At 72.6% G+C, this 57,671-nt stretch carries 52 protein-coding genes (1 of these 52 only partly in view); 27 read left to right on the forward strand and 25 right to left on the reverse strand.

The genetic code is table 11. The annotated features are described in order from the left end of the window. Positions 1-52: 52 nt before the first annotated feature. Positions 53-658, forward strand: a complete 606-nt coding sequence (mftR, locus tag RM445_RS12500; protein ID WP_311556377.1) for a mycofactocin system transcriptional regulator — start codon at positions 53-55, stop codon at positions 656-658. Between the two features lie 24 nt (positions 659-682). Here the strand turns inward: mftR and RM445_RS12505 are convergent, their stop codons facing one another. The 6 genes from RM445_RS12505 to RM445_RS12530 all read right to left on the reverse strand — a co-directional run bounded on the left by RM445_RS12505 (position 683) and on the right by RM445_RS12530 (position 6,416). Then, positions 683-1,177, reverse strand: a complete 495-nt coding sequence (locus RM445_RS12505) for a SixA phosphatase family protein (protein ID WP_311556378.1) — start codon at positions 1,175-1,177, stop codon at positions 683-685. A gap of 28 nt (positions 1,178-1,205) precedes the next feature. Next, the gene (locus RM445_RS12510; RefSeq protein WP_311556379.1) at positions 1,206-1,982 is read right to left on the reverse strand and encodes a hypothetical protein; all 777 of its coding nucleotides are present in this window, start codon (positions 1,980-1,982) and stop codon (positions 1,206-1,208) included. Between the two features lie 104 nt (positions 1,983-2,086). Beyond that, a complete protein-coding gene (locus RM445_RS12515; protein WP_311556380.1) occupies positions 2,087-3,619 on the reverse strand; it encodes an LCP family protein in 1,533 nt (510 codons plus the stop codon). 85 nt (positions 3,620-3,704) lie between these two features. After that, positions 3,705-3,827, reverse strand: coding sequence for a hypothetical protein (locus tag RM445_RS12520; protein ID WP_311556381.1), 123 nt, complete (start codon positions 3,825-3,827; stop codon positions 3,705-3,707). Between the two features lie 157 nt (positions 3,828-3,984). Then, entirely contained in the window at positions 3,985-4,671 is a 687-nt protein-coding gene (locus tag RM445_RS12525) for an SDR family NAD(P)-dependent oxidoreductase (RefSeq protein WP_311556382.1), read from the reverse strand. Beyond that, positions 4,668-6,416 carry an FAD-dependent oxidoreductase gene (locus RM445_RS12530; protein ID WP_311556383.1) on the reverse strand — a complete coding sequence of 583 codons (1,749 nt, stop codon included), beginning with the start codon at positions 6,414-6,416 and terminating at the stop codon, positions 4,668-4,670. The genes RM445_RS12525 and RM445_RS12530 overlap by 4 nt, the downstream gene beginning before the upstream one ends. A 128-nt stretch (positions 6,417-6,544) precedes the next feature. Between RM445_RS12530 and RM445_RS12535 the strand changes: the two genes are divergently transcribed. The 5 genes from RM445_RS12535 to RM445_RS12555 all read left to right on the forward strand — a co-directional run bounded on the left by RM445_RS12535 (position 6,545) and on the right by RM445_RS12555 (position 12,468). Beyond that, entirely contained in the window at positions 6,545-7,441 is an 897-nt protein-coding gene (locus tag RM445_RS12535) for a LysR family transcriptional regulator (RefSeq protein WP_311556384.1), read from the forward strand. Between the two features lie 107 nt (positions 7,442-7,548). Next, complete coding sequence (locus RM445_RS12540; protein WP_311556385.1) at positions 7,549-8,865, forward strand: MFS transporter; 1,317 nt, start codon at positions 7,549-7,551, stop codon at positions 8,863-8,865. Next, positions 8,866-9,924 (forward strand): Gfo/Idh/MocA family protein, encoded by a 1,059-nt coding sequence (locus RM445_RS12545; RefSeq protein WP_311556386.1) that lies wholly within the window; start codon positions 8,866-8,868, stop codon positions 9,922-9,924. It abuts the gene before it with no gap. Then, entirely contained in the window at positions 9,921-10,763 is an 843-nt protein-coding gene (locus RM445_RS12550; RefSeq protein WP_311556387.1) for a sugar phosphate isomerase/epimerase family protein, read from the forward strand. The genes RM445_RS12545 and RM445_RS12550 overlap by 4 nt, the downstream gene beginning before the upstream one ends. Then, positions 10,756-12,468, forward strand: a complete 1,713-nt coding sequence (locus RM445_RS12555; protein WP_311556388.1) for an FAD-binding protein — start codon at positions 10,756-10,758, stop codon at positions 12,466-12,468. The genes RM445_RS12550 and RM445_RS12555 overlap by 8 nt, the downstream gene beginning before the upstream one ends. Before the next feature lie 157 nt (positions 12,469-12,625). Here the strand turns inward: RM445_RS12555 and RM445_RS12560 are convergent, their stop codons facing one another. Together RM445_RS12560 and RM445_RS12565 are read right to left on the reverse strand one after the other, a co-directional pair. Next, positions 12,626-13,645 (reverse strand): LLM class flavin-dependent oxidoreductase, encoded by a 1,020-nt coding sequence (locus tag RM445_RS12560; RefSeq protein ID WP_311556389.1) that lies wholly within the window; start codon positions 13,643-13,645, stop codon positions 12,626-12,628. 99 nt (positions 13,646-13,744) lie between these two features. Next, positions 13,745-13,933, reverse strand: a complete 189-nt coding sequence (locus RM445_RS12565; RefSeq protein WP_311556390.1) for a hypothetical protein — start codon at positions 13,931-13,933, stop codon at positions 13,745-13,747. A gap of 225 nt (positions 13,934-14,158) precedes the next feature. Between RM445_RS12565 and RM445_RS12570 the strand changes: the two genes are divergently transcribed. Both RM445_RS12570 and RM445_RS12575 read left to right on the forward strand, forming a co-directional pair. Further along, positions 14,159-14,446 (forward strand): type II toxin-antitoxin system Phd/YefM family antitoxin, encoded by a 288-nt coding sequence (locus RM445_RS12570; RefSeq protein WP_311556391.1) that lies wholly within the window; start codon positions 14,159-14,161, stop codon positions 14,444-14,446. Then, positions 14,446-14,856 carry a type II toxin-antitoxin system VapC family toxin gene (locus RM445_RS12575; RefSeq protein WP_311556392.1) on the forward strand — a complete coding sequence of 137 codons (411 nt, stop codon included), beginning with the start codon at positions 14,446-14,448 and terminating at the stop codon, positions 14,854-14,856. The genes RM445_RS12570 and RM445_RS12575 overlap by 1 nt, the downstream gene beginning before the upstream one ends. 21 nt (positions 14,857-14,877) lie before the next feature. Here the strand turns inward: RM445_RS12575 and RM445_RS12580 are convergent, their stop codons facing one another. Next, positions 14,878-15,357, reverse strand: coding sequence for a CorA family divalent cation transporter (locus tag RM445_RS12580; RefSeq protein WP_311556393.1), 480 nt, complete (start codon positions 15,355-15,357; stop codon positions 14,878-14,880). Then, positions 15,335-15,727, reverse strand: a complete 393-nt coding sequence (locus tag RM445_RS12585) for a CorA family divalent cation transporter (protein WP_311556394.1) — start codon at positions 15,725-15,727, stop codon at positions 15,335-15,337. Before RM445_RS12585 ends, RM445_RS12580 begins: the two co-directional genes overlap by 23 nt. A gap of 217 nt (positions 15,728-15,944) precedes the next feature. On the opposite strand from RM445_RS12585, the gene RM445_RS12590 reads away from it, so the two are divergent. The 8 genes from RM445_RS12590 (at position 15,945) to RM445_RS12625 (ending at position 28,925) form a co-directional block, all read left to right on the forward strand. Further along, positions 15,945-17,510, forward strand: coding sequence for an Hsp70 family protein (locus RM445_RS12590; protein ID WP_311556395.1), 1,566 nt, complete (start codon positions 15,945-15,947; stop codon positions 17,508-17,510). Positions 17,511-17,750: 240 nt separating this feature from the next. Next, positions 17,751-18,575 carry a DUF4956 domain-containing protein gene (locus tag RM445_RS12595; RefSeq protein ID WP_311556396.1) on the forward strand — a complete coding sequence of 275 codons (825 nt, stop codon included), beginning with the start codon at positions 17,751-17,753 and terminating at the stop codon, positions 18,573-18,575. Further along, positions 18,572-19,414, forward strand: coding sequence for a polyphosphate polymerase domain-containing protein (locus RM445_RS12600; protein ID WP_311556397.1), 843 nt, complete (start codon positions 18,572-18,574; stop codon positions 19,412-19,414). The genes RM445_RS12595 and RM445_RS12600 overlap by 4 nt, the downstream gene beginning before the upstream one ends. Positions 19,415-19,441: 27 nt before the next feature. Further along, positions 19,442-20,188, forward strand: coding sequence for a hypothetical protein (locus RM445_RS12605; protein WP_311556398.1), 747 nt, complete (start codon positions 19,442-19,444; stop codon positions 20,186-20,188). 267 nt (positions 20,189-20,455) lie between these two features. Then, positions 20,456-21,724: an aspartate kinase gene (locus RM445_RS12610; RefSeq protein WP_311556399.1), complete on the forward strand. Its 1,269-nt coding sequence runs from the start codon at positions 20,456-20,458 to the stop codon at positions 21,722-21,724. A gap of 151 nt (positions 21,725-21,875) precedes the next feature. Beyond that, positions 21,876-26,588: a Pls/PosA family non-ribosomal peptide synthetase gene (locus RM445_RS12615; protein WP_311556400.1), complete on the forward strand. Its 4,713-nt coding sequence runs from the start codon at positions 21,876-21,878 to the stop codon at positions 26,586-26,588. 147 nt (positions 26,589-26,735) lie between these two features. Further along, positions 26,736-28,121, forward strand: a complete 1,386-nt coding sequence (locus tag RM445_RS12620) for an aspartate aminotransferase family protein (protein WP_311556401.1) — start codon at positions 26,736-26,738, stop codon at positions 28,119-28,121. Between the two features lie 63 nt (positions 28,122-28,184). Continuing rightward, complete coding sequence (locus RM445_RS12625) at positions 28,185-28,925, forward strand: DUF1775 domain-containing protein (RefSeq protein ID WP_311556402.1); 741 nt, start codon at positions 28,185-28,187, stop codon at positions 28,923-28,925. Positions 28,926-28,929: 4 nt separating this feature from the next. Here the strand turns inward: RM445_RS12625 and RM445_RS12630 are convergent, their stop codons facing one another. Beyond that, positions 28,930-31,533, reverse strand: coding sequence for an Hsp70 family protein (locus tag RM445_RS12630; RefSeq protein ID WP_311556403.1), 2,604 nt, complete (start codon positions 31,531-31,533; stop codon positions 28,930-28,932). A gap of 201 nt (positions 31,534-31,734) precedes the next feature. On the opposite strand from RM445_RS12630, the gene RM445_RS12635 reads away from it, so the two are divergent. From RM445_RS12635 to RM445_RS12655, 5 genes are read left to right on the forward strand one after another with little or no spacing between them, the layout of a single operon-like run. Next, entirely contained in the window at positions 31,735-32,358 is a 624-nt protein-coding gene (locus RM445_RS12635) for a histidine kinase (protein WP_311556404.1), read from the forward strand. Beyond that, positions 32,349-33,014 carry a response regulator transcription factor gene (locus tag RM445_RS12640; RefSeq protein WP_311556405.1) on the forward strand — a complete coding sequence of 222 codons (666 nt, stop codon included), beginning with the start codon at positions 32,349-32,351 and terminating at the stop codon, positions 33,012-33,014. The genes RM445_RS12635 and RM445_RS12640 overlap by 10 nt, the downstream gene beginning before the upstream one ends. Positions 33,015-33,024: 10 nt before the next feature. Then, on the forward strand, positions 33,025-34,344 hold the full coding sequence (locus RM445_RS12645) for a sensor histidine kinase (protein ID WP_311556406.1): 1,320 nt from the start codon (positions 33,025-33,027) through the stop codon (positions 34,342-34,344). Beyond that, positions 34,341-38,108 carry an ATP-binding protein gene (locus RM445_RS12650; protein WP_311556407.1) on the forward strand — a complete coding sequence of 1,256 codons (3,768 nt, stop codon included), beginning with the start codon at positions 34,341-34,343 and terminating at the stop codon, positions 38,106-38,108. The genes RM445_RS12645 and RM445_RS12650 overlap by 4 nt, the downstream gene beginning before the upstream one ends. A gap of 42 nt (positions 38,109-38,150) precedes the next feature. Beyond that, positions 38,151-38,837, forward strand: coding sequence for a superoxide dismutase family protein (locus tag RM445_RS12655; protein ID WP_311556408.1), 687 nt, complete (start codon positions 38,151-38,153; stop codon positions 38,835-38,837). A gap of 34 nt (positions 38,838-38,871) precedes the next feature. On the opposite strand, the gene RM445_RS12660 is transcribed toward RM445_RS12655, so the two are convergent. From RM445_RS12660 to RM445_RS12690, 7 genes are all read right to left on the reverse strand, one after another. Beyond that, entirely contained in the window at positions 38,872-39,324 is a 453-nt protein-coding gene (locus tag RM445_RS12660) for a Rieske (2Fe-2S) protein (protein WP_311556409.1), read from the reverse strand. Between the two features lie 49 nt (positions 39,325-39,373). Continuing rightward, on the reverse strand, positions 39,374-41,590 hold the full coding sequence (gene treS, locus RM445_RS12665) for a maltose alpha-D-glucosyltransferase (protein WP_311556410.1): 2,217 nt from the start codon (positions 41,588-41,590) through the stop codon (positions 39,374-39,376). 156 nt (positions 41,591-41,746) lie between these two features. Next, positions 41,747-43,090, reverse strand: a complete 1,344-nt coding sequence (locus RM445_RS12670) for an NtaA/DmoA family FMN-dependent monooxygenase (protein WP_311556411.1) — start codon at positions 43,088-43,090, stop codon at positions 41,747-41,749. 12 nt (positions 43,091-43,102) lie between these two features. After that, positions 43,103-44,278, reverse strand: coding sequence for an LLM class flavin-dependent oxidoreductase (locus tag RM445_RS12675; protein ID WP_311556412.1), 1,176 nt, complete (start codon positions 44,276-44,278; stop codon positions 43,103-43,105). 363 nt (positions 44,279-44,641) lie between these two features. Further along, the gene (locus tag RM445_RS12680; RefSeq protein WP_311556413.1) at positions 44,642-44,842 is read right to left on the reverse strand and encodes a hypothetical protein; all 201 of its coding nucleotides are present in this window, start codon (positions 44,840-44,842) and stop codon (positions 44,642-44,644) included. A gap of 194 nt (positions 44,843-45,036) precedes the next feature. Then, positions 45,037-45,855 (reverse strand): phosphatase PAP2 family protein, encoded by an 819-nt coding sequence (locus RM445_RS12685; RefSeq protein WP_311556414.1) that lies wholly within the window; start codon positions 45,853-45,855, stop codon positions 45,037-45,039. 114 nt (positions 45,856-45,969) lie between these two features. After that, positions 45,970-46,500, reverse strand: a complete 531-nt coding sequence (locus RM445_RS12690; RefSeq protein ID WP_311556415.1) for a CGNR zinc finger domain-containing protein — start codon at positions 46,498-46,500, stop codon at positions 45,970-45,972. A 44-nt stretch (positions 46,501-46,544) separates the two neighbouring features. Between RM445_RS12690 and RM445_RS12695 the strand changes: the two genes are divergently transcribed. Further along, positions 46,545-47,471 (forward strand): EamA family transporter, encoded by a 927-nt coding sequence (locus RM445_RS12695; RefSeq protein WP_311556416.1) that lies wholly within the window; start codon positions 46,545-46,547, stop codon positions 47,469-47,471. Between the two features lie 45 nt (positions 47,472-47,516). Here RM445_RS12695 and RM445_RS12700 read toward each other — a convergent pair whose 3' ends face one another. Further along, positions 47,517-48,413 carry a DUF559 domain-containing protein gene (locus RM445_RS12700; RefSeq protein ID WP_311556417.1) on the reverse strand — a complete coding sequence of 299 codons (897 nt, stop codon included), beginning with the start codon at positions 48,411-48,413 and terminating at the stop codon, positions 47,517-47,519. A 215-nt stretch (positions 48,414-48,628) separates the two neighbouring features. Here RM445_RS12700 and RM445_RS12705 point away from each other — a divergent pair, with 215 nt between their 5' ends. The 4 genes from RM445_RS12705 (at position 48,629) to RM445_RS12720 (ending at position 51,585) form a co-directional block, all read left to right on the forward strand. After that, entirely contained in the window at positions 48,629-49,591 is a 963-nt protein-coding gene (locus tag RM445_RS12705; protein WP_311556418.1) for a zinc metalloprotease, read from the forward strand. Positions 49,592-49,596: 5 nt separating this feature from the next. Continuing rightward, positions 49,597-49,890, forward strand: coding sequence for a hypothetical protein (locus tag RM445_RS12710; protein WP_311556419.1), 294 nt, complete (start codon positions 49,597-49,599; stop codon positions 49,888-49,890). Then, positions 49,875-50,873: a M28 family metallopeptidase gene (locus tag RM445_RS12715; protein ID WP_311556420.1), complete on the forward strand. Its 999-nt coding sequence runs from the start codon at positions 49,875-49,877 to the stop codon at positions 50,871-50,873. Before RM445_RS12710 ends, RM445_RS12715 begins: the two co-directional genes overlap by 16 nt. Positions 50,874-50,937: 64 nt before the next feature. Then, complete coding sequence (locus RM445_RS12720; RefSeq protein WP_311556421.1) at positions 50,938-51,585, forward strand: NADPH-dependent F420 reductase; 648 nt, start codon at positions 50,938-50,940, stop codon at positions 51,583-51,585. A gap of 51 nt (positions 51,586-51,636) precedes the next feature. On the opposite strand, the gene RM445_RS12725 is transcribed toward RM445_RS12720, so the two are convergent. From RM445_RS12725 to RM445_RS12750, 6 genes are all read right to left on the reverse strand, one after another. Further along, positions 51,637-52,014: a DUF427 domain-containing protein gene (locus tag RM445_RS12725; protein ID WP_311556422.1), complete on the reverse strand. Its 378-nt coding sequence runs from the start codon at positions 52,012-52,014 to the stop codon at positions 51,637-51,639. Positions 52,015-52,087: 73 nt separating this feature from the next. Then, entirely contained in the window at positions 52,088-52,783 is a 696-nt protein-coding gene (locus RM445_RS12730; RefSeq protein WP_311556423.1) for a response regulator, read from the reverse strand. Further along, on the reverse strand, positions 52,780-54,141 hold the full coding sequence (locus RM445_RS12735; protein ID WP_311556424.1) for an amidohydrolase family protein: 1,362 nt from the start codon (positions 54,139-54,141) through the stop codon (positions 52,780-52,782). Before RM445_RS12735 ends, RM445_RS12730 begins: the two co-directional genes overlap by 4 nt. 20 nt (positions 54,142-54,161) lie before the next feature. Next, positions 54,162-55,325, reverse strand: coding sequence for an ABC transporter substrate-binding protein (locus RM445_RS12740; protein WP_311556425.1), 1,164 nt, complete (start codon positions 55,323-55,325; stop codon positions 54,162-54,164). Positions 55,326-55,369: 44 nt separating this feature from the next. Further along, positions 55,370-56,176, reverse strand: coding sequence for an ABC transporter permease (locus RM445_RS12745; RefSeq protein WP_311556426.1), 807 nt, complete (start codon positions 56,174-56,176; stop codon positions 55,370-55,372). Further along, the gene (locus RM445_RS12750) at positions 56,173-56,946 is read right to left on the reverse strand and encodes an ABC transporter ATP-binding protein (RefSeq protein WP_311556427.1); all 774 of its coding nucleotides are present in this window, start codon (positions 56,944-56,946) and stop codon (positions 56,173-56,175) included. The genes RM445_RS12745 and RM445_RS12750 overlap by 4 nt, the downstream gene beginning before the upstream one ends. 173 nt (positions 56,947-57,119) lie before the next feature. Here RM445_RS12750 and RM445_RS12755 point away from each other — a divergent pair, with 173 nt between their 5' ends. Then, positions 57,120-57,671 carry the 5' portion of a molybdopterin-dependent oxidoreductase gene (locus RM445_RS12755; protein WP_311556428.1) on the forward strand. It continues 30 nt past the right edge of the window, so the window shows 552 of its 582 coding nt (coding positions 1-552); the start codon lies at positions 57,120-57,122; its stop codon lies off the right edge, out of view.

A 57,671-nucleotide genomic window follows, 5' to 3' on the forward strand; every position in this document is an offset into this window, starting at 1 on the left:
GATTAATGGCACTGAGGGACAAAAAGAAGAGGCGGTTGCTAACCTGCCCCCGATGGCCACCCCGCCCGCGCATGGCGCATCCCTGCTCGGCCGCCCGCCGGTCACCAGCCATGCCGAGATCGAGCGGGCGGGCTTCCGGCTGTTCGCCCAGAGGGGGTTCGACGGCACGACCCTCGACGCCATCGCTGCCGAGGTCGGGATCTCGCGCCGCACCCTGCTGCGCTACTACGACTCGAAGAACGACATCCCCTGGGGCCGGTTCAGCGAGACCCTCGACGGCTTCCGCGCGACGCTGGTCGCGACGCCGGTCGACGTGCCGCTGCACGAGGCGGTGCACGCCGCCGTACTGGCCTTCAACCGCTTCGACCTCGACGCCCACCCCTCCCACCGAGAGCGGATGCAGTTGATCCTCACCACGCCCACGCTGCAGGCGCACTCGGTGCTGCGGTACGGGGAATGGCGCCAGGTGATCGCCGAGTACGTCGCGCTCCGGCTCGGCCTACGGCCCGACGACCTGTTGCCGCGCACCGTCGGGCAGGTGAGCCTCGCGCTCACGCTCTCGGCGTACACGCACTGGCTCGACCACCCCGAGCTCGCCCTGCACGACCTGATCGACACCGCGATGGCGGGCCTGCGGAGCTACCTCGGATCGGCCTGACCGGACGGTGAGGCACACGCGTTCCTAGCCGCGCGGGGTGACGTGTTCGTCGAGGTGCGCGACGTCCGCGGCGGCATCGGCCCAGTCGCCGTCCCAGGAGAGCACCGCGATGGCCGCGGTGCGCATCTCCCGGTCCTGCCCGCCGAGCAGCTCGACGAGTTCGGCGACGCCGGGGTTGTGGCCGATCAGCAGCGCGCTGTCGGCGGTGTCCGGCAGCTCGCGGATCACGGTGAGCAGATCCTCGGGCGGGGCGCCGTAGATGCGCTCGTCGACGGTCGGCGACGGCGGGTCGGTGAGCTCGGCGGCCACCAGCTCCCAGGTCTCCCGCGTCCGCTTCGCGGGCGAGCAGACGACGGCGCCGAGGCCGTCGACGTGCTCGCGCAGCCACCGCCCGGCGGCCGGCGCGTCCCGCCCGCCCCGCTTGTTCAGCGGGCGTCCCGCGTCCGGTACGCCGTCTGGCCACGCCGACTTCGCGTGCCGCAGGAGCACGAGCCGGCGATGCGGTGGCGAGTCGGCCATGACGCCCACCCTGCCACCACCGCGCCCGTCACCGATGGGCGGCACTCTCGTCAGACGGGTTCGGACCCAGCGCCACCGGCGGATCGGCCGGCGTCATCCCGACCTCCGGCGCGGGGCGGCCGGCGAACAGGTTGATGACCGGGTCCCACCTGCTGGCCTTCCCCGCAGGGAACCGGCGCTGCGCCCGGGCCAGGCGACGGGAGCCGGAGCGGTAGAACCGCCGCGCCCACGGCGAGCGGGGCCGCGCGAGCCTGACCGCCGCCACGTAGGCCAGCACCGGCACCAGCATGCCGAGGATGCCGAGCACGATCCGGCCCTTGAACAGCGCGATCACGATGAACAGCAGGTTCACGGCGATGAGGACACCGGCGACGGTCATGCCGTCCGACGAGTCGACGTCCCACGGCGCCGCCTCCGTCAGCAGCAGCCCGCCGACGATCACCGCGACGAGCACGGCGTCGACCGACCGCCGCCCTTCCGGACCCCAGTAGACGTCGTCGAGGTGCAGCCACAGGGCGAACTCGTCGAGGGTCAACGCGGCACCTGCGCCGAAGAACGCGGCCAGGATCTGGCCGCCCGGCGCCTCGGGACGGTAGGCGAACTCCAGCGCGCCCGACCCGAGGAGCAGGAAGATCCCGTACACCTCGTGGTGGATGTGCACGCCGCCCATGGTGTTGTCGCGGAACGGGCCGCGACCGTCGCGGATCATGTGGGTCACGTAGCGGGTGATCAGGAACGTCACGACGAACGCCACGAGCATGAAGAACGTGGGCTTCAGGACGACCGACGCCAGTTCAGCCCACATGGCCGTCCCCTCCCGTCACGAGCCCGGTATGCCCGACCGGCCGGATCACTGTGCCATCCCGACCGCGCGGTGCGCCATGAGAACCACCCGGTGCGGTTGCAGCGTCAGGCCGTGGCCCCGCAGGTCGACGGCACGGTGACGGGAGCCGGCACGGCGGTCGGAGCCGATGTCGGTCCGCGCGCTGCGGCACTCGGCGACGGCGACGGTGCCGGGACCACCGGGGGCGGCGCCGGCGCCGGGACGACCGGCGGTGCGAGCGTGGCGCGCACGACCCGCCGCATGAACGGGATGTCCGGGTCGGCGGGGGTGAACCGTCCGCGCGCCGTGCCCGGGTCCGGCAGGTCCGGGTCGAAGGAGACACTGCGCAGCACCGGCCGGTGCTCGTCGGCCAGCGCGAGCAGGGCCGGCAGCAGGGACCGGGGGATGCTCGTCGTCACCGACGCCGCGGTCGCGCCCGCCACCGCCTGGAAGTGGGTCACGACGTCCGCCGGGCTCTTCTGCGCGATCAGCGCGCTGATCAGGCAGCGCTGACGGCCCATGCGGTCGTAGTCGTCGGAGTTGCGCCGGGAGCGGGCGTACCAGAGCGCCTGGTCGCCGTCGAGGTGCTGGACGCCGGCGGGCACGTACCCGTCGGGGCTCACGTGGCGGCCGCTGTAGGTGACACCGCCGATCGGCAGCGGCTCCGGCCCGACGTCCACCGTCACCCCGCCGAGCGCGTCGATCAGGGCGGCCAGCCCCTCCATGCTCACGGTGACGTAGTGGTGCATCGGGAGCCCGAGCATCGTCGAGATCGACGACATCAGCAGGTTCAGGCCGCGGTCGGCGGTCGGCCCGGCGGGGGCCAGCCGGGGGTGCTCCCTGCCGTACTCCGCGACGTTGTTGAGCAGGAAGTCGCCCGACGTCGGCGACCGCGGGTTGTGGAAGCCGTCCGGGAACCGGGCTGCCGCCGGGGAGCCCGGCGGGAACGGTGCGTGCTCGATGTTGCGGGGCAGGGCGAACAGCGTGGTGGCCGCGGTCCGGGTGTCCAGGCTGGCGACGATCATGGTGTCTGTCCGGGCGCCCGTGCGGTCCGGTCCGGCGTCGCTGCCCAGCAGCAGCACGTTCAACCGCGGCGGCAGCACCGGGCCGGCTGCAGCAGGTCCTCCGGCCGCGACGGGTGCCGGGCCCGGGGAGAACACCTGGTCGAGGAGCGTCCGCTGCGTGTTGGCCAGCTCCGCGGTGGCCCCGAGCGGGATGGCCACCCCGACGCAGAGCGCGGCGGCGACCGCCGCGCCGAGCACCTGGTCGCGGGTGCTGCGGGTGCGGGGGTCCGTCGCGACGAAGGTCCACATGATGACCGCCATCCAGGCGATCATGATCAGCACGCACGCGACGGTGACCGTGACCAGGACACCGGGCGACACGAGGCTGCGCAGCAGTCCGGCGCGACCGATGCTCACCGCGACGAGGGCCAGCACTCCCAGACCGCCGAGGAAGATCGCCATGACCCGGACGCCGGTCCGGCGGCGGCCGAGCAGGATGTGCCCGAGCCCGGGGAGTGCGGCGGCCGCCGCGACGGCGCCGAGCGAACGGCCGACACCGACCGGCGGCGGGCGATGCGCCGACCCGGTCCACGCACCGCGTCCGACCAGGGCCACGAGGCCGATGTTAGGTCGGGTCGGGGCGACATTCGAGCCGAACGAGTGATCTTCACCGGACGACACACGTCGATGACATGCAGGATCACTGACAGTGAGCCGCAGCGGCGAGCGCGGTCGAGCAGTCGCGCGCCTCCGGGGTGAGCGTGACGCCGTCGCGGCGCCGCTCGAACAGGTCGCGGCCCGCCGACTGCGTGTATCCGAGCACGCGCCCGGCCGCGCAGGCGGCGGTGGCGGGTCCGCCGCACGATCAGCTCGGTTGATCGTGCGACAGCAAACCCCGGCTGATCGGCCCGGATAGGCCCCGCACGATCAGCTCGGTTGATCGTGCGGCAGCAAACCCCGGCCCCGGTCCCGGCACGGACTCAGTAGGTCGCCCGGCCGCCGCTGATGTCGTACACCGCGCCCGTCGAGAAGCTGACGGCCGGCGAGCACAACCAGGCGACCAGCTCCGCCACCTCCTCGGCCCGCCCGAACCGGCCCATCGGCGTGAGCGATTGCGAGCGCGCGAGGATCGCCGGGTCCGTGTCGGCGTTCATCGGCGTCTCGACTGCGGCCGGGGCGACGGCGTTGACGAGCACCCCGGTCGTCGCCAGCTCCTTGCCCAGCGACTTCGTCAGCCCGATCACCGCCGCCTTCGACGCCGAGTAGGCGCTCTGCGTCGGGTTGCCGTCCTTGGCCGCGATGCTCGCCAGGTTGACGATGCGCCCCCAACCGGCTGCGACCATGCCCGGCGCGAACGCCCGGCACAGCAAGAACGTGCCGTCGACGTTCACCCGGAACGTCGCCTGCCACTCGTCGAGGTCGAGATCAATGAGGGGGCGCGACGGTCCGACGACACCCGCGCTGTTCACGAGGATGCCGACCGGGCCGATCGCGTCGCGCAGTGCGTCGACGGATGCGGGGTCGATGACGTCGAGCTTCTCGTCGGCCCCGGGGGCGAGATCGGCCGTGACGACCCGGAGCCCCGCGGCGCGCAACCGGGCGGCGGTGGCGGCGCCGATCCCGCTCGCGCCGCCGGTGACCAGCGCCGTCACGTCGGGATAACTCATGCCTGGCTCACCGTGGGCTCAGTTGAAAAGTCGACCCCCGCGAGGTCGCGCGCCGCGATGAACCCGAACGCCATCGCCGGGCCGATGTTGATCCCGCCCGCCGGGTAGTGCCCGCCCATGACACTCGCCTGGTCGTTGCCCACGGCGTAGAGGCCCGGCACCGGGGCGTCGGCGGCATCGAGGACGCGGGCCCGTGCGTCGGTCGCCAGCCCGGCGAACGTGCCGAAGCTGCCGGGCACGACCCGCACCGCGTAGAACGGCCCCTTCTCGAGCGGGCGCAGCGACGGGTTCGGCCCGACCGTCGGGTCGCCGCCGTAGCGGTTGAACGGGGTCGACCCGCGGCCGAACTCGGGATCCTCGCCACGGCGGGCGTCGCGGTTGAACTCGGCGACGGTCGCCGTGAGGCCGGCGGGGTCGATTCCGCAGGCCCGGGCGAGCTCCTCGAGCGTCCGGCCCTTCTTCAGGTAGCCGCTGCGCAGGTACGGGAACAGCGGCACCGGCAGGGGCTTGGCCATCCCGAGCGGGAAGCGGCGCACGAACCGGGCGTCCGCGATCTGCCACGACTGCACCGGCTCGCCCTCGGGCGCCGCGGCGATCATCGCGGTGACGTAGTCGTGGTAGCCGTTCGCCTCGTTGACGAACCGGCGACCTGTCGAGAGCACCCCGATGCTGCCGGGCTTGGCACGGTCCATGATGTGCGGGAACGTGCCGGTCCGCCCCGACCGGTAGGGCACCAGCGACACCGGGCACCAGGCCGCAGGGGAGTGGAGGTCCGTGCGCAGCCGGCCGCCCGCGGACTCGCCGAGTGTGGTGCCGGCGCCGTCCGCGGTGGCCGGGGCCAGCGACCAGTGCTCGGTGCCGGTCGGCGTGCGGGGGAACAGCGCCCGGCGGCGGGCGACGTCGTGGGGGAAGCCGCCGGCCGCGAGCACGACACCCCGGGCCGCGGTGATCCGCAGGGGCCCGTCGGGAGTGTCGGCGACGACGCCGGTGACCCGGCCGTAGGACCCGCGGAGCAGCTCGGTGACCGGCGACGAGACGCGCACGTCCACGCCGAGGTCGAGGGCCGAGCGCAGGAGCCGGCCGACGAGCGCGGTCCCGTTGACCAGCTGCAGGCCGCGGCGCCGGGTGACCAGGTCGTAGACGTGCCGGGCGACGCGGCGGGTGGCGTGCAGCAGGCCGCGGGGGTTGCCGCGGGAGGCGGAGAGGAACGCGGCGAGGTCCGGCCCGGCCATGACACCCATGCCGAGGAACGAGGTCTCGTACAGCTGGCGGCGGAGCTTCACCAGCACGTCGTCGCCGAGCGTGCGACCGTCGACGGGCGCGGGCGCGACCGAGCGGTGTCCGGTGCCGGCACCGGGCAGGTCGCCGTAGACGTCGTTGATCGTCGCGCCGGGCACGAACGTCAGCGCCGTCTGCTCGTGGAAGAACCGCACCATCTCCGGCGCGGCGGCGAGGAAGGCGTCGACGCGCGCGGAGTCGTAGTCCGCTCGGAGAACCGCACGCAGGTAGGTGCGGAACTCCTCGACGTCCTCGTGCACACCGTCGGCGTGGGCGAGCGGGTTGCCCGGGGCCCACATCCAGCCGCCGGACCACGCCGTCGCGCCGCCACACACGTCCGCCCGCTCGAGGACGACCACCCGCAGGCCGTGGTGGGCGGCGGTGACGGCGGTCGAGAGGCCGCCGGCTCCGGCTCCGACCACGACGACGTCGGCGGTGACGGACTGGGCGGGGGACGGGGTGGTCACGGTGTCGGGTCTCCTCTGTGTCGCGACGCGACACGGTTATGTACTGGATCAAACATAATCATCGAGCTATTGTGTTCTTCTAGGACAGCATGGGACGTGCCCGTCGCGCAAGACCCGAGGGAGTCGGCATGGAGATCAGGTGGCTGGAGGCGTTCGTGGCCGTCGCCGAGGAGCTGCACTTCGGGCGGGCGGCCGCGCGGCTCCAGCTCGCCCAGTCGCCGCTGAGCCAGACGATCCGCAAGCTGGAGCGGGAGCTGGGTGTGACGCTGTTCGATCGGAGCACGCGCAGCGTTGCGCTCACCCCCGCCGGCGAGGCGCTGCTGCCGCACGCCCACCGCGTCTTCGAGGAGCTCGAGCTGGCCCGGCAGTCGACCCGGGCGGTCTCCGGGGTCTTCTACGGGACCGTGAGCATCGGTTTCTCGGGCGCGCTCAACCACCTCACGCTGCCGCCGCTCACCCGCGCGGTACGCCAGCGGTACCCGGAGGTGACGCTGAAGCTGGTGGGGCGGGTGATGACCCGCGACGGCGTCGAGCAGGTGGAACGGGGAGCACTCGATCTCGCCTTCGTCGCGCTGCCGCTGGACCCGTCGCCGGCGGTGACGACGCGGCTGATCGCGAGGGAGCCGCTGGGTGTCGCCCTGCCGGTCGACCACCGGCTGGCGGCCGAGTCGGCCGTCGACCTCGTCGATCTGGCCGACGACGGCTTCATCACCACGCCCGGCGCGGTGGGGTCCGGGCTGCAGGAGGCGGGCTTGCGGGCCTGTGTCAACGCCGGGTTCCGGCCGCGGGTCGTCCAGGAGATCACCGACCCGTTCATGATCCTCACGCTGGTCGCGGCGGGGGTCGGTGTCGCGCTGCTCTCGGCGGAGGTCGCGGACATCATGCCTTCGGGATCGGTGTACGTGCCCCTGCGCGGTGAACCGACCTACCTGAACCACGCGATCGCCTGGTCCGCCGACAACCCGTCGACCGTGCTCAAAGCGGTGCTCGCGGTCGCCGAGGAGGTGCTGCCGACACCCGATTAAGCTCTCCGGGCACATTGTCAGTGAATGATTTCGTGTTGGACACGGCATAGTACCGCCTGTGACTCTCATGGCATCCCCCGCCACTGCTGCCGGCCGAGAGGAACGCCATGTCCGTCACCGCAGGGTCCGTGCCCGTGCACGCCCCACCCCGTAACGATCCCCGTAAGGCCGCGCTGTCCGGCTTCCTGGGCAGCACGCTCGAGTACTACGACTTCTTCCTGTACGGCTCCGCCGCCGCGCTCGTGTTCGGCCAGGTGTTCTTCCCGGCCTCCGGGGCCGCCGCGACGCTGCTCTCGATCGCCACCCTCGGCGTCGCCTACGTCGCCCGGCCCCTCGGCGCCATCCTCTTCGGCCACATCGGCGACCGCTTCGGGCGCCGCGGCGCCCTGCTGGCGACGCTGCTGATGATGGGCTTCTCGACGTTCCTCATCGGCTGCCTGCCCTCCTACGACACGATCGGGATGGCCGCGCCGGTCCTGCTGGTGCTGCTGCGCCTCCTCCAGGGCCTGTCGGCGGGCGGCGAGTCGCCCGGCGCCAGCTCGCTGACCGTCGAGCACGCCCCCGACGGCCGCCGCGCGTTCTTCACCAGCTTCACGATGAGCGGGATCATGTTCGGGATCGTGCTGTCGAGCATCGTGTTCATCCCGGTCGCGGCGCTGCCCGACGACCAGCTCCTGAGCTGGGGCTGGCGGGTGCCGTTCTGGCTCAGCCTGGCCGTGACCGCCGTCGCCTACGTCCTGCGCAGCCAGCTCCAGGAGCCCGAGGTCTTCCAGGAACTCCAGGAGCAGCACGAGACGGCGTCGGCACCGATCGTCGAGGTGTTCCGCGACCACTGGCGCACCGTCGTCCGGATCGCCGTGTGCGCGAGCTTCGCCATGGTCAACACGATCGTCAACGTCTTCGCGCTGGCCTACGCGACGAAGGTGGCAGGCGTCGACCGCGGCACGATGCTCGCGGTCATCGCGGTCGCGAACGCCGCAGCGGTCGTCACCCAACCCCTGTACGGTATGCTCGCCGACCGCATCGGCCGCAAGCCGGTGTTCGTGACGGGCGTGCTGTCGGTGGGCGTCATGGTGTTCGTCTTCTTCCACGCCATCGGCACCGGCCACGTCGCCCTGATCTACGCGTCCGCGGTCGTGCTCATCGGTGTCTGCTACGCCGCGCCGAACGGCGTCTACGTCTCCTGGTTCCCCGAGCAGTTCCCGGCACGCGTCCGGTACAGCGGGATGGCGGTCGGACTCATGGTCGGCCTGCTCGCCTCGGGTTTCACGCCCGCGCTGGCGCAGGTACTCAGCTCGGGTGAGTCGGCGAACTGGACGCCGGTGGCGTGGATGTGCGCGGGCTTCGTCGTGGCGGCCGCGATCGCCGCGTTGACCGCGCCGGAGACCTTCCGCACGCCGACCGCAGAGCTGGGGAGGTCCTAGATGCGCGTCGGAATCGTCGGCTGCGGCAACATCGCCGGCAACCACGTCACGGCGTTCCGCGCCGCCGACACCGAGGTCGTCGCCTGCTGCGACGTCGACGCCGGACGGGCTGCGGCGTTCGCGGCCCGGCACGGCATCCCCAGCTCCGTGACCTCGGTCGATGCGCTGCTCGACCCGGGCGTGGACGTCGTCAGCGTCTGCACGCCGCACCCCACCCACGAGGCGGTGGTGACTGCCGCGGCAGCTCGGGGTGCGCACGTGCTCTGCGAGAAGCCGATCGCGATCGACCTGGCCGCGGCCGGGCGGATGACCGCGGCGTGCGACGCGGCCGGCGTGACGCTGGGCGTGCTGTTCCAGCGCCGGTTCTGGCCCGCGGCGCAGCGCATACGCGCCGCGATCGACGACGGCACGCTCGGCACGCCGTTCCTCGGGCACGCGACGGTGCTGCTGCACCGCGACCCGTCGTACTACACGGCGGACCCGTGGCGCGGCACCTGGGCCACCGACGGCGGGGGAGTGCTGACGACCCAGGCCGTGCACAACATCGACCTGCTGCAGTGGTTCATGGGCGACTGCGTGGAGGTCACCGCGGCGCACACGACGGTGAAGCATCCGATCGAGGTCGAGGACACCGCGGTGGCGACGTTGCGCTTCGCCTCCGGCGGGCTCGCCACGCTGGCTGCCTCGACCGCACTGACGCCGGGGCTGGGCACGCGGGTCCTGGTGACCGGTCCGGGCGGAACGGCCGGGCTCGCCGAGTACCCGGAGGGCTCCGAGGGGGTCAACGATGTCTGGGCGGTGCCCGGCGCCGAGTCGGTCCGGTCGCCGTTCGGCACCGGGCTAACCTCCGACATCCCGCTGTCGGCGATCAACGGAAGCCTCGCGCCGTTCCACACCCTGCAGATCGCCGACTACGTCGACGCGATCCGCGCCGGCCGCGAGCCCGCCGTCACCGGCCGCGAGGCGACGAAGTCGCTGGCCGTCCTCACCGCGCTGTACGCCTCGGCGAAGTCCGGGCGGCCCGAGCCGGTGCCGTCGTCGAAGGAGAATCGTCCATGACCCCGCCGATCGGTATCGCCCATCTCACCCTGCTGTGGTTGACGCCGCCCGAGCTGGTGGCCGTTGCCGCCGACACCGGCTACGACTTCGTCGGGATCCGGGTCAAGGCCGTGACCGCAGGCGAGCGCCGCTACGCGATGGAGCCCGGGTCGCCGCTGTCGCGGGAGACCGTGGCCCGGCTGCGCGACACCGGCCTGGAGGTCCGCGACATCGAGTTCCTCCCGCTCGGACCCGACACGGGACGGGACGACTGGATGCCCGCGCTCGAGGCGGGCGCGGCGCTCGGCGCGCGGACGTTCAGCGTCGTCGGTGTCGACGAGGACCGTGGCCGGCTGACCGACACGCTCGCCCGCCTGGTCGCCGACGGTGCCCCGTACGGCATCCGCCCGACGTTGGAGCCGATCAGCTATCAACCTGTCAGCCGGGTCGCCGAGGCCGCCGGCATCGCCCGCGCCGCCGGTTCCGCCGTGCTGCTCGACTCCCTGCACATCCAGCGGGGCGGCAGCACGATGGACGAGGTCCGTGCCCTGGAGCCCGACCTCGTGCCGCTCGTCCAGCTCTGCGACGGGCCCCTGGTGCTGCCGCCGGTGCTCGACCTGCCACCGGGAACACCCGCCGAGGGCACGGCCCGCCACGTCGAGTCGCGGGTGCAGCGCGAGGTCGTGGGCGAGGGCGAGTTCCCGCTCGCGGAACTGCTCGGCGCCGTCACGGCGGGCACGCCCCTCAGCGTCGAGGTGCCGCACGCCCGGCTGCAGGTCCGCTTGTCCCCGCGCGAGTTCGCCGCGCACAACCTCCGCGCCGTGCAGGCGCTGCTCGCGAAGGAGAACAGCCGTGTGTGACGAGACCATGTCTGCCGAGAGGTGGGACGACGAGATCGATCTCCTCGTGCTCGGGACCGGCGCCGGCGGCCTCGCCGCCGCCGTCACCGGGGTGGACCAGGGCCTCTCGACCCTCGTCCTCGAGAAGACCGAGTACCTCGGCGGCACCACCGCCTACTCGGCGGGCACCTGCTGGATTCCGGGCAACCGCTTCCTGGACGACGACAACGACGTCGAGGAGGCGAGCCGCTATCTCGACGCGCTGGTCGGTGACCGGGCTCCGCGCGAGCTGCGCGAGGCCTACCTCGCGCGCGGCGGCGAGATGGTGGAGTACCTCGACAGGATCGGCGTGGGTTTCTGGCACTCGAAGACGGTCGTCGACTACCACCCGGAGATCCCCGGCTCGGCCCGCGGCCGGGCGCTGGAGCCGCAGACCTTCGACGGGCGGGTGCTCGGCAAGGCGGACTTCGGCCGCGTCCGTCGCCCGGTCCCGGAGTTCGCGCTGTTCGGCGGGACGCTGATGGTGCGCAGGGCCGAGGTGAACGACCTGCTCGGGATCTACGCGGGCTCCGTGCGCGGCGTGCTCACGGCGTTGCGGCTGGGCGTGCGCTGGGCCGCCGACCGGCTGCGGTATCCACGCGGCACCCGGCTGGCCATGGGCAACGCGCTCGTGGCCAACCTGTTCCACACGCTGCTGCAGCGGTCCGGGCAGGTCTGGTTCCGCGCGACCGCCACGCGCCTGCTGACCGACGACGGCCGCGTGGTCGGCGCGATCGTCGCGTACCAGGGCCGGGAGCTGCGGGTCCGCGTCCGCCGCGGAGTGGTGCTGGCCGGGGGCGGCTTCTCGGCGAGCCCGGACTGGCGGGCGAAGTACCTGCCGTCGCCGACCCCGCAGTACACGCGGGCCGGGGAGGGCTCGACCGGCGACACCCTCGCGCTCGCCCGGGCCGTCGGCGGGGCGCTTGGCGAGCCGCGCGACGACAACGCGTTCTGGTTCCCGAGCTCGATCGGACGCCGCCGCGACGGCTCGACCGTGGTGTTCCCGCACATCTGGGACCGGGCCAAGCCCGGCATCGTCGCGGTGAACGCGGCGGGGCGGCGGTTCGTCGACGAGTCGGTGTCCTACCACCGGTTCACCCGCGCGATGTACGACTCGCACAAGTCGGTGCCGACGATCCCGGCCTGGCTGGTGATCGACTCCCGGGCGCTCGCCCGCTACGGCCTCGGCATGATTCGCCCGCACACCCCGGCGCCGATGCTGCGGAAGTACATCGAGGCCGGGTACCTGCAGCGGGGCGCGACGGTCCGCGAGCTGGCGGCGTCGATCGGGGTGGATCCGGACGGGCTGGAGCGCACGGTCGCCGACGCGAACCGGTACGCGCGCATGGGGGTGGACGAGGAGTTCGGCAAGGGCACCAGCGTGTTCGGCCACCAGTACGGCGACGCCGGGCACACGCCCAACGTCAACCTCGGCCCGATCGAGACGGCGCCGTACTACGCGATCGCCGTGGTCCCGACGCCGCTGGGCACGGCGCTGGGGCTGCAGACCGACCCGTCGGCGCGGGTGCTCGACGAGGCTGGCGAGCCGATCCCGGGGCTCTACGCGTGTGGCAACGACGCGCAGTCGGTGATGGCGTCGGAGTACCCGGGGGCGGGCTGTCAGGTGGGTGCGGGCCTGACGTTCGGCTACGTGGCTGCGCGGCACGCGGCTGCTCGGGCGAGCTGATCGTGCGGCACCGATCGGCCGCATGAGGGCGCCGGAATCCTCCGGACGATCAACCCGGCTGATCGTGCGGCACCATTCGGCCGCCTCAGGCCGGCTGAAGCGGCCGCACGATCAACCCGGCTGATCGTGCGGCGCCATCCGTGTCGCCGGCGGGCAGTCAGTCCGCCGGGCGCCAGCCCAGCGCCGGGCCCAGCTTCGTCGCGATGTCGGTCAGGATCTGGACGTAGTCGTCGGCGGCGAAGCTGAACGGCAGCGCGAACACGACCTCCCGGACCAGTCGGAAGCCCGGATCCGCGTAGAGCGCCTCGGCGATCTGGTCCGCGGAGCCGACGATGTCGCGGGCGAACATCATGCGTGCCGGTCCCTGCGGCGTCGCGGTCCGGGCGGTCCGCGCCTCGGCGTACGCCGTGTACTTCGCCCGTTGCTCGGGTGTCGCGCCGTCGGTCGGGATCACGACGAGCCCCTGCGAGGCGCGAGCCGCCGCCCCGGCCGGGTGGTGCGCCCGGAACGTCTCGAGGTGCGAGCGCTGGACCTCCGCGAAGTCCTGCGACTCCTCGGCCCGCACGACGTTGCTCGACAGGAAGTTGAGGCCGTTCTCCCCGGCCCACTGCGCCGACCGGAGGCTCGCCCCGCCGTACCACATCCGGTCGCGCAGGCCGGGGGAGTGCGGCTGGACGCGGTCGGAGAACTCCTCGATGCCGGCGGTGCCGCGGAACGGGCTGGCCTGCTCACCCGCGACGAACCGCAGCAGCCGCAGCACGCGCTCGTAGCTGAAGTCCTCGACGTCGCCGGTGTCGGGGTAGAGCGCCTCGCGCACCTCGTCGTAGCGCATCGGCGGCCCGACGCTGACGCCCGGATTCAGCCGACCGCCGGAGAGGATGTCGACCGTCGCGAGATCCTCGGCCAACCACAGCGGATTCTCCCAGCCCAGCGGGATGACGGCGGTCCCCAGTGCGATGCGCCGGGTGCGCTGCGTCGCGGCGGCGAGCACGGCGACGGGGGAGGAGATGCCGTACTGCAGATGCCGGTGGCGCACCCAGGCGCTGTCGAACCCGAGCTGCTCGCCGAGGTCGATGACCTGCAGGGTCGTCTCGTGCCCCGCGCCGGGGTCGGCACCGTCGAACGAGCCGATGGTGAGGAAGCCGAGCTTCTCGAGCGGTTCCGAGGGCGAGGGCATGCGGTGGCTCCTTGGTCCGGGTCACCGCGATCATCCCGCACCGGGCGGCGGTGAGGTGCCGTCGACGGGCTCAGCCCCGCGGTCGCCCGGTGCGATCGATCACCTCGCGGATCCGAACAGCTCGGGGAACGCGTGCCTGAGGTCGGCGACGGCCGGTGTCGATGCGGATGCGTGCACGGACGGCACCTTCTCGCCCGATCGGCGTGATGCGGTGTGCGCCTCCCGGATGAAGCGGGCGACCTCGAGCAGGGTGTCGGCAGTACGGAGTGCGTTGACGAAATTCGTCACGACCAGGCCTCCTGGGGAGCGGAGCGTGGGAGACGGGCGCGGATGCCCCGGTGATCGTTGCCTGATCAGGATCATCCGTTCGGGAACGGTAAAACACGCATCGGAGAAGATCAGTCACGCTGCGGTGAGCGAGTCAGCCGCTGCGGCGAACGACCTACCCGTCGGTCGTCAGGCCGGCGCTGTCCGTCCGCCGTACAGCAGCGTACGGCGACGTACAATTCATGGATGGAGCACCTGACGATCAGCGAGGCGCGCGCGCGATTGCCGGAGATCCTCGACCGGGTCGCGACCGGTGAGGAGATCACGATCACCCGGCACGGGCGGGCAGCCGCGGTCATGCTCCGTCCCGACGCGGTCCGCGCGCGCCGGGGTGAGGCCGTCCTCGACGACGCCCGCCGGATCCAGGAGATGCTCGACGACGCGGCGACGCGTCCCTTGCCACCTCCGGTGGTCGCCGTAGATCGCGGCGAGGAGATGGTGAAGGGCATCCGCGCCGAGCGCGACCGGACCTGATGGACGCGTTCGATGCGGATGTGATCATCTACGCGGCTGTCGTGGACCATCCACTCGGACGTCGTGTGCGCACGCTGTTCGACGTCGTGCAGGGAGTACATGCGGGTGTGGGTTCGGTCGTTCTGCTGCCCGAAGTACTGGCCAAGCCGATGCGCGACGGAGCCACACATGAGGTCGCCGCACTCGTCGGGCTGCTGAGCCGACTCGACCTGCGGCCGGTCGACGCCGTGACCGCAGAGGTCGCGACGTCGCTCGCGGCAACTCACCGGCTTCGGGCCGCGGACGCACTGCATCTCGCGACAGCCGTCGTGACGGGAGCGGACCGCTTCATCACGAACAACCGCCGCGACTTCGGACCGTCGATCACCGAGATCGACGTCGTGCATCCCGATGCACTAGCCGAGCCATGACCCCTCACTGCTGGTCCCGCCTCACCACCAGCCCTTCCGCCGCCTCCACACCATCAGCACCGCCGACATCACCAGCATGACGGCCAGCACCACCACGAGCGGCCCGACCAGCACGTGGTCGGCCACGATCACGTTCATCCCGAGGATCGAGCTCAGCGCCGTGATCGGCAGGGTCACCGCCGCGATTACCGCCAGCCGCTCCGCCGCGATGGTCATCTTCGTCCCGGTCCGGGTCTGGTAGAACTCGATCACGCCCTGCAGGTACTCCCGCTGGCTGTCAGCCATCGCGGCGATCCGCCGGAACTGGTCCTCGAGGTCGACGAGCCCCGCTGCGCCCGCGCTGCCGAAGACCTCCCTGCGCACCATGCGGCCGTACACCTCGCGGCTCGACGCGGCATCGTGTGTACGGCGAGCAGGCCGTGCCGCACGGCGAACAGCTCCTCCAGGAACTTCTCCGAGTCGCCCATGTGCCCGTCGGTCACCTGCCGCTCCAGCGCCCACACGTCGTGGGTGAGCGAGGTGAGGAAGTCGCGCATGCGGTCGGCGACGACGTTGACCAGCGCACCCAGTTCGGCCCGACGAACTGGTCGATCTCGACGAAGTGCACGTGCCCGCGCTGCCCCTGTTCCGGAGCGTGCAGAACGAGGAAGGCCTGGTCGGGATAGGTGTGCACCTTCGCGACGGGGTTGCGGACCGCGCAGTCGTGGACGGCGCGCTCGTGCAGGTGCAGCCGCTGCGACAGGTACGCCGCGGTCTCGGCGTCCCAGTACATGACGTCGATCCAGACCAGCCCGGGCCCGTCGAGTAGTGCCTCGATCCGGCCCGGCGAGCACCGCTCGACCCCGGCCTCGGTGATGAGCCGCACGTCCACGGCCTCACGCTCCTCGCCGTCGCGCCGCCCCGCCACTCGTCCGCGGCGTCGCCGTGCGGAAGAATGCAGGCCGGGTCGGGATATCCCTACCTCGGCGCGGGGGAGGTCCCTACCCGTCCGAGGTGCCTTCCCCCTCGCCCGGAGGCACCATCGGCGACACTCTCGTGGAGCAGCGGAGCCTGGTAGCCGGGCCCTGCACCCTCCCCGGAGAGGCGACATGACCTACAGCCTTGGAGTCGACCTCGGAACCTCCTTCGTCGCTGCGGCGGTCGCACGGCCGGCCGAGGTCGCGATGGTTCCGCTCGGGGATCAGTCGGTGGTCGCGCCCGCGGTGGTCTCGGTGCGGCCGGACGGCAGCATCGTGGCCGGCGACGCGGCAGAGCGCCGCGCGATCAGCCAGCCCACCCTGGTGGCCCGGTCGGTCAAGCGCCGCCTCGGCGACCCGGACCCGGTCAGGCTGGGCGACGTGTCGTACCCGGTGGCCACCCTGCTCAGCGCGCAGTTGCGGGACGTCGTGCAGAAGGCGGCCGACCGGGAGGGCGGGCCCCCCGAGCAGGTCGTGCTCGCCCACCCGGCGACGTGGACGCCTGCGCGTCGCGCACGGTTCGAGGAGGTGGCACGGGCCGCGGGGATCCACGCGCCGCGCCTGGTGACCGCCGCCGAGGCCGCCGCCCACTACGCCGCCCGCGGTGGGACGTCCGACGGGCGGGTCGTCGCGGTCTACGACCTGGGCGGCGGGGGCTTCGAGGCGACGATCGTGCGCACGGGGCCCGGCGGGCCCGAGATCCTGGGCACCCCGGAAGGGGTCGAGGGCTTCGGCGGCGCCGACCTCGACGAGGCGATCCTGTCCTACGTCGACGACGCGGTGGGCGGCGCGCTCGCCCGACTCGACAGCAACGACGCGCGGACGGCCGTCGCGCTGGCCCGGCTGCACCAGGACTGCGTGCTGGCCAAGGAGAACCTGTCGCTGGACACGGAGACCGTCGTGCCCGTCTTCCTTCCCGGACGGCACTTCGAGATCCGGCTGAACCGCACGACCTTCGAGCAGATGCTGCGTTCCCCACTCGAGGCGACGGTCGACGCTCTGTCGCGGACGGTCCGGTCCGCCGGGCTCACCCCTGCGGACGTGGACGCCGTGCTGCTCGTGGGCGGCTCGACGCGCATCCCCGTCGTCGCGGAGACGGTGTCGCGGGAGTTCGGCAGACCGATGCTGGACGGCGTGCACCCGGTGCACGTCGTGGCGCTCGGTGCGGCATTGCTCGCGAAGGCACCGGCGCCCTCGGTGACGGCAGGGTGGGTCGTTCCCATCGACGCGGCGCGCACCGCACCGCGGACGGCAGCAGGTCCCTCCGACGACGTGGCCGCCGGTACGCGGGAGCGGGCTGCGGCACACGTGGCACGCAACGGGGCCGGGGCGGGTGACCAGCAACCCGGCGGCACGCCCTCGACGACCGCGGACGCGCCCTGGTTCGACACGACGCGAGGCAGCGCTCCGGAGCCCGCCGCACCCCCGTCCGACGACCTCGGCGCCCACGATCCGCCGCCGGCCGTCGAGTTGCCCCGGTTCGGTCCGGCGGACGCCACAGGGTGGCCGGAGCCGGTGGCCGACAGCCCGGGCCTCGCGCCCGCGCCCCGCTCGGCCTTCGTGCCCCCGCCGGTCCGGCCGGTCGCGCCCGTCCCCGCTCCCGCCCCGCGTGGCGGCGGCGGTGGCACCGTCGTGATGGTCGTCGGCACCCTCCTGGCGGTACTGATCCTCGTGCTGGTGTTCGTGCTCGCGCCGTAGACGCGTACCCGGCCGGAGCCCTACCCCGGTTGCCGGTAGGGGCACCCCCACCGCCGGACGGCGGGCAGCATCCTCCGCTCGGTCGGAGGGTCAACCCCACCCGTATTTCGGGGGCTGGCTTCCGCCGCCGAGGGGGGCCGCTCCATCGTCGCGGCGACGCGGAAAGGCCACGCTTGTCGCAGTGCACGGGAGCTCGCCACGCGAGCACACCGTGGAAGCGGACCCCCGAAAGGCACCGAGATGTTCAGCGCATACACCGACTACGCGATCGGCCTGGCCATCGACCTGGCCGCGATCTTCCTGCTGGCCTACGTGTTGTACTTCCGCCGTCATCGGCGGGCGGACCTGTTGCTCGCGTATGTGGCGTTGAACATCGGGATCTTCGTCGCGATCTCGTTGCTGACCACGGTGCGGGTGGATGTCGCGCTCGGTTTCGGGCTGTTCGCGATTCTGTCGATCATCCGGTTGCGGTCGAGCGCGGTCACCCAGCAGGAGGTGGCGTACTACTTCATCGCGCTGCTGCTGGGTCTGGTGAACGGGCTGGATCTGCCGGACCGGCGGTTCGTGGTGCTGATCAACGTCCTGTTGCTGGGGGCGATGGCGATCGTCGACAGCAAGGCCCTGCGGGAGCGCACCCGGCGTCTGGAGGTCCACCTCGACACGGTGCACGCCGACGACGCGTCGTTGGTCGCGGATCTGGAGCGCCGGCTGGGTGGCACGGTGCTGCACCACGAGGTCAACGACGTGGACTACGTGCGTCAGACGATGCTGGTGGATGTGCGGTATCGGGCGGGCACGCACCCGGTGCTGGCGCCGGTGGACGAGCGTCAGGTGCAGGTGACGCTGGATGTGGTGCACGCCGACGACGCGGCTCTGGTGGCCGATCTGGAGCGGCGGCTGGGTGGGCAGGTGCTGCGTCAACTGGTCAAGGACATCGACTACGTGCGCGACACGATGGAGGTCGAGGTGACCTACCGCGTGTGGGCTCCGGCCGCGTACACCGGCTACCCGGCCTACGACGGCCCCACCAACGGCTACGACGCACAGACGGGTGCCCGGTCGTGAGCGCCTCCGTCCTGGCCTTCGCCCCCGCCGCCCGCGCCCCGCAGGCGAGCCCGGCCGAGCAGGCCGTGGCCTCGGCCGCCGCACTGGTCGACCCGATCGGCCTGGACGAGCTCATGGAGCTCGCCGAGCTGCAGACCCGGGTGGACCGCAAGTACTTCGTGCCCGCCGACGTCTTCCGGCGGATGATCGCGGAGCTGGCCGGGGAGCTGCGCGTGCTCGACATCGACGGCAAGCGCACCTTCGGCTACGAGTCGGTCTACTTCGACACCCCGGACCTCACGACCTACCGGGCGCACGTGCAGCGGCGCCGGCTGCGCTTCAAGGCCCGGACCCGCACCTACACCGACAGCGGGCTCTGCATGTTCGAGGTCAAGCTCACCGGGGCGCGCGGCGAGACCGTCAAGGAGCGGGTGCCGCACCCCGAGCAGTACCGCGCCGAGCTGACCGAGGACGCGCTGGCCCACCTGAAGGCCACGCTGTGCGAGGCCTACCGCCAGGACCTCCCGGAGGGACTGCAGCCCACCCTGGTCACGACGTACCGCCGCACGACGTTCGTGTCGCGCACCGGGGAGGCCCGGCTGACCTGCGACTCCGGGCTGCGGTGCCTCGACCTGCACCACGAGGTCCGCGACACGGGCACCCACGTGCTGGTGGAGAGCAAGTCCGGCGGCCAGGGCGGCAGCGCGGCCGACCGGATCCTGCGCGAGCTGGGGGTGCGCCCGGCCTCGGTGAGCAAGTACTGCGTCGCCGTCGCCGCCCTGCACCCCGAGCTGCCGTCCAACCCGTGGCACCAGACCCTGCGCCGTTACTTCCAGCCTCTCCAGGCCGCCGCGGCCTGAGCAGCACATCCGGACGAGGAGCAGAACATGCCGACATCGGAGGCCCGGCGCGCGACGCCACGGGCCATCACCGCGATCGCGGCGCTTGCTGCGTCGGCCCTGCTCGCAGGGTGTGGCATCGGCGGTACGTCACCGTCGGAGGGCGCCCCGCCCGGGCCAGGAGGGGGAACGGCGGTCCAGACCGTCGCGCCGGTGCCTCCGGCGGCCGAAGACGGGCCGACCACGATGGTCATGGTCATCCGCCACGGCGAGAAGCCGGACGGCGAGGAGCCGGGCGTCGACGCCGCGGGCAACGTGGACGACAGCTCGATGACCCGGGTCGGCTGGGACCGGGCACACGGCCTCGTCGACCTCTTCGATCCCGCACAGGGGACACCGAAGCCGGGGCTCGTCCGCCCCAAGACGATCTATGCAGCCGGCGTGACCGACGACGGCGAAGGCCAACGCACCCGCGAGACCGTCGACCCGCTCGCCGACAAGCTCGGCATCACGGCGGAGACGCGCTACGGCAAGGGCCAGGAGGAGGAGCTCGTCGAGCACGTCCTCGCGCAACCGGGCCCGACACTGATCTCCTGGCAGCACAGCCAGATCCCCATCATCGCCGAGGCCTTCCCCTCGGTCACGCCCACCCCGCCGTCGGAATGGCCGGACGACCGGTTCGACGTCGTCTGGACGTTCACCAAGACGGCGAACGGCTGGCACTTCGACCAGGTACCCGAACTCGTACTGCCCCAGGACGTCGCGACCGTGATCGAGGACGACGAGGACGCCTGATCGTCGACGTATCCCACGGCGTCCGGACGGACGCGACTGCTCATCGATCGGAGATAAGGGCGGGGACGCACAGTCCCCGCCCTTATCTCTGTCCCGGACGTCCACGGATAGGGGAAAAGCCCCTACCCGTGGACGGGGGAGACCACCCCACCCTTCGGGGGCGCGCACCATCGTTGCGGGCCCGCCCTTCCAGAACGCTTCAGCGACCGGCCGGATCAGCTCCGGCGGCTCGCATCCGATGACACGAAGAACCTGGAGAGCGCGGACATGAGCAGCCGCATCGACCTCGATCCCACACACCGCAGCGGTTCCGCGGCGCTGCCCCCGCTGGTGTGGAAGTTCGGCGGGACCTCCGTCGCCGACCACGACCGCCTGCGGGCGGTCGCCGAGCGGATGGTGGCCGCGCAACGGACCGGACGCCGGGTGGTCGCCGTGCTCTCGGCGATGGGCAAATCGACCGACGACCTCGTGGAGATGGCCTACGGCATCTCGGCCCGCCCGCCACTGCGCGAGCTCGACGCCCTGCTCTCGGTCGGCGAGTCGATCTCGTGCGCACTGGCCGCCATGGCCGTGGCCGAGCTCGGTTCACGGGCCGTGTCGCTCACCGCCCGGCAGGCCGGCATCGCCACCGACGGCGCGCACGGCAATGCGCGCCTCGTCGCCGTCGAACCGCAGCGCATCCACGACGAGCTGGCCGACGGGGCGATCGTGCTGGTCACCGGCTTCCAGGGCGTCTCGGCCAACGGCGACGTGACCACGCTGGGCCGGGGCGGATCGGACGCGTCGGCGGTAGCCGTCGCGGTGGCCCTCGGGGCGGACAAGTGCGAGATCTTCACCGACGTGCCTGCGGTGTTCACCGCGGATCCCCGAGTCGTGCCCGACGCGCGCCGGCTGTGCTCGATCAGGCACGAGGAGATGCTCGAGATGGCCGAAGGCGGTGCGGGTGTCATGCAGCCGCGGTCGGTCGAGCTCGCGCTGTCGCACGGCGTGGACATCCACCTGCGATCGAGCTTCAGCGCCGAGGAAGGCACGTGGATCCGCCGTGAGACGGACGGGTTGGAGTCGGCCGGGTCCACGGCCGTCGCCGGTGTGGCCCACCGCCGGCAGGAGAGCCTCTACGCGGTCGACGGGGTCGGCGCCGGTGCGGTCGTGGCCGCATTGGCCGAGCGGGGGATCGCCGTGGGGGCCGTGGTCCCCGAGCCCGCCAGGGTCCGGTTCACGGCACCGGGAGCGGAGCAGGCCGAGGTGAGTGCGGCACTGGACGGCGTCGGCGCGGTGAAGGTCGACCAGGGGCTCGGCTCGGTGTCCGTCGTGAGTCTCGGGATCGGGAGAAAGCCCGAGATCGTCGCTGCGGCGCTCGGCGCGCTGGAGGACGCCGACATCGTGCCGCAGCTGGTCACCACGACCGCCGGTCGGGCGACCGTCCTGGTGGCGTCGTCCGAAGTGGACGACGCGGTGCGGCTGCTGCACCGGATCTTCTTCCCGGCCGCGGCGGAGACGTCCGTGCCGCTGCAGTCGGCCGCGGACGCCGCCTGAGCAGGTCCGGCCGCCGGACGGTGGGGCTGTCCCTACTTCGGTCGGGGGGTGCGGACCACGGGTCCGGGGGAACGCACCATCGATCAACACGGGCTCCGGCGGCAAGGTCGTCACCAGCACGAACGACCAGCACGACCCCCGAGGAGCCATCGTGACCGCCACGTTGCAGGACACCCGCCGACCCACCCCGGGCGAGGACGGGCCGGCCGTCCTGGTCGCGCCGTACTACGCACAGGGCTCGCGGACCCGCCACGGCGAGCGCCTCGACCACGTCTTCGAGGAGCGCTGCGACTGGATGCGTACCTACGGGCGCGTCGACCACCTCGCGGTCGACGCCGGCGACGTCACCCTGACCTTCGGTGAGCTCGACGAGCACGCCAACCGGCTGGCCCGCCACCTGCTCGCCGGTGGCGCCCGGCCGGGCGACCGGATCGCGCTGCTGTTCGACAACGCCGTGTACTCCTACGTCGCGATGCTCGCCGTACTGAAGATCAATGCGGCGTACGTCCCGCTCGACGTCGGCTTCCCTGCCGACCGCATCGCCTACATCGTCGCCGACTCCGGGTCGCGCCTGGTGCTGTCGTTGTCGCACGTGCGCAACCGCGTCGACGGGCTCGAGGGCTTCGCGCCCGCCCTGCTCTACGTCGACCAGGCGGCCGGAGACATCGCGCGGCGCAGCGCCTCCCGGCTCACCGACGCCGAGCGCGGCGCGCCGGTCGAGGACCTCGCCTACCTGATCTACACGTCCGGCACGACCGGCAGGCCCAAGGGCGTCGCGATCGAGCACACCAGCATCTGCAACTTCGTGCGGGTCGCCGCCGAGGTCTACGGCGTCCGCATGCAGGACCGCGTCTACCAGGGCATGACGATCGCCTTCGACTTCTCGGTCGAGGAGATCTGGGTGCCGTGGGTGGCCGGGGCCACGCTGGTGCCGAAGCCGTCGGGCTCGAGCCTGCTCGGCCTCGACCTCCACGCGTTCCTGGCCGAGCGCCGGATCACCGCGCTGTGCTGCGTGCCGACGCTGCTGGCGACCATCGAGGACGACCTGCCCGAGCTCCGGTTCCTCCTGGTGTCCGGGGAGGCCTGCCCGCAGGACCTGATCGCCCGCTGGCACCGGCCGAACCGCCGGTTCCTGAACGTCTACGGCCCGACCGAGGCCACCGTCACCGCGACCTGGACCGAACTGCACCCGGACCGCCCGGTGACCATCGGCCAGCCGCTGCCCACCTACACCACGGTCATCCTCGACCCCGAGAACCCGTTCCACGCGCTGCCCTACGGCGAGATCGGGGAGATCGGCATCGCCGGGATCGGCCTGGCCACCGGCTACCTCAACCGAGACGACCTGACCGACAAGGCGTTCATCCCGGACTTCCTGGGCATCGCCGGCAACCCGTCCGGCCGGATCTACCGGACCGGTGACCTCGGCCGGGTCAACGCCGAGGGCGAGATCGAGTACCTCGGCCGGATCGACCTGCAGGTGAAGATCCGCGGCTACCGCATCGAGCTGACCGAGATCGAGTCGGTGCTGCTGCAGGTGCCCGGGGTCGCCGCGGCAGCGGTCGACACGTTCGAGCCGGTGGAGGGCCAGAAGGAGCTGGTCGGCTACTACAGCGTGCGCAGCGGGGCCGGTGAGCTGGACAAGAACATGATCACTGCGCACCTGCGCGAGCAGCTGCCGCCCTACATGGTCCCCGCCTACCTCGAGCAGCTGCAGGCGATCCCGATGACCCCGCAGGACAAGATCGACCGGCGGGCCCTGCCTGCGCCGAGTTCCCGGCGCGCGGGCGGGCCGGCAGGCGAGCACGTCGCCGCGGGCAGCAACACCGAGAAGCTCCTGGCGGACGCACTGGCGCGCACGCTCGGCCTGGACGCGGTCTCGGTGACGAGCAACTTCTTCGACGACCTCGGCGCCAACTCGCTGCTGCTGGCGACGTTCTCGGCACTGGTGCGCAAGGAGACCTCGCTGCCGGCGCCGTCCATGCGCGAGATCTACGGCAACCCCACGATCCGGGGGCTCGCGCAGTCGATGGGCGACGCGGGCGCGGAGCCCGCACCGGTCCGGACCGGAACCGTGGTGCGGACCAGCACCGCCGCCTACTGGATGTTCGGCACCCTGCAGCTGCTGTCGTTCGTCGGTGCGTCGCTGCTCGGCGTCTGGCTCCTGGTCACCGGCCTCACCTGGTCGTACTCGGCGCCCACGACCGTGGCGACGGTCGAGCGCTCGGCGGTCTTCGGAGCCGCCACGTTCCTGGCCTCGTGCGTGCTGCCGGTCGTGGCCAAGTGGCTGGTGATCGGCAGGTTCCGCCCGCGGGAGATCCGCCTCTGGAGCTTCTCGCACTTCCGCTTCTGGGTGGTCAAGACCCTGATCCGGACCAGCCCGCTCGCCGCCATGGGCGGCCCGGTCTACACCGTCTACCTGCGTGCGCTCGGTGCCCGGATCGGCCGCGGCACCACGATCCTCAGCGGCACCGTCCCCGTGGCCACCGACCTGATCAGCATCGGCGCCCACACGATCATCCGGCGCGACTCCTCCTTCAGCGGGTACCGCGCGGTGCCCGGCAAGATCCAGTTCGGCCGGGTGCACATCGGCGACGACGTGTTCATCGGTGAGAAGACCGCGCTGGACATCGAGTCGTCCGTCGGGGACGGCGCCCAGCTGGGCCACACCTCCTCGGTGCACTCCGGCCAGCACATCCCCGCCGGGCAGCGCTGGCACGGTGTCCCCGCGGAGCCGACCAGCGTCGACTACCGCGTCATCCCGGGACGCCGCGGTGGCGGTGTGCGCCGGTTCGTCTACGGCACCCTGCAGCTGCTGACCGCGCTGACGATCTTCCCGCTGATCAGCGCCGCGGTCGTCGCGGCGGCGAGCCTGCCGTCGGTCGCCCCGGTGGTGCAGGGCGTGCTCGGCGACGGGCACGGCATGCTGCTGAACCCGGCCTTCTACGGCTGGATCGCCGCCATCACCGCCGCACTGTTCCTGCTCGGCACCCTCGCCGGGCTGCTGACGATGATCATTCTGCCGCGGCTGCTGAGCGTGTTCGTCCGTCCGGGCGCGGTGCATCCGCTGTACGGCGTCCGCTGGATCGCCGCCCAGATGATCACGCGCCTGGGCAACTCCGAGTTCTACATGACGATGTTCGGCGACAGCTCCGTCGTGGTGCACTACCTGCGGGCCATCGGCTACCGGATGCCTCGGCTGGAGCAGACCGGCTCCAACTTCGGCACCGAGCTCAAGCAGGACGCGGCGCTGCTGACGACGATCGGCTCCGGGACCATGGTCTCGGACTCCCTGTCGGTCATGAATGCCGACTTCTCGGCCGACACCTTCCGGATGTCCCCCATCGCGATCGGTGCGCACTGCTTCGTCGGCAACAACATCGCCTACCCGGCCGACGCCCGGATCGGGCAGAACGTGCTGCTGGGCAGCAAGGTGATGGTCCCGATGGACGGCCCGGTGCGCAACGACGTCGGGCTGCTCGGCTCGCCGTGCTTCGAGATCCCGCGCACCGTCGCCCGCGACACCGAGTTCGACCACCTCAAGGAGCCGGGCGCGCTGCGCACGCTGCTGCGCCGCAAGAACCGGCACAACGCCACCTCCATGCTGCTGTTCCTGACCGTGCGCTGGTTCCAGACCTTCACCGCGTTGTTGAGCCTGTTCGCCGGTGCCGACCTCTACTACCTGCTCGGGATCTACGGCCTCACCGCCGGGATGGTGGCGGGCATCGTCCTCAACGTGCTGTTCGCCGTTCTCGTCGAGCGGCTCGTGATGGGGTTCCGGGGTCTGCGGCCGCGGTTCGTGTCGATCTACGACCCGTACTTCTGGCGTCACGAGCGGCTCTGGAAGCTGGGCTACACCAACGCCCTGTTCAACGGCACGCCGTTCAAGAACGTGGTCTGGCGGATGCTGGGCGTCCGGATCGGGCGCCGGGTGTTCGACGACGGCTGCTCGATCCCGGAGAAGACGCTGGTCACGATCGGCGACGACGCGGTGCTCAACGCGGGCAGCCTCGTGCAGTGCCACTCGCTGGAGGACGGCAGCTTCAAGTCCGACCACACGGTCATCGGAGCCGGCGCGACGATCGGGGTCGACACCTTCGTGCACTACGGCGTGACCATGGGCGAGGGCTCGCTGCTGGAGACCGACGCGTTCCTGATGAAGGGCGAGTCGATGGCGCCGTTCGCGATCTGGCGGGGAAACCCGGCGACCGAGGTGCGCGTCTGCGCCACACCGACGGCCGCGCCGACCGTCCCGCTCAGGATCGTGCAGTCACCGCCGGCGCGGCAGGCCCCGGTGCCGCAGGCTCCCGTCCGTCAGCCGGCCGGTCCGGCCGGCCCGCCACGGCTCCGTCCCGTGGCTCCGCAGGCCCGGCCCGCCGTCATGCCCCCCTCACCGCGACCCGTGCGCGCGGCCGCCGCGGTCCGTCCCGGGCACGTGCCGTTCATCGACTTCCTTGCAGGCGCGGGCATTGCGTCGACCGAGGGCGGGAACGCCCCCGCCCGCGGGCCGGTCGTGCGGCGCGACGACGTCCTCCGCAACCTCGCGGCCCGCGGCGAGCAGATCGCCGGACGGCTGGCCGGACTGGCCCACCACCCCGCTGTCCGACAGGTCCGGGGCGCGGGCCTGATGTGGGAGATCGAGCTCAACGCGCCCCGTGACGGCCGCACCGCGACCGAGCTGGCCGAGGAGGTCCGGTCCCGGGCGCTGCACGGCGGGTTGATCGTGGGGCTCGGTGGCCGGGACGGGCACGTGGTGCGGATGCTGCCGGCGCTCGACGTGCCGGCCGAGGTCGTCGACATGGCGATGTCGATCCTCCTGTTCGCCATCGAGGGCGCCCACGTCGGAGCCCTGAAGGCGGGATGACCCGCTGCCCGGCCCGGGGCGGGTTCTCCCTACCTCGGGTCGGGGGAGTGCTCCCGGCGGCGGGGGGAGCACACCATCGATCGCCGGAGTTCCCGCTGACAGGCTCGTGACCAGCACGAACTCCCACCTCGACCTCAGGACTCCGCCATGAACCTTCCCGTCACCGCTGCGAAGCCGGCCCACCCCTCGGTGGTCACGGCGCTCCCGGGTCCGCGTTCGGCCGCGCTGCTCGCCCGCCAGGAGAAGCGCGAGTCGAACGCCAGGACCTACCCCCGGCACTTCCCCTTCGCCGTGGCCGAGGCCTCGGGCAGCTACATCCGCGACCTCGACGGCAACGTCTTCATCGACTTCCTGACCGGTGCCGGTGTGCTGTCACTGGGCCACAACCACCCCGAGCTGGTCGCGGCCGCCACCGAGCAGATGGGGATCTTCACCCACGGGCTCGACATGCCCTCGCCGGCCAAGGACGCCTTCACCGAGGCGCAGCTCTCGATGCTGCCCGCCGGCATGCGGGACCGGATGAAGATCCAGTTCTGCGGCCCGACCGGAGCCAACGCCGTCGACGCCGCGCTCAAGCTGTGCAAGACCGCGACGGGGCGCGGGGGCATCGTGTCCTTCCAGGGCGGCTTCCACGGCAGCAGCCACGCGGCGATGGCGGTGACCGGCAACGTCGGCCAGAAGCGCCCGATCACCAACGGCATGCCGGGCGTCAGCTTCTTCCCGTTCTCGTCGTGCAGCCGCTGCCCGCTCGCGCTCGACCCCGAGACGTGCCAGACCAACTGCGTCAGCTTCCTGGAGCGCGCCCTGCGCGACCCGAACGGGGGCCTCGAGCTGCCGGCCGCCGTGATCATGGAGATGGTGCAGGGCGAGGGCGGCGTGATCCCGGCCCGCAAGGAGTTCGTGCAGCGCGTACGACGGCTCACCCGCGAGCTGAACATCCCGCTCGTCGTCGACGAGGTGCAGACCGGCTGTGGCCGCACCGGGACGTGGTTCGCGTTCGAGGCCTACGACATCGAGCCCGACGTGATCATCGCCTCCAAGGCGCTCTCGGGCATGGGTCTGCCGGTGGCGATCGTGCTCTACGCCGAGGAGCTCGACACCTGGGCGCCCGGTGCGCACACCGGCACCTTCCGGGGCAACCAGCTCGCCTTCGCCGCGGGCACCAGGACGATCGAGATCATCCGGCGCGACGACGTGCTGGGCAACGTCAGGGCCCGCGAGGACCAGATCCGCGGCAGGCTGACCGAGGAGCTGGCCGGTCATCCCGCAGTGCTCGAGATCCGCGGCAAGGGCCTCATGTGGGGGATCGAGCTCACGGCCCCCGGGGACGGCCGCACCGTCGCCGAGCTGGCCGAGGACGTGCAGGCCCGGGCCCTGCGCAGCGGGCTGATCCTCGAGCTCGGCGGACGCGACGACTGCGTCGTGCGGATGTTGCCGCCGCTCAACGTCACCGCCGAGGTCGTCGATATGGCGCTGACGATCCTGCTGCGCTCCGTCGAGGACGCCTACTCCGACGTCGCCCTGGCGGCCTGAGCCCTCGACCCCCGCGACGCGTCCCCTGGACGCCGTCGCCCCGGGCACCCGAGGATGGCGGCGATGCGTCCACCCCTGACGGTCCGCGGCCCGGCTGCCGCCGCTCTCGCCGCCACGGCGCTGGTGCTGCTGCCCGGTACCGCGGCCGCCGACGTGACCGTGGCCGCGTCGCACGCGGCGTCGGGGGCACGCGACGTGACGATCACCTTCCGGGTGACCGACGACGACCCGGCCGTCCCCGTCACCCGGCTCGAGGTGTTCCTGCCGACGGCACGCCCGCTGCTCGGCGTCGTGCCGACCGCACCCACCGGCTGGATCGGCCGGGTCGGCACGGCACCACCGGCGGCGCCCCTCACGGTGGACGGCGAGCCGGTCGCCGAGATCGCCACGACGGTGACCTGGGAGGGCGGCGCCGTGCCGGCCGACGGGTACGCGGTGTTCCCGATCGACGTGGACCGGCTGCCCGACGGCGCGGGGCCGCTGCGCTTCCACGTGATCCAGACCTCTGCCGACGGCACGACCGTCGAGTGGTCCGACCTCCTGCCGTACGGGGCGCTCGCGCCGCAGCACCCGGCGCTCGTCGTGCCGTACGTCGACGCCCCGCCCGCGCTGCCGGAGGTGCCGGGCCACCACCACGGTGCCGGGACCGAGGTGCTCACCGTCACCGGCCGAGCCGGGTCGGGGTGGTGGACGGTCGGGCTCGCCGGCGTCGCCGGTGCGCTCGTCGCCGTGGGCTCGGTCGCGCTGGGCCGACGGCAGCGGCGGCGGTTCGCCGCCCTCGTCGACCGGGACCGCCGCTCCTGACCGGTCAGCCGGCCAGGTCGACCACCGTCAACGTGCCGCTGTTCAGGTTGCTGACGTAGCCCTTGGTCCCGTCCGGCAGCACGGCGATGCTGGTGGCCGCCTCGCCGGTGGGGATGGTGGCGGTGACCTTCCAGCCGTCGACGGCGATGACGGTCATGGTGTCGCTGTCGACGTTCGTCACGTACATGTGCTTGCCGTCCGGCGCCCAGGTGACGTCCTGCGGGTGCGTGCCCACGGGGACCGTCGCGGTCACCTTCTCGGCGTTCGTGTCGATCACCGTGACCGAGTTGCTGTCGTAGTTGACGTTCGCGACGAGCGGCTGGGTCGGGTGCACCGCGATGCTGTGCGGGCTCTGCTGCACCGGGATCTCGGCGATCACGCCGCGGGTGGCGGTGTCGATCACGCTGACGAGGTTGGACTCGTGGTTCGCCGTGTAGGCCTTCGTGCCGTCCTTGGAGAAGTCGACCCAGTGCGGGTTCGGCTTGACCCGGATGTCGGTGACCAGGCTGTTCGTCTTGGTGTCGATGACCGACACGGTGCCGGAGTCGTGGTTCGGGACGTAGATCTCCGACCCGTCCGGCTTGACGGCCAGCGCGTAGGGCCGGGTACCGACCTTGATCGTGGTGACCACGGTGTTGGTCTGGGTGTCGAGCACGGCCACGCGGTTGATCGAGCGGTCCGGGTCGTTGAAGATGCTGACGTAGAGGTGCGAGCCGTCGGGCGCGAACGCCAGGTACTGCGGAGGGCCGTCCGGCATCGGGATCGTCGCGACGACCTTGTCGACCGCGGTGTCGACGACGGTGACGACCCGGGCGGCGCGGTTGGCGATGTAGGCGAACGTGCCGTTCGGCGCGATGGCGACGAAGCCCGGGGTGTTGCCGACCGGGATCTCCCCGGCGATCGCCGGGATCGGCCTGCTCGGCTCGATCTCGAGCTTCGCCTCGGCGGGCCGCTGAGCGGGCGGCGGCAGCACGACCGCGGGCGGGGTGTTCGGCGTCGCCGCGGGGTCGCCGGTCGGGCGGAGAAGGAGGAAGGTGACCGCTCCGACGAGCAGCACCAGCACGGCGATCGCCGCGCCGACGATCGGCCCGCGACGACGGGGTGAACGGTTCGTCGGAGGTGTCGGTGGCGGCGGTCCGCCGAACCGGTGCCCTCCGCCCGAAGCCGGAGTGACGGTCGCGGGCGGGGTCCATCCGACGTGCCCGTTCCCGGGTCCCGATCCGTTCACCGGTGGCGGCGGGTTGTCGCGGTACGGATCCGCGGGATGCGGGGCGGACGCCGGTGTCTCCGGCCGGGCGGCAGCCTCGACGGACCCGAACGGCGACGTCGTGCGTCCGCCCTCGGGTGCACCGGCCCCGATCCACCCGGTACCGAACGCCGCAGCGGGGGCCATGGCGCCGACGGGCGCCGGTTCGGTGGCCGCGGGGGGCGCGGTCGGCGCCGCGGCCGGGGCGGTCGACGGGACCTGGGCGGGCGGGCTCGGGGCGTAGCCGACCGCGGATGCCGCCGAGGGCGCGTTCGTGTTCGCCGCACTGAACTCGGCGGCGAGTGTGGCCGCGCCGAGCGCGACGGCGTACTTGGGGTGTGCGTCGACGAGGGTGGGCCGGTTGAGTGCCGCGGTGATCATCTGGGCGACGAGGGGGATGCGGGAGGAGCCCCCGACCAGCAGGACCGCGTTGAGGTCGGTGGGCTCGACCCGTGCGGAGCGCAGGGTCCGGGTGAGCGCGCCGATCGTCGACTCGATCTGTGCCCGGATCATGTCTTCGAACTCGCTGCGGGTGAGGCGCACGTCGAAGTGCCGGTTGGGCAGGAACACCGGGATGGCCGCCTCGGTGTCGACCGAGAGCGCCTCCTTGGCGGCGATGCAGTCCTGGCGCAGCCGGGCGAGGGCGATGCCGGTCTGCGGGTTGCTCAGGTCGAGCTCGCTGAGCGCGCCGCCGGAGCTGAAGTTGATGTGGGCGAGGATGGCGTCGTCGAAGTCGACGCCGCCGAGGCGCTCGATGCCCTCGGGGCTGCCCAGGATGTCGATGCCGACCGCGCGCTTGCGCAGCACGGTGGCGTCGAAGGTGCCGCCGCCGAGGTCGTAGACGGCCACCGTGTCGCCGTCGCCGAGGTGGCGGGCCGCCGCGTAGTGGGCTGCGGCGGCCTCCGGCTCGGTGATCATCCGGGCCTGCGGGACGCCCGCGATCTGCGGGACCTCCTCGAACAGCTCGCGCCGGTAGGGGCCCCAGTTGGCGGGGTGGGTGAGGACGACGTCGCGCGGCGGTGCGCCCTCGGTCTCGGTGACCTTCGCGACGGTCTCGGCGAGGAGTTCGGCGAGCAGTGCGGTGACGGCGTGCGGCGCGCCCCCCAGCATCACCGGTGTGGGGTCGCCCAGGCGGCGCTTGAACTCCCGGGCCACCCGGTCCGGGTTGCTCACCGCCCGGCGGTTGGCCGCCTCGCCCGTGACGAGGGACTCGTCGTCGCGGGCGTAGACCACCGCCGGCGTGACCACCGTCCGGTCGCCGAGGGTGACCATCTCGACTCTCGACCCGCGGGCGACTGCGGCCGCGACGAAGGTCGTGCCGAGGTCCACCCCCAGGCTGTACGCACCCACGCCGTCCGACACGGTCGTCGCCTCCCTCAGAGCCCCTGATGATACTGAGAACCAGGGGTAGGTTCGAGATACCGAGGCTTTCTGTTATCAACCTATTGACACGCGCCGATTCATTTCGATACGGGTTGCCGCACTATCAGGGTGGGGATAACCCTACCTCCACCGGGGGGCGACCCTCTGTGTCCTGTGGTGTCAGGCCGCCAGACTCGCGGTATGGCCCTCGACCCCGCGCCGCTCGTCCTCGGCGACGACGTGGCGCGCCTGCGGCGGACAGCCCGGCGGCACTGGGCGGCCCGCCGGGACCTGGAACGCCGCCTGCACGACGGCGCGGCGTTGCGGGTCTCCGCACTGACACTGCGCCTGGGCCTGCTCCGGCACCTGCATCCCGAGGGGGAGCACGAGTTCCGGGTCGCCGTCGAGGGCCTGCAGGACGAGCTGCACCTGGTGTTGCAAGAGCTGCGTGACATCGCAGGGCGGCTCTACCCCCCGCTGCTCGACGAGGCCGGGCTGGGTCCGGCGCTCCGCGAGGCCGCGGGGCAGTGCACGGCCCCGGTGCGCATCGACGCTCCCGACGATCGCTTCGGGCCCGACGTCGAGGGGGCCGTGTACTTCGCGGTGCTCGGGTGCCTGCCCGACGGGGAGGCCGGGCCGGTCGAGGTCGTCATCCGGCACGAGGCCGACGACCTCGTCGTGCTCGTCTCGGGCGTCGACCCCTGCCAAGCTGTCACCGTCCACGACGGCGTCCGCCTTCTCGGAGGCACCGTCACGATGGGCGGTCCGGCGGAGGACGTCTCGACGGATGCCATCTCGATCACTGTGAGGATCCCATGCGCGTAGCGCTCGCCGAGGACGGTGCCCTGTTCCGAGAGGGCATGCTGATGCTGCTGAAGGCTGCGGGACACGAGATCGTCGCGTGCGCCTCGGGCGGCGACGAGCTCGTCGCGATGCTGCGCACCCGCCCCGCGGACGTCGCGATCCTCGACATCCGGATGCCGCCCGAGCCCGACGGCGGTCTGGTGACCGCCGAGCGGTTGCGGGCGGCCCATCCCGACATGGGGCTGCTGTTCCTGTCGCACTACGCGGAGTCGCACTACCTCATGCGCATCCTCGAGATCGGCACCGACGCGATCGGCTACCGGCTCAAGGAGAAGGTGGGCAGCGTCGAGGTGCTGTCCGACACGCTGACGCGGATCGCCGAGGGCGAGATCGTGATCGAGCCGATGCTCGCCAAGCGCCTCGTCGAGCGGCCCCGCGCGGAGCGCAAGGACCTCGTCTCGGCGCTGTCGGAGCGCGAGACCGACGTGCTGCGCCTGATGGCCGAGGGCCGGTCGAACGGCGGGATCGCCGGGCAGCTGTTCGTCACCCCGAAGGCCGTCGAGAAGCACATCGCGAACATCTTCGGCAAGCTCGGTCTGCACCCCGACGTCTCGGAGGACCACCGCCGGGTTCTGGCGGTGCTGACCTACCTCCGCTCCCAGCGCGACGGCGAGTGACGGCGCTTCCGTGAACCGTGCCCTCACCGCGAGGCTGCTGCGGCTGCTCCTGGTCGCGGGGTGGACCGGCACGGTGTTCGTGTTCCTGGTGCTGCTCCTCGACCGCGTGGCGGGGGAGGGGCAGCGCCTGCTGCTGCCGTTCCTCGCGGCAGGGACGGCGGCCGTCGGGCTCGTCGCGGCCCGCGAACCCCTCGACCGGCTCGTCCGCGGGCTGACCCACCACCGGCTCACCACGCCGTACTCGGTGCTGGCCCAGACGACGGCGCGGGTCGGCGCCGGATCGCTGGAGGAGGCGTTGCCGGGCCTCGCGCAGGTTCTCGCCGAGGGCACCGACGCGCAGCGCGCCGTGGTGTGGCTGGTGGTAGACGACCGGCTGGTCGCGACGGCGACCTTCCCGGCCGACGGCCGGCCGCCGGATGTCGCGGACAACCTCGCCGTACTGCTCGCCCGGCCCGACACCGACCACGTGGTTCCGGTGCTCGACGGGACGGAGCTGCGGGCGGCGCTGGCGATCGGGAAGCCGGACGCGCCGATCACCCCGGCCGACCAGCGCCTCATGCAGGACGTGGCGGACGGCGCCGGGCTCCTCCTGCGCAGCGTGCAGCGCCGGGTCGAGCTGCAGGAGCGCGTGCGTCAGGCCGACGAGCTGGCGGTGCAGCTGCGCGAGTCGCGGCGGCGGCTGACCCGCGCGCGCGAGGTCGAGCGGCGACGGCTGATCGGCGAGCTCTCCCACGCGACGACGGACCGGCTCGACGCCCTGCACGGGGCGCTCGACGAGGCCGTCGACGGCCTGCGCGCGGACTCCGACGCCGCGGCCACCGGCGGACCGCCGGAGACCGTGGATGCGCTGAGCCGGGCGCGGGTGGCGCTGGACGAGCTGCTCGACCGCTTCCGGGTCATCGCCCGCGGCGTCTATCCCGCCGTGCTGCGCGACCAGGGGCCCGCCGCCGCCCTGGACGAGGTGATCGCCGACCTGCCCCGGTCGGTCCGGCTGACCGGTGAGGTCGCGGAGCGCCTGGGGTGGGAGGTGGAGTCGGGCATCTACTACCTCGCGGCCGCGGCCGTGACGCACCTCGGCGACCGCCCGGCCCGCACCGAGTTGCACGTGCACCTCGAGCACCACGACGAGCGGCTGTCGGTGCGCGTGGACGACCCGGAGCTCGGGCCGGGCTCCGCGGTTGCGCTGCGCGGCGAGCTGGCGGGCGACATCGAACGGCTCGCGGCGCTGGGCGGCGATGTCGACGTCGCCGAGTACGCGGCGGGGGTCACGATCGTGGCGTGGCTCCCGGATCGGCTGGAGCCGCTCGTCGGGTCCGGGACCGGCCCGTGACGGGGACCGTGTCGTCGGTGGTGCGGACCGTGCCCGGAACCCGCGCCGCCGCCCGTGACGGGCTCGCCGCCCGTGTCGCCGTCGTCGTCCTGCTCGTCCTCTGCAGCGCGGTCTCGCTCGGCTGGCTCGCCGTGGGTGCCGTGACGGCCGCCGCGCAGTACTCGCCCGCGGTGGCGCGGTCGGTCGGCGCGGCGGCGGCCGCGGGCAGCTCGTGGGCCCGGGCCGTGGCCGCCGCCGCCCCGGCGAGCGAGCCGCTGAGCCAGGCGGTGCTCGACTACGGGTTCAGCGCGGTGAACCTGGTGCTCGCCGGCGTGCTGCTCGGCGCCGGGCTGCGCGGCCGGGCGATGCGGACCTGGCCGATCCGACTGCTCGCCGTCGCCCTCGTCGGTTCGGCCGGGGCGTTCAACCTGCAGGCCCACGCCGCTGCGCGGGCGATCGAGACGGCGACCGGGCTGGCCCTGAGCGGCGTGCACCAGGTGGTGCTGCACGGGGTCGCCTGCGCCGCCTACATCGTCGCTCTGCTCGTGTTCCCCACCCCGTCGTGGGACGGGCTGCCCGGCGCCCGGCACGCACGCGGGGGGCTGGCCGTCGTCGGCGTCGTCACGTTCCTGCTCGTCGGACTGGGCACGGCGGTGCTCCCGCACACCACGAGCTGCGTGCTGTTCTTCGGGTTCCTCGTGCCCGCGGTGGGACTGGTCGTCCTGCCGCGGCGGGTGCGGCGCGGCCCGGGAGCCGAGGCGCGGACGCAGGCCCGTCTGCTGTTCAGCACGCTTGTCGGCGGGTTCGCGGTCGCGGTGGTACTCGGCGTCGTCACCCTGCTGCTGGGTCTGCTCGGCGAGGCGCCCGGCCTCACCCTGGTCGACCCGACCGCCCACGCCCAGATGGACCACGGCGCCGCGTCGACCGCCCCGATCGCCCTGCTGTTCTGGTTCTCGCGGCTCGCGTCGGCCGCCATCGCGGTCGTCGTGCTGGTCGCCACCCGCCACGACCGCCTGTGGACCGCGGAGCGCTGGTTCAGCCGCGGCCTCGTGGTGCTGCTCGTGATGGCGGTCGGGGGCGGTGCGTTCGTGGTGCTGCGTACGGTCACCGTCGGGGTCCTCGGCGTCGGCGGGGCGACGGCCCTGGCGACCGTGCTGGTCGCACTGGTGTTCGGGCCGCTGTACGTCCGCGGCGAGAGGGTCGTCGACCGGTTGCTGTACGGGACGCGGCCTGCGCCCTACCGCGTGCTCGCCGACGTCACCGCGTTCACCCGGTCGACGTTGCCGTCGACGGCGGCGGCCGCCCCCGACCTGACCCGGGTGGCGGAGGCCGTCGCCCATGGTCTCGGTGCGAACGTCTGCCTGCTCACCGTGCGGCGGCCGGGGCTGCGCGACCGCACCTACGAGTGGACCGACCCCACCGCGGGCTTCGGGACGTGGGACCTCGTCGAGGTGCCGGTGAGGCACGGCGCCGAGCAGGTCGGCGTGCTCGCGGTCGACCGCCAGGCCGCGGCCGGCCTGTACGCCCACCGCTCCCATCTGCTCACCGATGTCGCCGACGGCCTCGGGGTGGTGCTGGAGGCCAGCCGATCGGGGATCGAGCTGGAGCGGCAGCTCCGCGCCGCCCTCGCGCACGCCGAGGAGATCGCCGCATCACGCCGGCGGACCGTCGCCGAGATGGACGCCGAGCGGCGGCGGATCGAGCGCGACCTGCACGACGGGGCGCAGCACCACCTGGTGTCGTTGCGGCTGACGCTCGGCCTGGTCGAGCACCAGGTGGCGGGCGGCGAGCTGGACCAGGCCCGCGAGTGGTTGGCCAAACTCGTCGGGCAGCTGGCCGACGTCGAGGCGGTGCTCGCCGCGACCGCCGACGGGGTGTCCTCGCTCGTCCTGGCGGAGAAGGGTCTCGTGGAGACGCTGCGGTCCGAGCTCGGTGCCACGCACCCGCCGGTCGGGTTCGACGACGGTGGGATCACATCCGGCCGACGCTTCCCGGCCGACGTGGAGGCTGCGGTGTGGTTCTGCTGCGCCGAGGCGGTCGGGAACGCGCGCAAGCACGCCCAGGGCGCGCCGATCAGCGTGGGGCTGGCCGAGCGCCGTGGTGCGCTCACCTTCACCGTCCGCGACGAGGGTCCCGGGTTCGTGGTCGACGCCACCGACCCCGGTGGTGGGCGGGGCATGCGCAACATGACGACGCGCCTGTCGGGGGTCGGTGGGCACGTCGTGGTCCGGTCGGTGCCGGGGGAGGGCACCGCCGTGACGGGCACCGTGCCGCTTCCCGCGGAGAGCGCGGCCGCTGCTGCGCCGCCGCCGGCGGCACCTCCGCGGGAACCCGCACCGCCTATGGACTCGGCACCCACCGGAGCCCGTGCGTCCCACCCGGATCCCCCGACGGACCCGATCCTCGTCGTCGAACCGATGTCCGAGCCGGTGCGGGCCGTCGACGAGCCGACGAGCCTGGGCGGGCAGGTGCGCGAGCTGCTCCGATGGGCCCGGGCCGCCTACCGCGACAGCCCGGCCGAGGGCCGTCTCGACGACCTGACCCACCGGCTGGGCGAACCTCTGCGGATCGCCGTGCTCGCCACCGTCGACGACGCCCGCCACATGCTCGTCGAGGCCCTGATCGGCACACCGGACGTCCCCCGCCCGGTCGACGGCGTGGCGGGGCCGGTCCGATACGCCTTCGGCGACCGGGGCGTCGAGAGTGGGCCGGACGCGGTGGTCGTCACCCTCCCCGCGCCGTCCCTGCGGGCGATGACGCTGATCGACACTCCCGATCCGGCTCTGCTCGACGGACCAGCCGACGCACCGGTGGCCGACGCCCTCGTCCTGCTCCTGCACTACGGACGGCCCGCGGACCTGACGCTGCTCGACCAGCTACATGCAGCCGGACACCGCGGGGCGATCGCGGTGCTGGCGGTGGCGGACCAGACGGGGGCGGCGGCGGAACAGGCGGTGCGGGAGTTCGGCGACGACCCCGCCGTCCGGCGGGTCTGCCACGCCGTCGTCCCGGTGGCACCGGCCACGGCCGTGGCCGCGGCGCGCCTCGGCGACGACGAGCACGAGTGGCTCGAGCAGTGGGTGGCGCGTGCACCGGAGCCGTCCGGAACGGAGCGGTCCGCGGGTGACGGGGCGGTGCCGTCGTCGACGGTGACGGAGGTGCCCGTGGCCGCGGCCGACGACGGGTCGGAGATCGCGACCGCGCTGCTCGACCGCCTCGGCCCGCTCGGCGCCCGCCGGGCGCTGAAGCTGGTGCGCGGCGGCGAGGGGGACACCCGCGCGGCGCTCGCGGGTGCGCTCGTCCGGCACAGCGGACTGGGAGAGCTGCAGGAGCTGATCGGCTCGCGGTTCCTGAGCCGGGCGGACGCGCTGCGCAGCCGGACGGTGCTGGCCGGGCTCGACGCGCTGATCCGGACGACGCCACCCGAGAGCGACGCCCACCGGTTGTCCTACCAGCTGGAGCGGGTTCGGGCCGGTGCCCACGAGCTGCGCGAGATCGAGCTCCTCGACCTGCTGCGCTGCGGCGGCCTGAACCTGCCCGACGAGCAGCGGTCCGCGGCCGAGCGGCTGCTCGGCGCCGACGGGGACGGTGTCCGCGACCGACTCGCCCTCGCCGCCGACGCGACGGCCGAGCAGGTGCGGGAGGCGGCGGCCCTGCAGGTGGCCCGGTGGCGGCAGATCGCGGACCACCCCGTCGCCTCGACGCGCGTCCGCGATGCGGCCCACGACCTCGTGCGGACGTGTGAGCGCCTGTCGGCCGGGACCGAGGTCGCCGCTCCGCGGTGAAGGGGCAAGAGTGTCGAGCAGGAACGAACGAGGGGGAAGACGATGACGATGACGATGACGATGACGATGACGATGACGACGTCGCAACTGCGCCGAGGCCTGGGTGTCCGGCTGCCGATCCTGGCCGCGGCCGCACTACTGGCCGGGGGCTGTGCGTCCGGGCAGCCGGCTGCATCCGCACCACCGCCGTCCGCCGCCGCACCGAGCGCCAGCGCTGCGTCGACCGCGACCGCCGACGACACCGATGCCGACGGCGTCCTCGCCCCGCCGGACCGCGCGAGCAATGCGTTCACCTACAACCCCGCGCTGGCTCCCGACGGGGCACGGGTCGACGTGGAGGTCGACGACCGCGGCGGTACGACCGAGGTCCGGCTCGACGTCGAGGGGCTGCTGCCGAATCGCGGGTACGCCGCGCACGCGCACGCCAACGCGTGCGGGCCGACCGGCGACGTGGCCGGCCCGCACTTCCAGAACCAGGTCGACCCCGCCGCGGCGCCCGGCAAGCCCTCCACCGACCCCGCCTTCGCCAACCCGCAGAACGAGATCTGGCTCGACCTGCGCACGGACGGCGACGGCGACGGCGAGTCGCGGGCGGAGGTGCCGTTCGCGTTCACCGACCGGGCCCCCGCGTCGATCGTGATCCACGAGGCCGAGACGACGGGCACGGCACCTGGACAGGCCGGCAGCGCCGGTGCTCGCCTGGCGTGCGTCACGGTGCCGTTCCGTTAGCCCGCGGGTCGACGGACGGGAAGGCTGCGAGCGGTCAGAGGAGGACGACCTGGTCGCCCTGCACCGCGACCTTCTCCGTCCGGAGCCCGGTGCGGGCCGGTCCCCGCACCACGGAGCCGTCCGTGATGGCGTAGCGGCTGCCGTGGCAGGGGCAGTTGATGGTGCCGTTCTTGACGGCGTTCAGTTCGCAGCTGTCGTGCGTGCAGACGATGCCGAAGCCCCGGAATTCGCCGGGGGAGGGCTGCGTGACGACGACGCGCAGGTCCGGGTAGACGCGGCCGCCGCCGACGGGGATGTCGTCGGCGGGGGCGACGGGCCGGGGCTCGCGCGTCGGTGTGGGCGGCGGGGCGGCCCGGGACGAGGCGACAGACGCGGTGGGGTCCGTGGACGGCGTGGCAGCCGGGCCGCAGGCCGCCGCCGCACCGAGTCCCGCCACGGCCACGATCACCGTCCGCCGGGGGAGCAGCGGTGTGTCAGGGGAGCTCATCGCGCGACCGTCCCACTCCCCGGTCGAGCACGACAAGCCGCCTCCCGCCTCAGGCGTCCTCGGGCTCGGGTGCGCGGGTCACGAGCAGCGCCATCCCTCCGTGCGGCCGGAGCTCGACGTGGAAGCTCGACAGGTCGTCCACCGTCGCCACGTCGCTGTCGTCGAACATGTTCGTCACGGCGCTGCCCGGGACGAGGTGCTCCGAGCGGACCGTGCCGGCGATGGCCTCGTTCGCGAAGTTGAGCACCGTCAGCCCGAGCTGCTCGGGGGCGGCGAGCTGGTGGACCATCACGAGCATGCCCCGGTGCGAGACGTCCGGGATGTCGATCTGGCGGCTCACCGCCACGCGGTAGCGCGCGCGGACGGCGAGGATCGCCTGGAGCTGGCGCGCGAAGCTCGTCTCGTCGTCGAGCTGCTCGGGCAGCGACCCGTAGAGGCTGGTGCCGCGCGGCATGCCCGCCGAGGAGCGGGTCGCCCGCGGGTTGGCGCCCATGAGGTCGTGCGCGGGGCGGTTGATCCAGCGGGTGTCGCCGCTGGACAGCAGCTCGGACACCTCGGAGGGCGGCAGCGTGAGCATGCCGCAGAGGTCCCAGCCGGACAGCGCGAAGACGCCCGGCTGCAGCGCGTTGTACATCGCCAGCAGCAGGTGCGCGGAGCGGATGCGGGCGGTGTCGTCGTCGTCGATCGTGCTCAGGTCGGTGATGCCGAGCGAGGCAGCGATTACGGTCGCGGTGGTGCAGGCGATGCCGTTCGTGGTGAACACGAGGTTGTAGGGGGCGGCGTCGCCGGTGAGGTGGCGGCACATGTCGCGGCGCACGGTGTCGCCCAGGTCGTCGCCCCTGATCTGCTCGCCGTGGTACGGGAACAGGTCGTCGCAGTGGCCCTGCGACCAGTGCAGCAGCTCGTAGGTCAGCTCGTCGTGGTTCTGCATTGCGTGCACGAGCGAGGCGGGGTCGACGCCGATGTCCAGACACGTGCGCAGGCACAGCCGGAGGAACTCGGTGTCGCCGGTGGCCAGTGCGTGCTGATAGCCGGGCCGGGTGACGAAGTCGTACGACAGGTCCGCGCCGGCCTCGCCGGTCGCGCGGATGTCGTCGATCGTCAGGTTCAGCTCCTGGAAGGTGAAGCCACCGACCTTCCGCACCATGCTGGCGATGAGGTGGTTCGCCGCCTCGGACAGCGGGTGCCCCTCCGACCACGCCGGCATCCCGTCCGTGCTCCGCTCGGCCCCGAGGAAGCCGTTGGCGTCCAGGCGCAGCGCGCTGGAGCCCAGGTCGGCCAGCGAGTGCAGGACGTCGCCGATCACCAGCCGCATCCCGGCGAACGACGGGTCGAGCCAGTTGATCGACGGCTGGCCCTCCTTGAAGTAGTGCAGGTACACCCAGCGCCGCTCGACGCCGTCCGTGCCCACGACCGGCGCCGTCGCGCTCCAGTTCGTCTCCTTGACGCCCTCGGCGTAGAAGATCACCCGCTGCAGCCGCCCGATGATGTAGCCGGCCTTCTGCAGCGACTCCTCGCTCGCGGCGTCCAGGTTCACCGAGTCCTGCCCGGACGGGACGTCCGGCAGGAGGTTCCAGTCCTCCGGCTCGATCTCGACCATGTGGTAGATGCCGGGGTAGTCGGCGTACTTCATCTCGGCGAGACGGAAGTCGGCGCCCTTGCCGGTGTGGCCGGGCACGACGTCGTCGATGATCGCGCCGCCGTACCAGGTGGCCATGCCGCACATGGCGCGGAACTCGGCCTCGTTGCCGAAGGCCGGGTCGATCTCGGTGCTGATGCGGTCGAAGTGCCCGTCGACGCTGGGGGTCGGCCGCCACCCGACGAGCCCGCCGGCGCGCTTGACCGGCCCCGTGTGCAGGGCGTTGATGCCGATGGTCGCGAACGCCTTCCACAGCTCCTCGTCGCCCAGCGAGGCGAGGAACGACTCGCCGGGGCGGGTGATCAGCGAGATCGGGTAGGCGGTGAACCAGACCGACGCCGACTCGACCGCGTGCCGCGGGTCCGGGTTGGCGAACGGGTTCTGCCACATGCTGCCCTGGCCGGAGAACTGCCGGCTGATGGTGTTCGCGTCGGCGAGCATCGACTGGCTCAGCAGCCACGACACGTACGCCGGGTTCGTGCCGTTCGGCTGCCCGTCCGTCTTGACGGTGTGGCGCTCGAACGACTGCTTCACCCGGGTGCGGTACCGCAGGCTCTTCGGCCGTGCCGGGTGGAAGTACTCCGCATACGTGACTTCGCTGGGCTCGTGGGCGTGCTCGTCAGACATCGACTCTCCGTCACGGATCGGCCCTCGGCGAGGTGCCACGCGACGACGCCGCGCCGATGCGGCGCCGCACTGTGGTTGATCGAAGAATTATCGGTGGGCCGGGCGCGCGCAACAAGCCGACCCCCTGGTTCCGGGGAGTGGCGTAGCGAACAGGGGCTACCCGTGCAGGGGTCGCAGACCGAGGTGCTCGCGCAGCGTCGTGCCGGTGTACTCGGTGCGGAAGCTGCCCCGCTCCTGCAGCAGCGGGACGACGGTGTCGGCGAAGTCGTCGAGGCCGCCCGGCGTGATGTGGGGGACGAGGACGAACCCGTCGCACGCGTCGGTCTGCACGAACTCGTCCATGATGGCCGCGACGGTGGCCGGGGTGCCGATGAAGTTCTGGCGGCTGGTGGTCTCGATGACGACCTGGCGCAGCGACAGCTTCTTGGCCTCCGCCAGCGCGCGCCACTCGTTCGCGATGGCGACGGGGTCGCGATACATCCGCACGCTGGCCCGGCCCTTGGCGATGGTGTTCTCGCCGGTCACCGGGTCTTCGGTGGGCAGTGGGCCGTCGGGGTCGCGGTCGGAGAGGTCGCGGTTCCACAGCTGCTCGGCGAACTTGATCGCGGTCTGGCCGCTGACCTGCTGGCTCCGGATCAGGTGGGCCTTCTCGTGGGCGTCGGCCTCGGTGTCGCCGAGCACGAACGTCGTCGCCGGCATGATCTTCAGCTCGTCGTGGCTGCGGCCGTACTGGGCGAGCCGGCCCTTGACGTCGGCGTAGAAGGCGCGGCCGGCCTCCAGGGTGCCGTGCCGGGTGAAGATCGCGTCCGCGTCGGCGGCGGCGAACTCGCGGCCCTCCTCGGAGTCGCCGGCCTGCAGGATCACCGGCCGGCCCTGCGGGCTGCGCGGTACGGAGAACCGCCCCTCGATGTCGAACTGCTCGGAGTGGACGCCGAACCGGCCCGCGTCGGGGTTGGCGAGGAACGTCCCCAACTCCTTGTCCGCGACGACCTCGTCGCCCCGCCACGAGTCGAACAGCTCGCGGGTGGCGGCGAGGAACTCCCGCGCGCGGTCGTAGCGCTTGTCCTGCGGGAGGAAGCCGCCGCGGCGGAAGTTCTCTCCAGTGAACGCGTCCCACGACGTCACGACGTTCCAGCCGGCGCGGCCCGCCGACAGGTGGTCCAGCGACGCGAACTGGCGGGCGACCTCGTAGGGCTCGTTGAAGGTCGAGTTGATCGTGCCCGTGAGGCCCAGGCGGTCGGTGACGGCCGCGAGTGCGGCGAGGATCGTGAAGGTGTCGGGGCGGCCGACCACGTCCAGGTCGTAGATGAGCCCGTTCTGCTCGCGCAGACGCAGCCCTTCGGCGAGGAACAGGAAGTCGAACTTCGCCCGCTCGGCGGTCCGCGCGAAGTGGGCGAACGAGGAGAACTCGATGTGGCTGCCGGCCGCCGGATCGCTCCAGACGGTGGTGTTGTTGACGCCGGGGAAGTGGGCGGCCAGGTGGATCTGCTTGCGCGGCACGGAATCTCCTCGTCAGGCGGCGTAGCGGTTCGCGGGACGGGACAGACCGAGCAGCCCCCGCAGGGTGTCGGCCTCGTAGCCGGTACGGAAGGCGCCGCGTCGTTGCAGCTCGGGCACCAGCCCGCGGGTGATCTGTTCCAGGTCGTGCGGGAGCACCCCGGGCCGCAGCCGCAGCCCGCTCAGGCCGGCCGCGCGCCATTCGAGGGCCAGGTCGGCGAGCTCGGCCGGCGTCCCGACGAACACGCGGGCGTCGCTGCGGTACTCGTGCCCGAGCAGCGCGTCGAGCCGTTCCTTGCGCTCGGCCGCCGCGGCGGCGGAGGCGTCGAGGAACACGACGACGTCGCCGAACACGTGGACGGTCTCGCCGCCCCGGCCTGCGGCCTCCTGCTCGGCGCGGATCGTGCCGAGGATGTCCCCGGCGTCGGCCGCGTCGCGCGGGGTGACGAAGCCGAGGTCGGCCGAGCGCCCGACGAGGCGGAACGCGACGTCGCGGTGGGCGAGCGCGGCGACGACCGGCTGCCCCTGCGGCGGCCGCGGGGTGATCGAGGGGCCGCGGACGGAGAACTGCGCGCCGTGGAAGTCGATGTAGTGCAGCTTCTCCCGGTCGACGAACCGCCCGGTGGCGGCGTCGCGGATCTCCGCGTCGTCCTCCCAGCTGTCCCACAGGCGGCGCAGCACCTCGACGTAGTCGGCGGCCTCGTCGAACAGCTCGGCCAGCGCGGCGGGGGCCTCGCCGTCGCCCGGGTCGTCGAGCAGGCCGGCGGCGACGGTGCGCCGCCCGAAGAGCGCCGCCTCGTCGGGGCGGTGGGAGACCCGCACGCGCACCCCGGCGCGGCCGGTGCTCACGTAGTCCAGGGTGGCGATCGCCTTGGACGCGTGGAACGGCTCGGTGTGGGTGACGACCTGGGTCGGCACGATCCCGACGTGCCGGGTGAGCGGAGCGACGCGGGCCGCCACGAGCACGGCGTCGAGCCGGCCGGTGACCTGGCGAGGATCGTCCGACTGCAGCGCGAGCGTGTCTTCGATGGTCACCAGGTCCAGCAGGCAGCGCTCGGCCTCGGCGACGAGGTCGGTCCAGTAGCCGGCGGCGAACAGGTCGCGGGGCCGGGCCTCCGGCTCGCGCCACGACGTCGGATGCCAGCCGGTGCCGTCGAGGGCCACGGCGAGGTGGAAGTCAGCGGTCGCCATGACCGGCCCAACCCGCCGGGCCCCCGGCTGATTCCGTCGCTGCTCAGATCACCTCGTTGAGCTTGCCCGTCGCGACGTCGAAGACGAACCGAGGATGCCGTAGAGGTTGAGCCGGGCGTCCATGCACGCGGCGTCGCGACGGCTGGGCCAGAACTCCTCCAGCACCGTCGGGATCACGGAGCCATCCGACGCGCATCCGTGTCCGGCGGCAACCGCCCGCATGGGAAGCCCGGCGGCGTCTTCGCAGAGCGCTCGTCGTCGTCGCAGAAGCCATCGCCACTGTGACGATGCCGCAGGTTCTGCGAACAGGCCGCAGGGCCGCTCAGATCGCCGTCTGTGTGCGCTGCAGCAGTAGTTCGGCGATCACGAGGTTGGGCACCCACCGCGCACCCGGGCCGACAGCTGGACCGGCGACAGCAGCAACGCGAGTCCGCCACCGCCGGCGTGCAGAAGCAGGGCGGTCTGCGTCCACGCCGGTCGGACGACGAAGTGGCCGGCGATCTCCTCGCCGGTTGCGGCGAGGTCGGGCAGGGAGTTCAGGAAGTAGCGCAACGGCGCGAACACCGCGATCGCCAGCGCAGACAGGGCCAGTCAGGCGAATCCGATCTCCGGACCGGCGACGGCCGGCCGGACAGAGTGTTCGTCATGGCTTCCTCCTCGCGGACGACGCCATGCTCCGCCGCGACGACGGGCGTCACCACGGGGTCAACCCTGGTCGCCACCCGGAGTCGAAGTCCGGGACAGGTGCGACGGGCGGATCAGGCCGCGGAGGTCCGCGCCGGGAAAGTGGTGGGCCGCCGGCGCGATACGGATATTCGCGCGTCGGCCGACCCCGTGGGTCGGCCCTCGACGGCCAGCAGCACCACCGCACACAGCGCCACCCACGCCGCGCCGAGCAGCCAGCCGGTGACGACGTCGGTCGCCCAGTGCACGCCGAGGTAGATGCGGCCCACGCCGGCCGCGGCGATCGTGACCGTCGCGAGCGCGACGATCGCGGCGCGGCGCCACCGGCTCACCGTGCGCACCACGAGCACGAGCGCGAGGACGCCGACGACCACCGTCGCGTCGATCGCGTGCCCCGACGGCAATGAGAACCCGGGCTCGGGGATGAGCTGCTCGGCGGCGGGCGGGCGGGGGCGGCCGTAGCCGAGCTTGAGCGCGTTGGTCAGCAAGGTGCCGACGAGTGGTGTGGTCACCACGAGCGCACCGTCCAGCCGTTGTCCGCGCACCACCAGGAGCAGGGCGACAGCTGCGGTCAGCACGCAGAGTGCGACGGTGCCGCCGCCGACGCGCAGTGCCGAGGAGATCGCCGTGCCGGCCGCGTCGCGGTGCTCGACGGCGAAGGTCCACACGGCGGCGTCGAGAGCGGTGGCGCCGTTCCCGGCGTCGTCGACGTGGTCGGCCAGCGCCGCCCCGGATCCGAACAGCAGCACAGTGGCTCCGCCTGCGACGAGCACGTCGGTGCGCACGAGAAGCCGGGGGACGGGCAGCCTCCGCGCGACGACGGTCGCCACGACGAGCACGAGCCACAGCGTCGCGACGACCGCGGCGAAAATCTCCAGCCGGTCGGCGAACATCAGCGGCTCCCGGCGGGGATCGGTCGCGTCGTCATCGGGCTGCTCCTGCTCGTCCGCTGCGGTACACCGCGACCCTGCCCACTGGACGCTGTGGGGACGCTGAGCGGAGGCCCGTCAGGCCTTGCGCGCCCGGTAGGCGGCCACCGCCACCCGGTTCCCGCAGGCCGCGCTGCAGTAGCGACGGGAGCGGTTGCGCGAGAGGTCGAGTACGAGGCCGTCGCACGTGTCGTCGCCGCACACCGCGAGCCGGCTCAGCTCGTCGGCACGGATCACGTCGACCATCGCCATCGCGGTCTCCACCGCGATCCGGTCCGCCAGCGGCGCAGCCGGATCAGTCGCGTGCAGGTGGTAGTCCCAGCCGTCGTGGCGGACCAGCTGGGGGACGGCGCGGCGCTCGGCGAGGATCCGGTTGGTCTGTGCCGCCGCATCGTCGCGGTCCGCGGTGAGCAGGGCGCGCAAGGGAGCCCGCATCGCGCGGACGGCCGCCAGCTCGGCGTCGTCGTGGGTGCGGCCGCCGGAGTAGCCGTGGGCGACGAAGAAGGCGTCGAGCTGGGCCGCTGTGGTCATCGTGTCCGGCGGTTCGGCCGAGTTGACCAGCGCGACCGCGGCCAGCAGTGACGCTTCGGTGTCATGAGCGAAAACCACTTTGACAGCTTACCGGTCGCTGTCTAGTGTCACGAGCCATGGCCATGATGACTCATGACAGGGCGCGCGTCGCCGGCTCCGGCTCCGGATGGGTCTTCGCGGCCGTGTCGGCGGCGTCGTTCGGGCTGTCGGGTGTGCTGGGTCGAGGTCTGATGGACGCGGGCTGGTCGGCGGCCGCAGCCGTCGCGGTCCGGGTCCTCCTCGGCGCGGTGGTGCTGGCGCCGGTCGCGGTCGCGCAGCTGCGCGGCCGCTGGTACCTGGTCCGCCGCAACCTGCCGCTGATGGCGGTGTACGGCGCGATCCCGGTCGCCGGCTGCCAGCTCGCCTACTTCACCGCGGTCGAGCACGTGCCGGTCGGTGTCGCGCTCCTGATCGAGTACACGGCGCCGGTGGCCGTGGTCGGCTGGCTGTGGCTGCGCCAGGGGCAGCGGCCCACCCGGCTGACGGTCGCGGGCACGGTGCTCGGAGCGGCGGGCCTCCTGCTGGTCATCGACCTGACCGGCGGCACGACGAGCATGGTCGGCGTCCTCTGGGCGCTCGTCGCGATGGTGGGGGCCGCGTTCTACTTCGTCCTGTCGTCGCAGGAAGTCGAGGGTCTGCCCGGAACCGTGCTCGCCACGGGTGGGCTCTTCGTCGGGGGCCTGTTGCTGCTGCTCGCCGGTGTCTCGGGGCTGGTCCCGCTGGCCGCGACGGCGGCGCCCGTCGCCTTCAACGGCTTCACCGTCGCCTGGTGGATTCCGATCCTCCTGCTCGGCGTGGTGACCGGGGCCGTGGCCTACGGCTGCGGGATCGCCGGCTCGCGTCGCCTGGGCGCCCGCCTCGCTTCCTTCGTCGCGCTGTCGGAGGTGCTCGCCGCGCTGATCTTCGCGGGGCTGCTGCTGGGCCAGGTCCCGGCCCCGGTCCAGCTGCTCGGCGGGCTGCTGATCCTGGCGGGTGTGGTGACGGTGCGGCGAGGCGAGCCGGTCGCGTGAGATGACCACCAGCGCGGTTCTGCTCGACGTGGGCAGCGCTCCTGTTCATCTCACTCCCAGCGCGCGGTCGATGGTTGCGGCGATCTCGTCGGGCTCTCCGTCCACCTCGTACTTCGTGAACCGGTACATCCGCCAGCCGTCGTCGACCAGCCACGTGTAGCGACCGGCATCGCGGAGCACACGCTCGGGACGGGAGTGGTCGCCGCCCTCGTACTCGATGCCGATGCGGTGCTCGGGGTAGGCCAGGTCGAGCCAGACGGCCCGCCGGCGCCTGTTGTCCAGGACGGGGTACTGCGCCTGAGGGCGTGGAAGGCCGCGGAGTACGAGGATCAACCTCAGCCGGGTCTCCATCGGGGATCCGGAACGGGCGTCGGCGAGGTCGACCGCTGCGGGCAGTGCCCGGCGCCCCCGTGCGCGGGGATACCGCTCCGCGAGACACAGCACGCGGTCCGGTGGGAAGCGGCCGACGCGGGCGAGTGCGTCGAGAGCGACGACGGCTTCGACCTGATCGTCGGGAGCAAGGCGGCGCACCAGGTCATACGCGGTGCGCGGGGCTGTCGTGACGTCCACTCCGCGGCATCGGCGGACCTCGTCGGGAGCCAGGACGTCGCGGTGCACGAGCAGGCCCGGGTGAGCGCGCTGCCCGCCGTCCGGAACGGTCACCTCGGTGGGCACATCGGCCGGTGCGCACGAGGCGTCGAGCAGTTCGGCCGCGGAGTATCCGGAAACGACGCCTCGGCCGGCGACGTACATGCCGGCAGCGCGCGACCGCACCGACAGGTCCGGTGGCTCGTCGCCCCGGCGGACGTAGGTGTCGGGGAACAGGCGCAGGTACCGCGGCCCGCGGAGCACCGCCGGCGTCACCAGACCCGCGGCGATCGCCGCGGTGCCGCGGAACGCGTTCGGCCAGCCGGGAACCGAGGGCAGTGGTGCCGTGGACACGATCCGGAGGATGCCGCGGGCCCGTGCTCTCCCGAGGCGTTTCCGGAGATCCTGTCCGTGAGGTGAACAGGAGCGCTGCGCCTTCATGATCGGACAGCGCTGACGTTCATCTCGGTCGGTGGACCAGGTCGACGTGGTATCAACGGCTCCCCACCGCTCTCCTGTTCGATGTATGCCTGCCCCGCACCCCGGGGCGCCGACGAGGGGAGGCGCGCATGCCGCGCAGTTGCGGGTCCGTCCAGAACTACTTCCGCCAGGTCGACTTCTACCCGGACCTCCGACGCAACCAGGCCGTGCTGGAGGGCATGACGATCGCCTCGGCACGTCAGGGCCGGCAGGGCCGCCAGGGGCCCGCGGAGATCCCCGTCGTCGTGCACGTCCTCTACCGCGCGGAGACCGACAACCTCTCCGACGAGCAGGTCGCCTCCCAGATCGAGGTGCTGAACGAAGACTTTGCGGGCACCAACGACGACATCAAGAACGTCCCCCCGATCTTCGTCGACCGCGTCGGCAACCCCGGCCTGCGTTTCGCGCTCGCCACCACGGACCCCTCCGGCGCACCGGCCACCGGGATCACGCGGCGGAAGATCACCACGCCGTCGTTCGGGGTCGACGACCGGATGAAGGCCGAGTCGACGGGTGGCACCGACCCGTGGGACACCGCGCGCTACCTCAACATCTGGGTGTGCCGCCTCAGCGGCGGCGTGCTCGGCTACGCCCAGTTTCCGGGCGGGCCGCCGGAGACCGACGGCGTGGTGATCCTCAGTTCGGCGTTCGGCCGTGGCGGCACCGCCGCCGCGCCGTTCGACCTCGGCCGCACCACGACCCACGAGGTGGGGCACTACCTCAACCTGTCGCACATCTGGGGTGAGGCGCGGGTGCCGACGTGCACGGACACCGACTCGGTCGACGACACGCCCAACCAGTGGGGCCCGAACTTCGGCAAGCCCACGTTCCCGTCGGCGTCGTGCGACAACACGCCGGACGGCGACCTGTTCATGAACTACATGGACTACGTCGACGACGACACCATGGTCATGTTCACCGACGGGCAGGTGGCCCGCATGCACGCGGCCCTGGAGTTCTCCCGGCCCGACCTCGGGCTCGCGCCCGCCGACCCCGACGACGTCCCGGCGCCGCGGGCCCGGCGCAAGCGCACCGCTGCGCGCCCCCAGTAGGTGCGGTGAAAGAGCTCACGGACCGGACCTGGCTGCGCTCGCACGAGGAGGAGACGGGCGACGTCCGGGTGTACCGGCCCGAGGACCACCCGCTCCCGCCGGCGCGGGGGCGGGAAGGACTGACCTTCCACAGCGACGGACGCTTCGACTACCGCGCGCCCGGCCGCGCCGGCACCGAGACCGGGACGTGGCACGAGGCCGGCGACGACGTGCAGGCCGACATCGCCGGACAGGTGATCCACTTCGGCGTCGTCGAGGTGGACGACGACGTGCTGCGGCTCCGGTGGCCGCACCCGTGACCCCCGACGACGAACCCGGAGGCGACAGCGTGCTCCCGACCACCCCGTCCGACCCGCCGGTACCTTCCCGCCACGGCGGCTGCCGTGCGGGCCACCGGCCGTCCGTCGCGACCACGCTCGTGTCGCCGGCGCTCCGGGCCGAACGCGCCGCACCGGACCCCGCTGTTCTCAGGCTGCTCGACGGCCTGTCCCGCGACGCGTTCGTCGCCGACCTCGAGACGCTGGCCGCGCACCACACCCGCCGCAGCGACAGCTCCGGGTTCGACGAGGCGGCGACCTGGGCCGAGACGGTGCTGGCGGACGCGGGCTACTCGGTCACCACGCAGCCGGTGCCTCGCGGCGGCGGGCGGTGCCGCAACGTGATCGCCGACCGGCCGGGCGCCGCAGCCGAGCCCCACGAGGTCGTGCTCGTCACGGCGCACCTCGACTCGATCAACCTCGCCGGCCCTGCGGAGCCCGCCCCCGGCGCCGACGACAACGGCTCGGGCAGCGCCGGCCTCCTCGAGCTGGCCCGGGCGCTCGCCGACCACCCGGCCGCACTGGACCTGCGGCTGATCCTCTTCGGCGGCGAGGAGGAGGGCCTGTTCGGGAGCGAGACCTACGTCGCGGAGCTGCCGGCCGCCGACCGCGCCCGGATCCGCGCGGTGCTCAACATGGACATGATCGGCGGGCGCAACACCGCCGAGGCGGGCGTGCTGCTGGAGGGCGCGGAGGTCTCGCAGGACGTGATCGACGCTCTGGCCCGCGCGGCGGCGACGTACACCGATCTCATGGTGACGACGAGCCTGCACCCGTTCAACAGCGACCACGTCCCGTTCATCGACGCGGGCATCCCGGCGGTGCTGACCATCGAGGCCGACGACAGCGCGAACACCCGCCCGCACACGGCCGCCGACACGGTTGCGGGGGTCGACCCGGACCTCGCGATCGCGATCCTGCGGATGAACGTCGCCTACCTCGTGGAGGCACTGGGCTCGGCGTGACCGGCGTTCGCCGACGGCGGACAACGGCAGGAACACCGCCCGCGCTGATCGGGTTGCGCGGGTCATGACGACGATCGGCTTCATCGGAAGCGGCCACATCGGCAGCACCCTCGCCCGCCTCGCGATCGACGCGGGGTACGACGTCGTGCTCAGCAACTCACGCGGTCCGGACACCCTGGCCGACCTCGTCGGCCGGCTCGGCCCGAAGGCCCGGGCGGCGACGGCGGAGGACGCGGCGGCCGCGGCGGACATCGCCGTGGTCACGGTGCCGCTGAAGGCCTACAAGGCGGTCCCGGTGGAACCGCTCGCGGGCAAGGTCGTGATCGACACCAACAACTACTACCCCCAGCGCGACGGCGATTTCTCGGAGCTGGAGGCCGAGACCACCACGGTGAGCGAGCTGCTGCAGCGGCACCTGCCCACGTCGCACGTGGTCAAGGCGTTCAACTACATCTACTACGAGGAGCTCGCCACGCAGGGGCAGCCGGCGGGCACGCCCGGTCGGCGGGCCTTCGCCATCGCCGGCGACGACGTCGACGCGAAGAAGGCGGTCGGCGCGCTGATCGACGAGTTCGGCTACGACGTCGTGGACGCGGGCCCGCTCGCCGAGGGCTGGCGCTTCCAACGCGACACCCCGGCGTACGGGCCGCGCTTCGACGCCGACGAGCTGCGGGCGAAGCTGGCCGAGGCCAGGCGCTACGCCGACATGTGAGCCGAGAGGTGACCGGTGGGGCGCCGTCGCATGACGGGCGCCCCGTCCGTCTCACAGGGGCTGCTCGTCGATCTCGTCGACCCGGTCCGGGTAGAACGCGAGGTGGTCCTTGATGAGGGACACGGCCTCGTACGGTGCCTCGTAGGTCCAGACGGAGTTGGCGCCGCGGTCGCCGACTCCCGGAATGCTGTAGTACGCGGCGTCGCCCTTGTACGGGCAGTAGGTGGTGTGGTCGGTCCGCTCGAGCGCGGCGAGGTCGACGTCGTCGCGGGGGATGTACAACACGGCAGGATAGCTCGCCTCGCGCAGCGCGAGCGCGTCTCTTGTGTCGGCGACGACCGCGTCGCCTGCGGTGACGACCACCCGCGCGGGGTGCGGGGCGATCGTGATCGGGTGGTCGGGTCCGGGCAGTTTCACCGGCTTGGTCATGACGAGCCTTCCGACGACGGTGGTCCGATGTCCGGGCCAACCTGGCGGTGCCACCCCGCATTCCTGGTGGTGGTCAGCTCGGGCGGCCGCCCACCGCCGCGGCGACGAGCTGGAGGAGCGTGCTCGGGTCCGCGGTGTAGCCGAAGGCGCCACGGCTCTTCGCGTCGGCGACGTCGGACGCGCTCGCCGACGCGGCGTAGACGACGTAGGGGACCTCGTTGCCCGTCTTCCGGATCGCCGCGAGCAGGTCCAGCCCCGCGCGCCGCCCCTCCGGCCGGCTCATGTCGGAGATCACGACGTCGAACGTCCGGGTGCCGAGCAGGCTCAGCGCCTGGTCCGACGACGTGCAGACGGTGATGCCGAGGCCGAGTGCGGCCAGTGCCTCCCGCTCGTGCCGGTTGTTGTCCGGCTTGTCGTCCACCCAGAGCGCGACCCGACCGAGCAGCCCGCTCGCCGGCAGGGCGGTGGTGGCGGCCCGGGTGCTGCGGATCGCGCGCTCGATGTCGTCGGGCTGCGTCGGGCCCGGGCCGGACTTGTCGACGGTCGCGGCGACGACCGCGGCCTCCGCCCGGGCGGTGAGCGTCACCTCGGCCCCGCCGGCCTTCACCGTCGCGTTCTGGAGGTTCTCGACGAACTGCACCAGTGGTCGACGGAAGATGAGCACCACCGCGAGGACCGTCGCCGGCCAGACGAGCGTCCCGAGCAGGCCGGACACGGCGGTGAGGCCGGCGGTCCACCCGCCGTCCTGCGCCGCAGCCGCGACGCTCACCGATCCGCTCCGACCCGTGCCAGCGCCGAGTCCAGCCCCGCGTCCGTCGCCAGCTTCACGGCGAGCTCGCGGGAGTGGGGGAGGAGTGCAGCGATGTCCACGCCCACCACTCCTCCGTCCACGACCACCGGGTCGCCGTCCACCCACACCTGCGCCACGTCGCGTACCGAGGCGCAGTAGACCAGCTTCTGGTACGGGTCGTGGATGTTCGCGAGCGACGGGCTGTGCTCGGGGAACAGCACGAGGTCCGCGGCCTTGCCCGGTTCCAGGCTGCCGATCTCGTCCGCCATGCCCAGCGCCCGCGCCCCGCCGATCGTCGCCATGTGCAGCACGTCGTGGGCGGTCAGCGCGCGGGCCTGCAGGTGGTGCACCCGCTGCAGCAGCGCGGCCGTCTTCATCGTCTCCAGCATGTTCTGGCTGTCGTTGCTCGCCGCCCCGTCCACGCCGAGCCCGACCGTCACGCCCTCGCGCAGCAGCCGCGGCACCGGACACACCCCGGACGCGAGGATCATGTTCGACACCGGGTTGTGCGCGACGGCGACGTCGTGGGCCTGCAGCAGCGCGACGTCGTCGTCGTCGAGCCAGACGCAGTGCGCCGCGAGCACCTGTGCGTCGAGGAGCCCGACCCTGGCGGCGAGGCCGATCGACGTCGTCCCGTGCGTGATCCGCGACTGCGTGACCTCCTCGCGCACCTCGTTGAGGTGCACGTGGAAGCGCCCGTGTGCGGCGACCAGCGCCGCCGTCGCGCGGATGAGCTCGTCCGACGACGTCGGCACCGTCGCCAGACCGACCCTGAACCGGCTGCGCCGCGACCGCGCGGCGGCCGCGGCCAGGGCCTCGTGCTCGGCGACCACCTGCTCCAGCGGCCGCGGGTTCGGGTCGTCCGCCGCGCCGTACGACACGTCGCCGCGCAGCCCCAGCCGCTCCAGGCCCTCGACCACGCCGGGCGTCACCGGTTCGGGGCCGGGAGCGATGCACATCATGTCGGCGACGGTCGTGACCCCCGACAACGCCATCTCCGCGCCCCGCAGCAGCGTGCCGATCAGCGCCATCTCCCGCGTCACGCACGGCTCGAGCGGGCCCGTGACGTGTTGGAACCACTCCCACAGCGTGTGGGTCTCGCCCATGCCCGACACCAGCGCCTCGCTGAAGTGGCCGTGGCAGCTGACGAGGCCGGGCGTGAGGATCCCGGTGCCGTCGCCGACGACCGGGGCCGCCGGATGTGCGGCCCGCAGCGCGGCGAACGGCCCGACCGCCGCGATCCGCGTGCCGGCGACGGCCACCGCGCCGTCGCGCACCTCGCCGTCCGGCCCGCACGTGAGCACGTGGCGGGCACGGACGAGCCGGACGTCGGTCACCTCGGGATCCACGGCGGGATTCACGAGACGGGGAGCCCGATCGACGGGTCGACGAACTCGTTCGTGACCAGCTGCTCGGGCGTCAGCCCGTCTTTGATCGGCTTGTTCTGGCTCGCGAACACCGGGCCGAGGATCTCGATCATGCGATTGATCCGGGCGGTCTCGAAGTTGCCCAGCGTCGCGTCCGGACCGTTGCCGACGATCTTGCGTTGGCGCATGGCGTCCACCGCGAAGTCGGCCAGCCCGGGGGAGTAGGTCCAGACGGAGCCGGCGTCGGCCTGCACCGCCGACACGATCACGCCGTTGGTGCGCGCGGGGTCGGTCATGTACGCCACCTGGGCTCGCTGCACGATCGGCACGAGCTTCGCCAGGCACGGAGCCAGGGCGTCCTTGTCGGCCGCCCGGACCGACAGCGCCTGCCCGTACATCGGGTAGCCGGTGTCCGCAATCAGTTGCAGGTCGACGTCGTAGCTGCGTCCCTCACCCAGTTCGTTCTTGTAGATGTAGGGCTCGGACGTGGCGAAGCCCGCCTCGCCAACATCCCCGCCGGAGGTGACCCACCGCGACGGGCTGCCGTCGTAGCTGCCGTCGACCTGCTCGGTGCGCAGCAGGCCGGCGGCGAGCAGGTACTGCATGTAGGTGTCGGTCTGGTAGTAGAGCACCGGGACGTCGGTCCGGCCGAGGTCGGCGATCGTGCGGACGTCCGGGTGCTTCGCCTTGTCCCACATGATCATCTGCGGGCTGGTCTCCAGCGGAGCGGCGACGGCGACGGTCGGCAGGTCGCGGGAGTTCTGGATCGCCTCATCCGTCGACACCAGGCCCAGCGTGATCGCCTTGTCCGCGTAGAGCTGGGCACTGACCTGCTGGAACCCGATCGCCGGACCGCCGTAGCGGATCTCGAGCCCCACCCCCGTGGGCGCGCCGTCGTCGACGAGCGGCGCCGTCACCTTCTTGGTGTCGGTGTCGAAGGCGGGGTTGTCGCCCAGCATCTGGAAGTACGCCCCGTACTCGGCCTCGGGGAACCAGTCGGTCTGCACCACGACCGGGTTCGGGCACACCCCGGCCAGCGGACCCGCGCCGGCGGTCGGCGCGGCGGCGGTGGACGTCCCACCGCTGCCGCAGGCGGTCGCGGCGAGCACGGCCAGACCGGCGGTGAGCGCACGCCACCTCGGGACGTTCGACATGTGCAGGGGCCTTCCTGTGAGCTGTGGCGGGTCGGCAGGGTGGGTCAGCGGGGTCGGCCGTGAACAGTGGTGCTGCCGTGCCAACCGCCGGTGGTGACCCGGATCAGCAGACCCAGCAGCGAGAACGCCGCGACGCCGAGCAGGCAGGCGAGCAGGGCTGCTCCGAGCAGTTGCTCGGTCTGCAGGCGGGCGCGGTAGAGGTCGATGAGCACGCCGATGCCGGGGGTGCCCTGCTTGAAGAACAGGTCGCCCACCACCGCGCCGACGACCGCGAGCGTGGCCGCGACCTGCAGGCCTGTCAGCAGCGCCGGCAGGGCGCTGGGGAACTGGAGCTTGACCAGCCGGGTCGCCCGGCCCGCCCGGTGCAGCGACAGCAGGTCGTGCTGGCCGCGGTCGGTCGACTGCAACCCGAACAGCGTGCTGCTGATCACCGGGAACAACGCGATGAGCACGGTGACGATCACCCGGCTCGTCAGCCCGAAGTCGAACCAGAAGCCGATCACCGGGACCAGGGCGAGGATCGGGACGCACTGCAACAGGACCGCGTAGGGGTAGAGCGAGCGCTCGACCCAGCGTGCCTGGCTCATCGCGGTGCCGATGGCCACCCCGAGCACCGTCGCGATCAGGAAACCGACCAACGCGACCGTCGCCGACAGCGCCAGCCCGCGCAGGAGCGGCGCCCGGTTGACCGGGTCGAGGAAGGCGACCTCGACGACCGCGTGCGGCGGCGGCAGGAGGAACTGCCGGTCGTCGTCGAGCAGCACGTCGCTCACCAGGTACCAGAGCCCGAGGAAGACGAGCAGGGCGACCGCGGGTGGCAGCCAACGGGTCCGGAGCACGCCGAAGCTCACGCCGGCACCACCCACTCGTCCCGACCGCCGTCGGCGTCGCGCAGCAGGTCCGAGACCCGGCCGGCCAGGCGCCCGAACTCTGGCGTGAAGCGCAGCCGCGGCTTGCGCGGGTAGGGGAAGGGCACCGACACCTCGCCGACGACGTGCCCGGGGCGCGGTGACATGACGACGACCCGGCTGGACAGGAAGACGGCCTCGGAGACGGAATGCGTCACGAACAGGGCCGTGAACGCACCGCCGGTGAACAGCGCGACCAGCTCGTCGTTCATCCGCTCCCGGGTCAGCTCGTCGAGCGCGCCGAACGGTTCGTCGAGCAGGAACAGCTCCGGCTCGAGCACCAGTGACCGCGCGAGCGACGCGCGCATCCGCATGCCTCCCGAGAGCGCCGCGGGCCGCGCCTGCTCGAAGCCGGTGAGACCGACGAGGTCGAGCACGCGCTCGACCCGGCGCCGCCGCTCCCCGCGCGGGATCCCCTCCAGCTCCGCGAGCAGCTCCACGTTGCGGGTGACCGTCCGCCACGGCAGCAGGGTGGGGTCCTGGAAGACGTAGCCGAGCCGGCACGACGCGACGTCCACCGTTCCCGCCGTCGTCGGCTCGAGTCCGGACACCAGCCGCAGCATGGTGCTCTTGCCGCATCCCGACGGGCCGACGACGCTCACGAACTCCCCGCGCCGCACCCGCAGATCCAGGTCGCGTACGGCGGCGGTACCGTCGGAAAAGGTCCGTTCCACGCCCGAAAGCTCGAGCATCACGTCGGGGGGCGCGGGCACGATCGCAACCCTAAACTGCCGCGTCCTCGCTCACGGCCGTCCGAAAGTCGCTCGATAGTGGAGTGATTCCTCGCGGGCTTGCGGCCGAATGCGGGTACCGGCTACGACGAGCGGGTGATTCGCGCGCGGGCTCCCTTGGCCTGTACGCCGTGGGAAGCAGCGGGGGTACAACGGTGGGCAGCTCTGCATCGGCCGGACGTGCGACAACCGTCTTCGTGGCGGTGGCCATGGTCACCCTGGGATGCGGTTCGGCCGAACCGGCGGCACCGGGTCCGCCGCCCGTGTCGGTCGTCAGGGCTCCGGACCCCGATCCGGGTGCGATTCCCGCCGCCCCGCAGGGCAAGGTGCTGTTGACGATCACCGGGCGGATCGGCGCGACCAACGACGACGGCGTACTGCGTCTCGACCGTGCGGAGCTGGACCGCCTCGGCCTGCTCGCCATGAGCGTGAACGACCCCTGGGCGAAGCAACGGGTCGACCTGCAGGGCGTGTGGTTGCGCGACCTCGTCGGCCTGGCCCGGCCGGACACCGGGGCCGCGACCCTGCACGTGACCGCGCTCGACGACTACCAGGTCGATCTCGACCTCGCCGACGTCCGCGACCAGTCGATCCTCCTGGCCACCCGCACCGGCGAGGGCGCCGATCTGCCGGTCGAGTCCGGCGGCCCCACCCGCGTCGTGTTCGCCGACGACCTCGCCCAGCGCTACAGCCCCGACCTGTGGATC

The organism is Pseudonocardia charpentierae (assembly GCF_031845345.1).
Lineage (GTDB): Bacteria > Actinomycetota > Actinomycetes > Mycobacteriales > Pseudonocardiaceae > Pseudonocardia > Pseudonocardia charpentierae.

Bases quoted from the DNA above. Each gene is read 5' to 3' on its own strand.
- mftR (WP_311556377.1), top strand. From the start codon at position 53: ATGGCCACCCCGCCCGCGCATGGCGCATCCCTGCTCGGCCGCCCGCCG.
- RM445_RS12505 (WP_311556378.1), bottom strand. From the start codon at position 1,177: ATGGCCGACTCGCCACCGCATCGCCGGCTCGTGCTCCTGCGGCACGCG.
- RM445_RS12510 (WP_311556379.1), bottom strand. From the start codon at position 1,982: ATGTGGGCTGAACTGGCGTCGGTCGTCCTGAAGCCCACGTTCTTCATG.
- RM445_RS12525 (WP_311556382.1), bottom strand. From the start codon at position 4,671: ATGAGTTATCCCGACGTGACGGCGCTGGTCACCGGCGGCGCGAGCGGG.
- RM445_RS12535 (WP_311556384.1), top strand. From the start codon at position 6,545: ATGGAGATCAGGTGGCTGGAGGCGTTCGTGGCCGTCGCCGAGGAGCTG.
- RM445_RS12540 (WP_311556385.1), top strand. From the start codon at position 7,549: ATGTCCGTCACCGCAGGGTCCGTGCCCGTGCACGCCCCACCCCGTAAC.
- RM445_RS12545 (WP_311556386.1), top strand. From the start codon at position 8,866: ATGCGCGTCGGAATCGTCGGCTGCGGCAACATCGCCGGCAACCACGTC.
- RM445_RS12550 (WP_311556387.1), top strand. From the start codon at position 9,921: ATGACCCCGCCGATCGGTATCGCCCATCTCACCCTGCTGTGGTTGACG.
- RM445_RS12560 (WP_311556389.1), bottom strand. From the start codon at position 13,645: ATGCCCTCGCCCTCGGAACCGCTCGAGAAGCTCGGCTTCCTCACCATC.
- RM445_RS12570 (WP_311556391.1), top strand. From the start codon at position 14,159: ATGGAGCACCTGACGATCAGCGAGGCGCGCGCGCGATTGCCGGAGATC.
- RM445_RS12575 (WP_311556392.1), top strand. From the start codon at position 14,446: ATGGACGCGTTCGATGCGGATGTGATCATCTACGCGGCTGTCGTGGAC.
- RM445_RS12590 (WP_311556395.1), top strand. From the start codon at position 15,945: ATGACCTACAGCCTTGGAGTCGACCTCGGAACCTCCTTCGTCGCTGCG.
- RM445_RS12595 (WP_311556396.1), top strand. From the start codon at position 17,751: ATGTTCAGCGCATACACCGACTACGCGATCGGCCTGGCCATCGACCTG.
- RM445_RS12605 (WP_311556398.1), top strand. From the start codon at position 19,442: ATGCCGACATCGGAGGCCCGGCGCGCGACGCCACGGGCCATCACCGCG.
- RM445_RS12610 (WP_311556399.1), top strand. From the start codon at position 20,456: ATGAGCAGCCGCATCGACCTCGATCCCACACACCGCAGCGGTTCCGCG.
- RM445_RS12620 (WP_311556401.1), top strand. From the start codon at position 26,736: ATGAACCTTCCCGTCACCGCTGCGAAGCCGGCCCACCCCTCGGTGGTC.
- RM445_RS12625 (WP_311556402.1), top strand. From the start codon at position 28,185: ATGCGTCCACCCCTGACGGTCCGCGGCCCGGCTGCCGCCGCTCTCGCC.
- RM445_RS12635 (WP_311556404.1), top strand. From the start codon at position 31,735: ATGGCCCTCGACCCCGCGCCGCTCGTCCTCGGCGACGACGTGGCGCGC.
- RM445_RS12640 (WP_311556405.1), top strand. From the start codon at position 32,349: ATGCGCGTAGCGCTCGCCGAGGACGGTGCCCTGTTCCGAGAGGGCATG.
- RM445_RS12655 (WP_311556408.1), top strand. From the start codon at position 38,151: ATGACGATGACGATGACGATGACGATGACGATGACGACGTCGCAACTG.
- RM445_RS12660 (WP_311556409.1), bottom strand. From the start codon at position 39,324: ATGAGCTCCCCTGACACACCGCTGCTCCCCCGGCGGACGGTGATCGTG.
- treS (WP_311556410.1), bottom strand. From the start codon at position 41,590: ATGTCTGACGAGCACGCCCACGAGCCCAGCGAAGTCACGTATGCGGAG.
- RM445_RS12675 (WP_311556412.1), bottom strand. From the start codon at position 44,278: ATGGCGACCGCTGACTTCCACCTCGCCGTGGCCCTCGACGGCACCGGC.
- RM445_RS12685 (WP_311556414.1), bottom strand. From the start codon at position 45,855: ATGTTCGCCGACCGGCTGGAGATTTTCGCCGCGGTCGTCGCGACGCTG.
- RM445_RS12695 (WP_311556416.1), top strand. From the start codon at position 46,545: ATGATGACTCATGACAGGGCGCGCGTCGCCGGCTCCGGCTCCGGATGG.
- RM445_RS12705 (WP_311556418.1), top strand. From the start codon at position 48,629: ATGCCGCGCAGTTGCGGGTCCGTCCAGAACTACTTCCGCCAGGTCGAC.
- RM445_RS12720 (WP_311556421.1), top strand. From the start codon at position 50,938: ATGACGACGATCGGCTTCATCGGAAGCGGCCACATCGGCAGCACCCTC.
- RM445_RS12725 (WP_311556422.1), bottom strand. From the start codon at position 52,014: ATGACCAAGCCGGTGAAACTGCCCGGACCCGACCACCCGATCACGATC.
- RM445_RS12740 (WP_311556425.1), bottom strand. From the start codon at position 55,325: ATGTCGAACGTCCCGAGGTGGCGTGCGCTCACCGCCGGTCTGGCCGTG.